At 61.0% G+C, this 57,671-nt stretch carries 52 protein-coding genes, 1 tRNA gene, 1 pseudogene and 1 riboswitch; of the genes and pseudogenes, 18 read left to right on the top strand and 36 right to left on the bottom strand.

The features are described 5' to 3' along the window. Positions 1-32: 32 nt before the first annotated feature. From ACWTV1_RS00270 to ACWTV1_RS00255, 4 genes and pseudogenes are all read right to left on the bottom strand, one after another. Positions 33-494, bottom strand: a complete 462-nt coding sequence (locus tag ACWTV1_RS00270; RefSeq protein WP_498503671.1) for a hypothetical protein — start codon at positions 492-494, stop codon at positions 33-35. A 78-nt stretch (positions 495-572) separates the two neighbouring features. Further along, positions 573-1,139 carry a DUF4395 domain-containing protein gene (locus ACWTV1_RS00265; RefSeq protein WP_498503670.1) on the bottom strand — a complete coding sequence of 189 codons (567 nt, stop codon included), beginning with the start codon at positions 1,137-1,139 and terminating at the stop codon, positions 573-575. Between the two features lie 75 nt (positions 1,140-1,214). Continuing rightward, entirely contained in the window at positions 1,215-1,679 is a 465-nt protein-coding gene (locus ACWTV1_RS00260) for a thioredoxin family protein (RefSeq protein ID WP_498503669.1), read from the bottom strand. A 146-nt stretch (positions 1,680-1,825) separates the two neighbouring features. Beyond that, positions 1,826-2,626, bottom strand: a pseudogene (locus ACWTV1_RS00255) (SDR family NAD(P)-dependent oxidoreductase). Positions 2,627-2,851: 225 nt separating this feature from the next. Between ACWTV1_RS00255 and ACWTV1_RS00250 the strand changes: the two are divergent. The 10 genes from ACWTV1_RS00250 (at position 2,852) to ACWTV1_RS00205 (ending at position 13,238) form a co-directional block, all read left to right on the top strand. Then, positions 2,852-4,582, top strand: coding sequence for a dihydroxyacetone kinase family protein (locus ACWTV1_RS00250; RefSeq protein WP_498503668.1), 1,731 nt, complete (start codon positions 2,852-2,854; stop codon positions 4,580-4,582). Between the two features lie 47 nt (positions 4,583-4,629). Continuing rightward, positions 4,630-5,091, top strand: coding sequence for a ribose-5-phosphate isomerase (locus ACWTV1_RS00245; protein ID WP_498503667.1), 462 nt, complete (start codon positions 4,630-4,632; stop codon positions 5,089-5,091). A 2-nt stretch (positions 5,092-5,093) separates the two neighbouring features. After that, a complete protein-coding gene (locus ACWTV1_RS00240) occupies positions 5,094-5,912 on the top strand; it encodes a triose-phosphate isomerase family protein (protein WP_498503666.1) in 819 nt (272 codons plus the stop codon). A gap of 11 nt (positions 5,913-5,923) precedes the next feature. Beyond that, positions 5,924-6,640, top strand: a complete 717-nt coding sequence (locus ACWTV1_RS00235) for a GntR family transcriptional regulator (RefSeq protein ID WP_498503665.1) — start codon at positions 5,924-5,926, stop codon at positions 6,638-6,640. Positions 6,641-6,922: 282 nt separating this feature from the next. Beyond that, positions 6,923-7,687 (top strand): SDR family NAD(P)-dependent oxidoreductase, encoded by a 765-nt coding sequence (locus ACWTV1_RS00230; RefSeq protein WP_100389166.1) that lies wholly within the window; start codon positions 6,923-6,925, stop codon positions 7,685-7,687. A gap of 99 nt (positions 7,688-7,786) precedes the next feature. Further along, a complete protein-coding gene (locus tag ACWTV1_RS00225; protein WP_498503664.1) occupies positions 7,787-8,725 on the top strand; it encodes a sugar phosphate isomerase/epimerase family protein in 939 nt (312 codons plus the stop codon). A 128-nt stretch (positions 8,726-8,853) separates the two neighbouring features. Next, positions 8,854-9,834, top strand: a complete 981-nt coding sequence (locus tag ACWTV1_RS00220) for an ABC transporter permease (RefSeq protein ID WP_147433361.1) — start codon at positions 8,854-8,856, stop codon at positions 9,832-9,834. Positions 9,835-9,880: 46 nt separating this feature from the next. Further along, the gene (locus tag ACWTV1_RS00215) at positions 9,881-10,882 is read left to right on the top strand and encodes a substrate-binding domain-containing protein (RefSeq protein ID WP_498503663.1); all 1,002 of its coding nucleotides are present in this window, start codon (positions 9,881-9,883) and stop codon (positions 10,880-10,882) included. A 15-nt stretch (positions 10,883-10,897) separates the two neighbouring features. Further along, positions 10,898-12,412: a sugar ABC transporter ATP-binding protein gene (locus tag ACWTV1_RS00210; protein WP_498503662.1), complete on the top strand. Its 1,515-nt coding sequence runs from the start codon at positions 10,898-10,900 to the stop codon at positions 12,410-12,412. A gap of 28 nt (positions 12,413-12,440) precedes the next feature. Continuing rightward, positions 12,441-13,238 carry a cyclase family protein gene (locus ACWTV1_RS00205; protein WP_498503661.1) on the top strand — a complete coding sequence of 266 codons (798 nt, stop codon included), beginning with the start codon at positions 12,441-12,443 and terminating at the stop codon, positions 13,236-13,238. A gap of 26 nt (positions 13,239-13,264) precedes the next feature. On the opposite strand, the gene ACWTV1_RS00200 is transcribed toward ACWTV1_RS00205, so the two are convergent. Beyond that, positions 13,265-14,713, bottom strand: coding sequence for a threonine/serine exporter family protein (locus ACWTV1_RS00200; RefSeq protein ID WP_498503660.1), 1,449 nt, complete (start codon positions 14,711-14,713; stop codon positions 13,265-13,267). A gap of 147 nt (positions 14,714-14,860) precedes the next feature. Between ACWTV1_RS00200 and ACWTV1_RS00195 the strand changes: the two genes are divergently transcribed. Further along, the gene (locus ACWTV1_RS00195; protein WP_498503659.1) at positions 14,861-15,811 is read left to right on the top strand and encodes a DUF368 domain-containing protein; all 951 of its coding nucleotides are present in this window, start codon (positions 14,861-14,863) and stop codon (positions 15,809-15,811) included. 28 nt (positions 15,812-15,839) lie between these two features. Here ACWTV1_RS00195 and ACWTV1_RS00190 read toward each other — a convergent pair whose 3' ends face one another. Together ACWTV1_RS00190 and ACWTV1_RS00185 are read right to left on the bottom strand one after the other, a co-directional pair. Further along, positions 15,840-17,216, bottom strand: coding sequence for a hypothetical protein (locus ACWTV1_RS00190; protein WP_498503658.1), 1,377 nt, complete (start codon positions 17,214-17,216; stop codon positions 15,840-15,842). A gap of 243 nt (positions 17,217-17,459) precedes the next feature. Beyond that, positions 17,460-18,482 (bottom strand): helix-turn-helix transcriptional regulator, encoded by a 1,023-nt coding sequence (locus ACWTV1_RS00185; protein ID WP_498503657.1) that lies wholly within the window; start codon positions 18,480-18,482, stop codon positions 17,460-17,462. 77 nt (positions 18,483-18,559) lie between these two features. On the opposite strand from ACWTV1_RS00185, the gene ACWTV1_RS00180 reads away from it, so the two are divergent. From ACWTV1_RS00180 to ACWTV1_RS00155, 6 genes are all read left to right on the top strand, one after another. Beyond that, positions 18,560-19,174, top strand: coding sequence for a hypothetical protein (locus tag ACWTV1_RS00180; protein ID WP_498503656.1), 615 nt, complete (start codon positions 18,560-18,562; stop codon positions 19,172-19,174). A 146-nt stretch (positions 19,175-19,320) separates the two neighbouring features. Then, positions 19,321-20,343, top strand: a complete 1,023-nt coding sequence (locus tag ACWTV1_RS00175) for a 3-oxoacyl-ACP synthase III (RefSeq protein ID WP_498503655.1) — start codon at positions 19,321-19,323, stop codon at positions 20,341-20,343. Then, the gene (locus ACWTV1_RS00170) at positions 20,337-23,135 is read left to right on the top strand and encodes an alpha/beta fold hydrolase (RefSeq protein ID WP_498503654.1); all 2,799 of its coding nucleotides are present in this window, start codon (positions 20,337-20,339) and stop codon (positions 23,133-23,135) included. Before ACWTV1_RS00175 ends, ACWTV1_RS00170 begins: the two co-directional genes overlap by 7 nt. Further along, positions 23,132-24,097, top strand: a complete 966-nt coding sequence (locus tag ACWTV1_RS00165; protein WP_498503653.1) for an NAD-dependent epimerase/dehydratase family protein — start codon at positions 23,132-23,134, stop codon at positions 24,095-24,097. The genes ACWTV1_RS00170 and ACWTV1_RS00165 overlap by 4 nt, the downstream gene beginning before the upstream one ends. Before the next feature lie 764 nt (positions 24,098-24,861). Further along, positions 24,862-25,884, top strand: coding sequence for a hypothetical protein (locus tag ACWTV1_RS00160; protein WP_498503652.1), 1,023 nt, complete (start codon positions 24,862-24,864; stop codon positions 25,882-25,884). Continuing rightward, positions 25,877-26,512: a GTP pyrophosphokinase gene (locus ACWTV1_RS00155; protein ID WP_498503651.1), complete on the top strand. Its 636-nt coding sequence runs from the start codon at positions 25,877-25,879 to the stop codon at positions 26,510-26,512. The genes ACWTV1_RS00160 and ACWTV1_RS00155 overlap by 8 nt, the downstream gene beginning before the upstream one ends. 75 nt (positions 26,513-26,587) lie before the next feature. On the opposite strand, the gene ACWTV1_RS00150 is transcribed toward ACWTV1_RS00155, so the two are convergent. The 13 genes from ACWTV1_RS00150 to thiM all read right to left on the bottom strand — a co-directional run bounded on the left by ACWTV1_RS00150 (position 26,588) and on the right by thiM (position 39,523). Then, complete coding sequence (locus ACWTV1_RS00150; protein WP_498503650.1) at positions 26,588-26,950, bottom strand: hypothetical protein; 363 nt, start codon at positions 26,948-26,950, stop codon at positions 26,588-26,590. Between the two features lie 25 nt (positions 26,951-26,975). Further along, a complete protein-coding gene (locus ACWTV1_RS00145) occupies positions 26,976-28,445 on the bottom strand; it encodes a restriction endonuclease subunit S (RefSeq protein WP_498503649.1) in 1,470 nt (489 codons plus the stop codon). Next, complete coding sequence (locus tag ACWTV1_RS00140; protein ID WP_498503648.1) at positions 28,442-29,914, bottom strand: class I SAM-dependent DNA methyltransferase; 1,473 nt, start codon at positions 29,912-29,914, stop codon at positions 28,442-28,444. The genes ACWTV1_RS00145 and ACWTV1_RS00140 overlap by 4 nt, the downstream gene beginning before the upstream one ends. 17 nt (positions 29,915-29,931) lie before the next feature. Next, positions 29,932-32,328: an EcoAI/FtnUII family type I restriction enzme subunit R gene (hsdR, locus tag ACWTV1_RS00135; protein ID WP_498503647.1), complete on the bottom strand. Its 2,397-nt coding sequence runs from the start codon at positions 32,326-32,328 to the stop codon at positions 29,932-29,934. Positions 32,329-32,428: 100 nt separating this feature from the next. Next, a complete protein-coding gene (locus ACWTV1_RS00130; RefSeq protein WP_086992915.1) occupies positions 32,429-32,617 on the bottom strand; it encodes a helix-turn-helix domain-containing protein in 189 nt (62 codons plus the stop codon). A gap of 488 nt (positions 32,618-33,105) precedes the next feature. After that, the gene (locus ACWTV1_RS00125; RefSeq protein WP_498503646.1) at positions 33,106-34,023 is read right to left on the bottom strand and encodes a nucleotidyl transferase AbiEii/AbiGii toxin family protein; all 918 of its coding nucleotides are present in this window, start codon (positions 34,021-34,023) and stop codon (positions 33,106-33,108) included. After that, positions 34,020-34,685 (bottom strand): type IV toxin-antitoxin system AbiEi family antitoxin domain-containing protein, encoded by a 666-nt coding sequence (locus ACWTV1_RS00120; protein WP_498503645.1) that lies wholly within the window; start codon positions 34,683-34,685, stop codon positions 34,020-34,022. The genes ACWTV1_RS00125 and ACWTV1_RS00120 overlap by 4 nt, the downstream gene beginning before the upstream one ends. Further along, on the bottom strand, positions 34,682-35,848 hold the full coding sequence (locus ACWTV1_RS00115; protein ID WP_498503644.1) for a tyrosine-type recombinase/integrase: 1,167 nt from the start codon (positions 35,846-35,848) through the stop codon (positions 34,682-34,684). The genes ACWTV1_RS00120 and ACWTV1_RS00115 overlap by 4 nt, the downstream gene beginning before the upstream one ends. A gap of 4 nt (positions 35,849-35,852) precedes the next feature. Further along, positions 35,853-36,098, bottom strand: a complete 246-nt coding sequence (locus tag ACWTV1_RS00110) for a helix-turn-helix domain-containing protein (protein WP_498503643.1) — start codon at positions 36,096-36,098, stop codon at positions 35,853-35,855. A gap of 178 nt (positions 36,099-36,276) precedes the next feature. After that, positions 36,277-36,353: transfer RNA gene (locus ACWTV1_RS00105), tRNA-Pro, on the bottom strand. 76 nt (positions 36,354-36,429) lie between these two features. Then, positions 36,430-37,983, bottom strand: coding sequence for a bifunctional hydroxymethylpyrimidine kinase/phosphomethylpyrimidine kinase (locus ACWTV1_RS00100; protein WP_498503642.1), 1,554 nt, complete (start codon positions 37,981-37,983; stop codon positions 36,430-36,432). Next, positions 37,980-38,675 (bottom strand): thiamine phosphate synthase, encoded by a 696-nt coding sequence (gene thiE, locus ACWTV1_RS00095; RefSeq protein ID WP_498503641.1) that lies wholly within the window; start codon positions 38,673-38,675, stop codon positions 37,980-37,982. Before thiE ends, ACWTV1_RS00100 begins: the two co-directional genes overlap by 4 nt. Before the next feature lie 38 nt (positions 38,676-38,713). Then, positions 38,714-39,523: a hydroxyethylthiazole kinase gene (gene thiM / locus ACWTV1_RS00090; protein WP_100389183.1), complete on the bottom strand. Its 810-nt coding sequence runs from the start codon at positions 39,521-39,523 to the stop codon at positions 38,714-38,716. Next, positions 39,515-39,606: riboswitch (TPP riboswitch) on the bottom strand. Its footprint overlaps the gene before it by 9 nt. 253 nt (positions 39,607-39,859) lie before the next feature. On the opposite strand from thiM, the gene ACWTV1_RS00085 reads away from it, so the two are divergent. Further along, on the top strand, positions 39,860-41,377 hold the full coding sequence (locus ACWTV1_RS00085) for a DHA2 family efflux MFS transporter permease subunit (protein ID WP_498503640.1): 1,518 nt from the start codon (positions 39,860-39,862) through the stop codon (positions 41,375-41,377). A 141-nt stretch (positions 41,378-41,518) separates the two neighbouring features. On the opposite strand, the gene der is transcribed toward ACWTV1_RS00085, so the two are convergent. The 16 genes from der to ACWTV1_RS00005 form a co-directional block, all read right to left on the bottom strand. Next, positions 41,519-43,039 (bottom strand): ribosome biogenesis GTPase Der, encoded by a 1,521-nt coding sequence (gene der, locus ACWTV1_RS00080; RefSeq protein ID WP_498503639.1) that lies wholly within the window; start codon positions 43,037-43,039, stop codon positions 41,519-41,521. A gap of 14 nt (positions 43,040-43,053) precedes the next feature. Then, positions 43,054-43,728: a (d)CMP kinase gene (gene cmk / locus ACWTV1_RS00075; protein WP_498503638.1), complete on the bottom strand. Its 675-nt coding sequence runs from the start codon at positions 43,726-43,728 to the stop codon at positions 43,054-43,056. Then, the gene (locus ACWTV1_RS00070) at positions 43,725-44,807 is read right to left on the bottom strand and encodes a prephenate dehydrogenase (protein WP_498503637.1); all 1,083 of its coding nucleotides are present in this window, start codon (positions 44,805-44,807) and stop codon (positions 43,725-43,727) included. The genes cmk and ACWTV1_RS00070 overlap by 4 nt, the downstream gene beginning before the upstream one ends. Then, positions 44,804-45,577 carry a pseudouridine synthase gene (locus ACWTV1_RS00065; RefSeq protein ID WP_100389188.1) on the bottom strand — a complete coding sequence of 258 codons (774 nt, stop codon included), beginning with the start codon at positions 45,575-45,577 and terminating at the stop codon, positions 44,804-44,806. The genes ACWTV1_RS00070 and ACWTV1_RS00065 overlap by 4 nt, the downstream gene beginning before the upstream one ends. Then, complete coding sequence (gene scpB / locus ACWTV1_RS00060; protein WP_498505009.1) at positions 45,564-46,214, bottom strand: SMC-Scp complex subunit ScpB; 651 nt, start codon at positions 46,212-46,214, stop codon at positions 45,564-45,566. The genes ACWTV1_RS00065 and scpB overlap by 14 nt, the downstream gene beginning before the upstream one ends. A 7-nt stretch (positions 46,215-46,221) precedes the next feature. Next, positions 46,222-47,088 carry a segregation and condensation protein A gene (locus ACWTV1_RS00055; RefSeq protein WP_498503636.1) on the bottom strand — a complete coding sequence of 289 codons (867 nt, stop codon included), beginning with the start codon at positions 47,086-47,088 and terminating at the stop codon, positions 46,222-46,224. Continuing rightward, a complete protein-coding gene (locus tag ACWTV1_RS00050) occupies positions 47,072-47,959 on the bottom strand; it encodes a ParA family protein (protein WP_498503635.1) in 888 nt (295 codons plus the stop codon). Before ACWTV1_RS00050 ends, ACWTV1_RS00055 begins: the two co-directional genes overlap by 17 nt. Positions 47,960-48,077: 118 nt before the next feature. After that, positions 48,078-49,013: a site-specific tyrosine recombinase XerD gene (locus tag ACWTV1_RS00045; RefSeq protein WP_498503634.1), complete on the bottom strand. Its 936-nt coding sequence runs from the start codon at positions 49,011-49,013 to the stop codon at positions 48,078-48,080. Positions 49,014-49,036: 23 nt separating this feature from the next. Further along, positions 49,037-49,669 carry an NUDIX domain-containing protein gene (locus tag ACWTV1_RS00040; protein ID WP_189621805.1) on the bottom strand — a complete coding sequence of 211 codons (633 nt, stop codon included), beginning with the start codon at positions 49,667-49,669 and terminating at the stop codon, positions 49,037-49,039. Next, positions 49,659-51,359: a CTP synthase gene (gene pyrG, locus ACWTV1_RS00035; RefSeq protein ID WP_189621804.1), complete on the bottom strand. Its 1,701-nt coding sequence runs from the start codon at positions 51,357-51,359 to the stop codon at positions 49,659-49,661. The genes ACWTV1_RS00040 and pyrG overlap by 11 nt, the downstream gene beginning before the upstream one ends. Before the next feature lie 83 nt (positions 51,360-51,442). Then, positions 51,443-53,149, bottom strand: a complete 1,707-nt coding sequence (recN, locus tag ACWTV1_RS00030; RefSeq protein ID WP_498503633.1) for a DNA repair protein RecN — start codon at positions 53,147-53,149, stop codon at positions 51,443-51,445. Next, positions 53,146-54,090 (bottom strand): NAD kinase, encoded by a 945-nt coding sequence (locus tag ACWTV1_RS00025; RefSeq protein ID WP_498503632.1) that lies wholly within the window; start codon positions 54,088-54,090, stop codon positions 53,146-53,148. The genes recN and ACWTV1_RS00025 overlap by 4 nt, the downstream gene beginning before the upstream one ends. Positions 54,091-54,144: 54 nt before the next feature. Next, positions 54,145-54,939 carry a TlyA family RNA methyltransferase gene (locus tag ACWTV1_RS00020; protein WP_498503630.1) on the bottom strand — a complete coding sequence of 265 codons (795 nt, stop codon included), beginning with the start codon at positions 54,937-54,939 and terminating at the stop codon, positions 54,145-54,147. Further along, positions 54,932-55,084 carry a hypothetical protein gene (locus tag ACWTV1_RS00015; RefSeq protein WP_169925785.1) on the bottom strand — a complete coding sequence of 51 codons (153 nt, stop codon included), beginning with the start codon at positions 55,082-55,084 and terminating at the stop codon, positions 54,932-54,934. Before ACWTV1_RS00015 ends, ACWTV1_RS00020 begins: the two co-directional genes overlap by 8 nt. Positions 55,085-55,086: 2 nt before the next feature. After that, the gene (locus tag ACWTV1_RS00010; RefSeq protein ID WP_498503629.1) at positions 55,087-56,085 is read right to left on the bottom strand and encodes an HAD-IIA family hydrolase; all 999 of its coding nucleotides are present in this window, start codon (positions 56,083-56,085) and stop codon (positions 55,087-55,089) included. Beyond that, positions 56,075-57,595 (bottom strand): tetratricopeptide repeat protein, encoded by a 1,521-nt coding sequence (locus tag ACWTV1_RS00005; protein ID WP_498503628.1) that lies wholly within the window; start codon positions 57,593-57,595, stop codon positions 56,075-56,077. Before ACWTV1_RS00005 ends, ACWTV1_RS00010 begins: the two co-directional genes overlap by 11 nt. Positions 57,596-57,671 lie beyond the last annotated feature (76 nt).

Below are 57,671 nucleotides of genomic sequence, written 5' to 3'. Positions count from 1 at the left end.
TTCTGAAAAGTCTCCCTGCTGCTTGTAACGAGTTAGGCGACCTTTCGCGGCGTCGCCGCCGGGATGAGCAGCCGAGCCGAAACCACGATGAAGATAATCAGCAACACGAAGATGCTGCCGTCGGCGGCGATGTAGAAGTAATGCCAGAGCGATCCGCCGGTATCTACGCCCGCGACTACGGCATCCGTGCGGGCATTGAGCGGTGGGCGGATCACCAGAATTTGGGTGAGCAACACTACCCAAAGGCCGATAATTAGCCCCCACTGCGTTCGCGTCGCGCGGGGTCGGATCATGGCCACGGTCAGAAGCGCAGCAAGTACCAGCGCGGTCGTGTTCATCGCGAAGAAGACCACCCGGCCGATGCCGAGTCCGAGCTCGAGGGTGATCCCCGGCGCTTGGAACTTCAGCGGAGTCTCGAGGAACGAGATGCCGATAATCAGCCCCAGCCAGATCGCGGGAACGACTAAGCGAAGGGCGAGACTGGTGCGGTGCATGCTCCCAATTTATCGGAAGCACGCGCCTGACACTCGCACCGGCCCCGACATCCGACTAGGACGCCGAGCACTACGGCGTTACGCTGCGGAGCGAGCGCGACCGATCAGACCGGCGCGCACGAGCAGCACGTAGAGCTGGCATCCGAGGCAGTAGTCGAAGACCGAGTTCAGGAACGCGGCGATGAACGCCATGCCAGCGAAGATTACGAGGGCGTAGGGCACGGCGGCGAGGTGCAGAACGATGCCGAGCACGGTGATGACAAAGCCGACGCCTTGCGAGAACGTGGGCGGGCGCGGATCTTCGAGGTGGCTGGGTGCGCTCAAGCGCGGACGAATCACTGCCTTGAAGAAGAGACCGTAGGGGTGGCGCTGGATGCCGGCGAAGGCGCCCCACGCGAAGAGTGCAGCGATCCCGGCGAAGAGGATGAACGAAGGCTGGCTGGCGCGCTCGGCGAGAGTGGCCGGGAGTGCAGCTGCGGCATCCAGGCCGAGACCGATCACGGTGAGCAGGAGCACGGCGGTGATGCCGGCGCCGAAGCGTGGACCGCGCGGGTCAATTCCGGCTTGGCCGGGCTTGGCGGCGAGAGCTGCTTTGGAGCCCGAGAGCTGAGCCGCTCCGGCTGCGTGGGGGTCATTCGTAGTCATGGGAGTCGCTATCTGTGATGCGCTGGGCGCGGGTGCGGGCGCTGTCTCGGGGTGGAGGGGTGCGAAAACTGGTGCTTAGACCAACGCGGGGGCGAGCATCCGGTCCAGTTCGGCACGGAGGTCGTTGATCTTGGGGGCTCCGCCGATGCGTGCCTGAAGCACGCCGTTGCCATCGAGGATGAACGTGGTCGGAGACTGCAGCAGGTTGAATTGGTTGGCGATTTCGGGGCAGGAGGTGACATCCACTTCGACGTGAACGACTGAGTTGGTTCCGTCATCGAATTCGTCGGCGAGGGCGCTCAACTGGGTGCGGACCGTGGTGCAGATTGCGCAGGCTTCGGTGGAGAACTGGAGCAGAGTGACGCGGCTGCCGAACGGGGCGGTACCCGGAATCGAGATGCGATTCTCTTCGGATGTGGCGGTCGAGACGTCAGTTCGAGTGTGCTTGATGCGGCCGGTTCGGGCACGCCAAACTAAGCCCAGCACGGTGGCGAGTGCCACGAGGCCGAGAAGCACGATCAGGGTTTCCACTGCAGTCACCTTTCGAGATTATTGCGAGTTCGGGTCCGTCGCCGTTGTATGACGCGAAGTTACTGGCCCCAGATGCCACCGTGACGACAAAAGCCCCACTCGACTTGCTACTCAGAGAACAAGTCGAATGGGGCCTCAGATATTCCGTTCGACAGCTAGATGCTGTTGTGGTCCTTCACTGCGGCTTCCATGTCTGCCAAGCCAGGGGCCATCGCGGCGTCAACAGCGAGCGGGTTGGAAGCGTTGAGCTCCTGCATTCCACGGCCATCGGGTGCCGATGCGTTGATTTCTTGCTCGTCGGCGGCAAGTCCGGTCATGACCTGAGCGACGACGTCGGAAACGGGGCGGCGCTCCCAGTCAGCGTTCTGGCTGCTCATCATCTCGGTGTCGGTGGCGCCGGGGTAAACGGTGGACACGTGCACGCCGGTGCCGTGCAGTTCGCGACGCATCGCTTCACCGAACGCGGCAAGACCTGACTTGGTGGCGGCGTAAACCGCGTAGAACGGCATCGCGACGAGGGCGATCTCGCTCGAGATGTTAAGGAGCAGGCTTCCGCCCGCTGCACCGCTGGCGCGAAGCTGCGGCAACAGTGCCTGCGTGAGCAGCACCGGGGCCGTGAGGTTGAGGTCGATCATTGCGGTGGCCTGTTCCGCGGTGGCGTCTTCGAGACGACCCGCGCGCACGTTGCCGGCGTTGTTCACGAGAAGGTCGATGGTGTCCCACGACTTCACGGCGTCAGCGACGTTCTGCGCGCCATCCGCTTCTCCGAGATCTTGAACCAGAATGTCGGATGTTCCACCCGCCTCTTTTACGAGGTCAGCAGTCTTCTACAGTGTGGCTTCCTTGCGCCCGACGAGCAGCAGGTGTGCTCCCTTGGCAGCAAATTCGAGGGCGAGGGCTTGGCCGATTCCTTGGCCAGCTCCGGTGATGATTCCGCGGCGGTTTGTGAGATCCATTGTGGGGATCCTTCCTGATGTGGGGACGGATCGCGGTGGCGATCCGGAAACAAACTCTCGTTCTGTACCGGACGGTAGCACGCCATTCTGGGATTTACTACCGAACGGTTCCATATCAACATCAGCGCACGAAACACAGACACAGCGCATCACTTCCTATTTCCTATAGTATCTTTGAATGCGCGATCGCGTAGAACTGCAGCTCAACGATGAGGAGCGAGAACAATGACCCGTTTGTGGAACGAACCAGCGGACTTTGCCAACGAAATGGTCGACGGATTCATCCGCGCCAACACCAAGTGGGTCCGCAAAACTTCGGGTGGTGTGGCTCGCTCCACCCGCTCCGAAAGCCCGGAAGTGGCAGTCGTCATCGGCGGCGGCTCAGGCCACTATCCCGCCTTCGCCGGACTCGTCGGACCAGGACTGGCGCACGGCGCGGCCATGGGCAATCTCTTCGCCTCCCCCTCCGCCCGCCAAGTGGAATCAGTAATCCAAGCGACGCACCAGGGGCGCGGTGTGCTTCTGAGCTACGGCAACTATGCCGGAGACGTCATGCACTTCTCTACCGCTCAGAATGCAGCACGTGCCGCCGGTATCGAGTGCCGCTCCGTTGTCGTGACCGATGACATCTTCAGCGCTCCGCCCAGCCACAAAGAAAAGCGGCGAGGTATCGCGGGCGACCTTACGGTCTTCAAAGTCGCTGGCGCCGCAGCGGCAGCCGGTCACGACCTCGACAACGTCGAGCGCGTTGCGCTCCTAGCCAACGAACGAACCCGCACCATGGGCGTCGCATTCTCCGGATGCACGCTCCCAGGTGCATCGGAGCCGCTGTTCTCGGTGCCAGAGGGCCGTATGGCTATCGGCTTAGGTATCCACGGCGAACCGGGCCTCGAAGAGACTGATGTACCCACCGCAAACGAACTGTCTGAACTCTTCGTCGAACGACTTCTGGCCGAAGTAGAGATCCCTGACGGCGTAACGCCTCAAGGCGCTCGTGTGGTTCCGGTGCTCAACGGGCTGGGCTCTGTAAAGAACGAAGAACTCTTCGTACTGTTCTCCCGCATTGCCGAGTTGCTCGAGACCGCCGGCATCACCATTGTTGACCCTCAGGTTGGCGAGTTTTGCACGAGCTTCGACATGGCAGGGGTGTCCCTCACCCTGTTCTGGCTCAACGACGAGCTCGAAGAACTCTGGAACGCGCCGGCGAACACACCAGCTTTCCGAACAGGTACAGCGCACTCGGGTTTGCTCGTTGCCGCCGAAGACGACAACGCGGCGGTCGCTGACGACGCGATTGCGGAGGCCAGCTCCGCATCACAGACGGCAGCGGCCACAATCACCACCATGCTTTCTGCCATGAGCAACTTGATCGCCGAGAATGCCGACGAACTTGGACGTCTGGATTCCGTCGCCGGCGACGGCGATCACGGTATCGGCATGCAACGTGGAGTGAACGCTGCTGCAGCCGCCGCCGCGAAAGCTGCAGAGCGTGGAGCAGGCGCACAGACCTTGCTCAACCACGCTGCCGATGAATGGTCAGATCGCGCCGGTGGCACCTCAGGCGCACTGTGGGGAGTGATCCTGAAGAGTATCGGCGAGCACCTCGGCGACACCGCCGAGATCACAGCCGACTCGGTCAGCGCCGGAGTCAGTGCCGCCAGCGACGCCGTCATGGCGTATGGCGGAGCAGCAGTGGGCGACAAGACGTTAGTAGACGCCCTGGTTCCTTTCGCCACCTCACTTCACGAGCGGGTGGCGGCCGGCGACAGCCTGGCCGCGGCGTGGGCCGAGGCAGCACGACAAGCGACCCACGCTACCGAACGCACAAGCGACATGATGCCCGGTCTCGGGCGGGCGCGCTCCCACGGCGAAAAGTCACTGGGAACGCCAGATCCCGGCGCGGTGTCGCTGTCGCTGATCGTGACAATGCTCGGCGCCCAACTCGCTGACGCCTAAATCTTCCACCGAGTTCATCATCCATTACAGAGAAAGTAGAGAACACTATGTCCACGACATGGCGCGTCGTCATCGGCTCAGACGAGGCCGGATTCGACTACAAAGAGATCATCAAGCGCGATCTGGAGAACAATCCACTTGTTACTTCAGTTATTGACGTTGGTGTGTCGGCCGATGCTGCGAAAAACTACCCCGGCGTAGCAATTTCTGCAGCCGAGACAGTGGCATCAGGCGACGCTGACCGCGCTGTCTTGATCTGTGGAACCGGTTTGGGAGTCGCAATCGCCGCCAACAAAGTTGCCGGCATTCGTGCGGTCACCGCACACGATTCCTTCTCGGTAGAACGAAGCATCCTTTCCAATGACGCTCAGATCTTGTGCATGGGCCAGCGCGTCGTTGGCATCGAGCTTGCGCGCCGCAATGTGCGCGAGTGGCTGACCTACGAGTTCGACGCCACGAGTGCGTCGAATGAGAAGGTACAAGAGATCTCCGCCTACGAGAACGCGTAGCCGTGAACAGCCCCGGCAGCATCACGCCCGTGCAGGTTGGCGTTAGCTTGAAGATGTATTTCAGCCACGAACGCGCTGTTGACTGGTGCACCGCCGTCGCAGAGATCGCCCGCACTCACGAGGTTGTGCTGTCGGGTGCTGTCGAGCTGTTCGTCATCCCTTCGTTCCCCTCTATACCGGCCGCAGAACAAATCCTGAAAGGCCTCGCCCGAGTCGGAGCCCAAAACCTGAGCACCGAAGATGTCGGCGCGTTCACCGGCGAGGTCAGCGGCAGCGTTCTTGCCGAAATCGGGTGCACCGTCGTCGAGGTCGGCCACGCGGAACGTCGGGAGCTCTTTGGCGAAACGGATGCAGTAGTTCGCGCCAAAACTGCTGCAGCCCTGCGCAACAAGCTGCGCCCCGTGCTGTGCATCGGAGAGTCTCACAAGTCATCGGCCGCTGAGGCTGCGGTGGAGTGCATCCGCCAACTCGATGATGCGCTCCGGGATGCTGACGCCCACGGTTATCAGGGCGCGATTACGGTCGCATACGAGCCGCATTGGGCGATTGGCGCCCCCGAGCCCGCCTCCACTCAGCACATTCAGGAGGTCTGCACCCGTCTCCGAGCGTACGCCCGCCTCCTTAAGCTGCACCCCGAATCCAGCGTGATCTACGGAGGAAGTGCTGGCCCGGGCCTTTTCACTGAACTCGCCGGCATAGTGGACGGCCTTTTTCTAGGTAGGTTTGCGCACGATCCGACAGCCATCCGCTCGATCCTCGATGAAATAGGTAGAATCACTTCCGATCGCACATCCGACCGTCCCGCCGTGGCCGGTCACTAGGGGAGGCTCCAATGACGACTGATTCGCTGTTCACATCGAACTCGTCGCCCTCCATTGAGCGCCGCGGACTGCGCGACCACGTCTACGACCGCGTGCTCGACGTGCTTCTCGGGCCGGGCGTTGAGCCAGGGTCTCGTCTCTCGATCGACACGATAGCTCGCGACCTCGGCGTCTCCCCCACCCCGGTGCGCGAAGCCCTTGTCCAGCTCGAACGCACCGGCCTCGTTTCCCGTGTAGCCAACAAGGGATACACGGTTGCCGAACCCCTCGCAGCGGACCAGCTCGAGTCGCTATTCGATGCTCGGCTTGTGCTGGAATCGGGATCTGCTGCAATCGCTGCGCGGAATCCGGAAAGCATCCTTCCAGCGCTCGAAGAAGCACTAGCCGAACATCTCAAACTCACGGCGGCAGTTCATGACGCCTCGGAGGCCGGGGATATTCCGCTCGAACTCCTTCGTGAGTACTTCGCTGCGGACTGGAATTTTCACCACCTGATCTTCGAACACACTCACAATCCCTTCTTGATCGACATGTCGGAAGCAATCTCGACTCGCGTCCATCGGATGCGACAAACCGTCGCCACAGGCGTGAGCGATGCAGAAGAAGCAACTGCGGAGCATCGTGCCATTCTTGACGCTTTCTCTCACGGGCCCGAAGCAGTCGAGGCTGCTATGCGTAGCCACATTCTCAAGGTGCGCGATCGCGCTCGCGATGATTCCGTCCGGTAAGTAACGCAACTCTCTCCAAAGGTTTCGGAGCGCTTTCGCGCGCATTCGGTGGCCTGCAACCAGCCCGCCCTAGCGCGACCCTTCCACCTTCGCCGAGCACTGTATAGGTGTCTCGCCTGGGTGCCGCTTTGCGGGGCCGCAGACGCCTAGATCCGGGCAATCGCTCCGGTTTCGGCGATGCTGCTGACGGTTCATCTTGCGTCCGATTCGAAAGATGCTATATGATCTACGATTAGATGCATCGGGTGAACAAGCCCGAGAATCAACAAAGGAGTTGGCAATATGGATTTCCCCACCGAACGCACCGTAATCGTCACCGGAGCAGTGTCTCCCCGCGGAATCGGTCGCTACACGGCGTCCTATCTGGCAGAGCGCGGTTGGAACATCGGAGTCATCGATGTCGACCACGACAGCTCCGTTGCAGTAGCCGAAGAGCTCGCAACCACCTACGGCGTCAAGGCCCTCGGCTACGGCGCAAACGTCACCGACCCTGAGTCAGTGGATGCGGCCATCACTTCCTTTGAAGCCGGCCTTCCCCAGATCGTTGCTTTGGCCAACATCGCGGGCGTCAGCTCCCCCGTGCCGTACCTCGAGGTCACTCCTTCTGAGTGGTCGCGCGTGATGTCGATTAACCTCGATGGCGTTCACAATGTCTCGCAGCGCGTCGCTCGTATTTTGGTTGCCAACCGCATCGGTCGCATCGTCAATATTTCTTCCGTTTCCGCCCAACGCGGTGGCGGCACGTTCAGCAAGACTCCGTACTCGGCGTCGAAGGCTGGCGTGATCGGCCTGACTCGTTCGGTTGCCCGCGAGCTCGGTGAGTTCAACATCACCGTCAACGCAATTTCTCCTGGTCCGATCGACACCGACATCATGGGCGGCACGCTTTCGGATGCTCGCAAAGATGAGCTGACACAAGATTTGCTCACGAGTCGAATTGGTACGCCGCGGGATATCGCCGCAGCCATCCACTTCCTCATCGGCGAAGAGACCGGCTACATCACAGGCCAGACTCTCAACGTCGACGGCGGACTTTACCTTCACTAACGGTCGGGCTCACTTCAGCAATCGCTGAGTTATCCGTTCCCTTTTCCCTTCTGCACTTTCGCCCGGCTACGGTCGCGCCATAAACGTAAGGACAATGACGTGTCCGCTTATACCGCTGATACTTGGCCCATCACCAGCTGCATGCTGGGTTTGGATACCACCACACGCGATGGAATACCGGCTCAGACTGCTGGCCCAGTGTTTTGGAGGAAGCAGCTCTCCAAGATTGCGAACCAGGGTTTCACCAATGTGGAGCTGTCGGATGCGTGGCTGAAGCCGGCTTTGTTGAGCAGTAGCGAGCGTGCTGAGCTGGTCTCAATCGCGGCTGAACTGGGAATGAAGATTCCGTCAGTTCACATCCAGCGAGTCAGCGTGATTGAGCCGGGAAAGGAAGCCGAGAACCTGGCGTACCAACACGCCTCAATCGACGCTGCAGCGGAGATGGGCATCAGCGTCTATTCCACAGGGTTGCACCAGCCGTTCAACAAGGCTCAGCGTGACGCACTCTGGTTCTGGAATGGACAGGGCCCGATTGATCCGGTCGGCGACACCGAGGTCTGGAATACGGCGGTCACTCGCATTCGGGAGCTCGCTCGTCACGCTCAAGACCTCGGAATGATCACGTCGCTTGAGATGTACGAAGACACCTACATCGGCTCCTCTGATAGCGCTGTTCGTTTCGTTGAGGATGTCGGAACCGACCTCGTCGGCATCAACCCTGATGTCGGCAACTTGGTTCGACTGCATCGCGAGGTTGAAGACTGGCGCGAGACCTATGCCAAGACTCTCCCCTATGCCAACTACTGGCACCTCAAGAACTACACCCGCGACGAGGCTGCCGACCACTCCTACTATGCAACCGCCCCGAGCACGCTGCGTGACGGCGTTATCAACTACCGCGAGGTAGTCGAACTCGCTGTTTCGCTGGGATACAGCGGGATTCTTACATGCGAGCACTATGGTGGCGATTCGATCAGCGTGTGCGGCGAGAACCAACGCCATCTCCGCGGGCTGCTTGCCGAAACCCTGGCTAGCTAGACCGTTGATCTGACAACCACCCCGCCCGACCCTCGACGTTAGAGAACCGGCGAATCCCGAAGTGATTTTGCCACGACCCAGGAGACAATGATGACTCTCAGTATCAACCGAACCGCTGGACTTTCAGCGTGACCGCGACAGTAGCCGAGCAGCGTACGCCGCGCTCGGGGTGGAGCAAGTTCGTTGCCACATATCGCATTGAGGCAGCCATGTTGGGTGCGCTTGTCGTGCTCGCTGTTGTGTTGACGATCATTGAGCCGCGCTTCTTGTCATCGTCAAATATGCAGAACATCCTGTCGCAGGTCATGGTGTTGGGCATCATCGCGATCGGGCAGACACTGGTCGTCCTCACGGGCGGCATTGACTTGTCGGTCGGTGGCATCGCTGCCGTTTCCATTGTGATGGGCGGCTTAGTCATGCCGAGTGCCGGCGTTCTCGTTGGCGTCAGCGTCATGTTGCTCGTCGGACTGCTGGCGGGGCTCGTCAACGGAATCCTCGTCGCCTACGTCAAACTCGCGCCGTTCATTGTGACGCTCGGGATGATGTCGATCACTGCGTCGCTGGCGTATGTGCTCTCTGACGGCCGCTCGATCTTCAACTTGCCCGACGCATTCGCCTTCTTCGGCAAGGGCAACATTGCCGGCGTCAAGTTTTACGTGATCGTTTTCGTCGTGCTCTACATCGCCGCCCACATTTTCCTCACCCGCAGCAAGCCGGGTCGATTCATTTATGCGATCGGCTCGAACCCTGAGGCAGCTCGCCTTTCGGGCATCCGGGTCTCCTTCTATCAGGTGATCCCCTACGCCGTCACGGGTCTGCTCTGCGCTTTGGCGATGACGATCGAGTCGTCTCGACTCGGCACCATCGACCCCAACACGGGTAGCGGTTTCGAGCTGACCACGATCGCTGCCGTCGTCATCGGTGGCGCTTCGCTCATGGGCGGCAAGGGCAGCGTGCTTGGCACACTCATCGGGATCTTCCTCATCGGCGTTCTTCAGAACGGGCTCAACATCATCGGTGTCAACGCCTTCTGGCAGGGCACCGCGCTGGGAACTGTGATCATCCTCGCGGTCGTTCTCGACCGGTTGGTCCGCGTTCGCAAGCGGTAATTTTTCACCCGCACAAACACAGCAACACACATATCAAAGGAGAATCATGCGTGTAACTAAACCCTTCATCGCCGCAGCGGCTATGGCAGCGTCAGCGCTGGTGCTGACCGGCTGCTCTATCGATGGAGCCGACTCAAGTGGTGCAAACCCTGAGATCACGGTTGCGGGGTGTGAGGGCGCCAACGTCGCGTACATCACCTCCGCGACGAGCGTGGCCTTCTGGCGTTCGCTGTCAGTCGGCATTCAGGATGCTGCGGCAGACGCTAACGCTGAGGTCACGGTCTACGACTCAGACAACAGCCAGAGCAAGCAGCTTCAGAATGCTCAGGATGCGATTACTGCTGGCGTTGACGCCATCATCTTGTCGCCGACTGACACTGCCTCGGCTCCGGCCGTGCTGGATGCAGCTTCTGCTGCCGGCGTTCCCGTCATCATCGCTGATATTGGCACCGATAGCGGCGACTATGTCTCGCTGATCAAGACTGACAACGTTGCAGCGGCAGAGGGTGCCGGGGAAGAGCTCGTCGCAGCCCTGCAGGCCGCAGGGTTCGACGAGGGCGAAGTTGGCATCATTGGCATCTCGCAGACTCGCCAAAACGGCAAGGACCGCACCGAAGGGTTCTCCGGACCGGTTGAAGCAGCGGGATACACCATCGTTCCCCTGTTGGAATCAGCTGATTACACCCGTTCAGAAAGCCTCGGGTTCACTCAGGACCTCTTGGCTGGACACCCTGACCTTCTCGGAGTCTTCACCGAGCACGACGAAGCGACTCAGGGCGCGCTGACCGCAATCGATGGCGCAGAAACCCCGATCGTTGTTGGCTTCGACGGCAGCCCCGATACGCTGGCATCCATCAAGGCTGGTGACGTAGCCGCTGCAGCGATGCAGCAGCCCGTGCTGATGGGTCAAGAAGCTTTCACGGCAGCGTGCAGCTTCCTTGATGGCGAAGACGTTGATGCAGAGATCAGCGTCGAGACGATCTTGGTCACGACCGAGAACGTGCTCGCCATCGAAGACCAGGTACAAGACACCGTTTTCAAAGAGTAGACATCGAGAACTGGCATGACTGTTAACATTCCACTCCTCGAAGCTTCGGGGATTCAGAAGAGCTACGGTGCCACGCGCGCTCTGGCCGGTGTCAACTTTGACATCGGCCGGGGCGAGGTCGTCGCACTGGTCGGAGAGAATGGCGCCGGCAAATCAACGCTCGGCAAGATTCTTGCTGGCGCGACTGAGATGGATGAGGGCACGGTTTCCGTGAACGGCATGCCAGTCTCCTTCCACTCAACCAAGGACGCTCTCGACCACGGTGTCGCGATCGTTCTTCAAGAGTTCAATCTCATTCCTGAGATGACTGTGGCGGAGAACCTTTTCCTCACCCGCCCCACGGGCTACCGCTGGGGATGGTGGAAAACTCGCAAGTCGCAGGTTGACCAGGCCTCGAAGGCTATTGCGGACGCGTACATGGACTTCGGCATTGATCCCGAAGCTCTCGTATCTGAACTCAGCGTTGCTCAGCAGCAGATCGTTGAGATCATCCGTTCGCTATCGGTCGACGCTCAGCTGTTTATCTTGGATGAGCCTTCCGCCGCCCTCGGGCGTCGCGAGACTGATTCGTTGCTGCAGCTCATTCGCCGGCTCCGCGAAGATGGCCGCTCGGTAATCATCGTGACCCACCGTCTCGATGAGGTTTACGCGGTTGCTGACCGCATCTTTGTTCTTCGCGACGGTATCGCCCGCGGAGAGTTTGATCCGGCGAGCACCAGCACCGACGAGCTCGTGGCAGCAATGGTAGGTCGTGCTCTCGACAAGGAGATGCACGAGGCCCGCACGATCCAGACGCCCGGTGATGCTGTGCTCACGGTCGACCAACTTGTTGTTCAGGGCTCGTCATCCGAGTGCTCGTTCCAGGTGCGCCGCGGCGAAATCGTGGGAGTAGCGGGGCTCGTGGGCTCCGGCCGTACCGAGCTGATCCGCGCTATTTTCGGGGCAGATCCGGCGGTCAGCGGCACGGTGGTGTTGGGCGGCACGACAGGCGTCATCCGCTCGCCGCTCGCTGCTGTTCGCGCTGGCGCTGCCATGGTCTCGGAAGACCGCAAGCAGCTCGGCCTTCACACGGCACTCACTATCCACGACAACGTTGTGCTCTCCTACTTGGCGAAGTACGGCAAGTTTTGGCTCAATCGCAAGAAGCTCGATGCCGATGTTGCGCAGCAGGTCGATGACCTGCGCATTAAAATCGGCGGAAGCTGGTTGGACGCCGGTGTGCTCAGCGGAGGAAACCAACAGAAGGTCGTGTTGGCCAAGTGGTTACTCTCCAAGCCCGAGCTGCTGATTCTGGATGAACCGACTCGCGGAATCGATGTTGGTGCTCGCGCTGAGTTTTACAGAGTGGTCGACGATCTCGTCGCTCAGGGCATGGCGGTGCTGATGGTATCGTCCGAGATGCCTGAAGTGCTGGCGCTCTCTGACCGAGTGCTTGTGATGAGCAAGGGTGCGATCGTCACTGAGCTGAGCCGAGAAGAAGCAACCGAGGAACGAATTCTTTCCTTCACCGAGGTCATGGCCGCCGCGTAAGCGTTGGCCCAAAGAGAACGGATACCCGATGGCTTTCCCCCACGGCACGATTGTTGATCTCACCCTTCTTTTGGCAGAGGAGCTCCCCTGCACCTGGCCGGGCCACATGCCCTACCAGCAGAAGACGTTCAACTTCTTTGAGGATGGCGGAACCACCGAGGCTCATCTCCAAGCCCACTGCGGCAGCTACCAGACGCGGTGGCTCCTCATTGACGAGCACACGGGAACCCACATGGATGCGCCGGCGCACTTCCTCCCGGGTTCCCACACCGACATTGACGGCGCTTCGGAGGTCGGCGACATAACGGCCGAACATGTTTCGCTTGAACAATTAATGGGCCCTGCCGTCGTGATCGATATCGAGTACTTATTGGATGCCCAGATGGCACCCGGCGTAAGCCCAGCAATCACTGCCGACCACATCCGTGATTTTGAGCAGGCGCACGGCGAGATCGCTGCTGGAGACATCATCCTGTTCCGCTCGCGGTGGGACGAAAAGCACTACCGCGCTGGCATCGACGGACGTGCCTACGCGCATGACGGCGTGATCTTGAAGACCGGGCCGGCCTGGCCTGCACCCATCGCTGAAACTCTCGACTACCTCATCTCTAAGGGTGTGAGCTGTGTCGGTACGGACGGCCCGAGCATGGGTTCGGCCCATGACGGCAGCGGCGTACACCTTGCTGGTCTCGGCAACGGTGCCATCTTCATCGAAGCGCTGGGCAACCTCGGCGCATTGCCCACTCGCGGTTCGGACTTCATTTTTGCGCCGCTCAAGGTAGCGCGCGGCAGCGGAGCTCCGGGACGCGCATTCGCGTTCGTTTAGATCTGCAACCGGCTGGCTCACGCGAACTACCGCGGCGTACGCGACCGCTTCAGCGCGAGCAACGCCGCGCGGTCGAAACCGAAGGTACGACGCGCAACGAAGCCGCCGATGGTCGTGCCGGCAGCCAAGCCGAGTCCAGTGGCGAGTGCCATCACCATCGACGGAAGCGCTTCGCTCACCCCAAACTCAGAGTCCATGAGCGCGTAGATGCCGCGATACAGCGCGAGACCGGGCAGCAGCGCGATGATGCCGACCATGTTGGTGGCGCCTTCTGGCACTTTCAGCCAGCGGTAGAGAAGGTAGCTCACGACGCCGGCGGCGGTTCCGGCAATGGCAGGCGCAAGGCCAGGCGATGCCGCAAACGGGAGGACGAACCAGTAGACGGCGAACACGAGCGCAGCCCCCATTGCCATGATCGGGAGCAACCGCATCCGCACATACGAAGCCAGGGCGAAGCCGACAGCGATGATGGCCGAGCCGATCATCCCGGTGACAACACTGCGGCTGTCGCCGAGCGAGTCGCCGACCGCAACGGGGATTCCGAGGCGCAACGAAATGCTCAGCACGATTGAGATGCCGACCGCGAGCCCGAGCGTCATCATGATGACCTCCATGCCGCGGGCGGTGGCGGTGACGTAGTAGCCGCCGATCGCGTCGCTGGCGGCCGACGTGAGGCCGACACCGGAAAGCAGCATGATGATGCCGGAGATCACAATTACGGTCGGGCTGTTCGATCCGGGGATTTCGATGCCGATTGAGCGCAACCAAAACATGAAGACCGCAATCACGCTGATAACGCCAGCAGCAGCCATCTGGGCGAAGAACGCGGGAACAGACAGTCGCTCCAGGCGCCGCGTCAGCACATCTGAGATGGCGGCGGATGCTGCAGCCACAAGCACCAGCACGAAGCTGGCCCCGAAGATCACGACGACACCTGCCGCGAGTATCGCCTTGCCGGCGGTCACAACCCAGCGACGGTACGGATGCGGCGTCGTCAGAATCGCGCTCAGCTGCTCGCGCGCTTCGTCCACATCGCCGGGGCCATCGGGGCCGGTGATCTGGTCGATGAGCCAGTACACGTTTTGCAGGCGCGTGTAGTCGATGGTGCGCACCTTCACGATGCGCATGATCGACATGGGGTCTTCGTTCATACCGCGGTGCACCGAAACGGTGAGCGACGTGAAGGTGATGTCGACGTGCATCCCGCTGACGCCATAGGCATTGCTGAGGCGCAACACGGTTGCGACGACGTCGGCCGCGGATGCCCCGGTCGCCAACATCGCTTCGCCCGCACGCAAACAGAGGTCGATTACCGAGCGCGCATGACGCTGCGACAGCTGCTGTTCGTTGCCTGGCAAAGAAAGGAGCTGAGTGGGCGCATTGTTGGTGCGCAGCGCTCCCCCGGCCATAGTGATGAGAGATCGGCTCACTCGCTGTTGAAATGCCTGCAGTCGGTTGCCGTTGCCCTTAGTCACTCGTCAAGGGTAGGGGCTATTGGGTGCCCGCCGATACCCGGCTGCACGTTCAGCGTGCGCCACCTAAACTAAATCGACCTCCCCGCGCTGGGGCAGCACGCTGCCTCGACTTGCGCGCGATGACTACGAGAAGAAAACGAGTTCGCGATGGCCCGTCTGCACCCCGTCATACGCACTGTTGGCGACGCCTTCCGAGGCTCCCTGATTGGCTTCGCTGAGATCGTTCCCGGAGTCAGCGGTGGCACCATCGCCCTCCTGGTCGGCGTGTACGACACGCTCATCGACGGCGCCGGGCACCTGGCTCGCGGCGTTGCGCTAACTGTTGCGGATGGCGTTCGCGGTCGCGGCTTCTCGCGTGCTGGTGCGCACTTCCGTTCGGTGCGCTGGAACGTCGTCTTACCCATCGGGATCGGGATGCTCCTCGCCATCGTCGCTGGCGCAGCAGTGCTCGCTCCCCTGCTCGAGGCGTACCCCACCGGCACCCGCGCCGTGTCGGCCGGCCTCATTGCGGCATCCCTCATCGTTCCGGCCCGCATGGTTGGCGGACGCTGGACCTTCCTCGAAGTCATCGTCGGCCTGCTCGCCGCCGGCGTCGCCGTTGCCCTCACAAGCTTGCCGCGTGGCGGGGATGTCGAACCTGCGCTAATCGTGGTGTCGTTCGCAGCAGCGTTGGCGGTCTGCGCACTCATCTTGCCCGGAGTATCGGGCTCCTACCTTCTGCTCATTCTCGGGATGTACGCCCCCACACTCGCGGCCGTCAACGACCGCAACGTTGCCTACCTCGGCGCGTTCATCGTGGGTGCGATCGTCGGCCTGGGCCTCTTCGTCTCGGGCCTGCAGTGGCTACTCAAGCACCGCCGCCGCATCACCCTCGTGATCATGACGGGCCTCATGCTCGGCTCACTGCGCGCCCTCTGGCCCTGGCAAACCGAGTCCGGCGAAGTCTTGGCGCCCGAAGGCGACCTCGGACTCGTACTGATCCTCATCGCCATCGGCGCCGCGGTCGTGCTCGGCATCTTGGCTGCAGAAGCTGCGCTCATGAAGCGGCGGATGCTCTCGCCGGAGATCGTCGCGGATCCTGAGCCGCACGACGCGTAGTCCCGCGACAAGCGCGACATCCGACAGATCAAGGTTCGACGGTCTCCGCGTCTGGTTTGGAAGATTCGATTGGTGCATTCGCGTCGGGTTTACGCTTCCAAATCGCCCCGATCGCCCCGCTGACGCTGGAGGCGGCTCCTTTGACTGCATCACCGGCGTTTTCTGCCGCGGTTAGCGCGCGCGGTTTGTCAGGAACTCCATCGCCATCTAAATCAATCGATCGGAACACGCCTGTAGCTCGATCGAAAGTTTCCGCCCCAAGGCGTCCGGCAACAGCCACACCCTCAGATGCGGTGGCCAGCGCCTTATCCCGAACTTCAAACGCCGCCTGCCGCCAGCGCTTAGGTACGTTCTCCTGATGCTCGGAGTCGATCCCTAACCGGCTTCTAAAAGTAAGCACGCCAACTGCAACTTTGTCGCTTGATTTCACCGCTGCTGGTGCATCGAACGGATTGAATAGAACGGACTTGTTCGCGCGGTGAACCGTGTCGTTCATTTGGGCGAGAATGCCTGCGGTGCAGCCCGCAACCACTTCAACACGTTTTTTACGAGCATGTTTAAGACCGACTCGATGGCTTTCTAAGTCTTCAGGTGCGGCGTCCAGCACCCGATCCAGTTCGAGGATCGACAGTCCGTCTTGGAGCTGAATTGTTCGCGCGAGAACCGCGAGCCATTCATGCACCTTAGGCTCCACTTCTTTCGTGAGCTTGGCAACGTCGCCGATGTCAGATTTCTTCGCGAGCTTGGATGCGATGCTGTCGAGTTGTCGTAGCGCGTAGCCCTGTGTGCGAGCAAGTGACAGTCCACAAGCCTGCACTTTGGACCAGGTGATCTCAGACACCCGTCCGACGCGCTCCCTGACAACCAACGCGTCTTCAATGATCAGATCGACACCGATCATGTCGGCTAAGACTGCGTCTTTATGGGCACGCAAAATGTCATCGACTTTCTCATTAATTTCCTCGAGATAGTCGACGATGATATCCATCTGTTCTTGAATTACTCGCTGTTGCATCAACGAGGCCAACGCGGTGACAGCGAACGGCCCGCTAAGCAACGCGGTCGGGGCTTGTGCAATTTTTAGCCACTGCTGTATGTCGCCCGGATCTCCGATCATGGCGTGGCTCACTCCGGGTGTCTTCGTCGCCATCAATCCGAATTCCTTAACGGCTGCCGCTGAATCATTTGTCAGCTTCACCCATTTACCCGAATTCGCAGCAAGGTCCGCGCCAATTTTGGCGGCCCCTGCGCCAGCAGTGGCGACAGAGCGCAAACGCTGTAGGTCAATCTCGCGCGATGGGAGCTGCGCTAGCCCCGTTGATAGGAAGAACCGCTCGACATCAGCCGAGGCGCCAATAGCCACGAGGCTGTCGCCGTCGCTGACCAGTTCGATTTCGCTGCTCATTGCCATCCCTGTCGTTTGTTTACCTGCTCTCACACTAGAGCCAGCAGCAGTTCCGTTCCGGGACAAATGACCGGAACTCAGGCGAGTCTCTTTGAAGCGGCGACATCCGTCTCAAATATTCAGCGAAATCAGAGCCGAGATGACAGGCTTTCACCGTTCCCAAACGACTTGGTTCCAGATAGAGGCCTCAAGCGCAATGTCAGCGCTGTCGTCTGCGCTCTGTAGCGCTGCCGATGAAGGAACTCAGCCGGTTAGCTCGCGCAACCGCAGAACCGCCGCAGCACGACTAGTCACCTCAAGCACGCGAAACACCCCTTCGAGGTGCTTCTTCACGGTCGACTCCGACATGCCTAGTTCGCGCGCGAGCTCGTTGTTCGAACCTCCGGTGCGCGCGAGGGTGAGCAGCACTTCGGCCTGACGAGGGGTGAGGCCCGCCACCAAGAGTGCGTTCGTGTCGGCAGCGACATCCTGTTGCCGGCGCAAGAGCAGCACCGTCGGGCCTAGCCGCACCGGATGCACGATGCACTGCCACCGATGCGTGCCGATGAGCACATCGTGACGAGAATCGTTGCCGGGCGCTCGCGCGGTGTCGGCAATGATCGACGCGAGGCTGTCGGGAACCCGGGCTCCGGCATCCAACACTGTCGACGACGACGCCTCCACCACGCCATCCGAGCGCACTGAAACGACCGCCCAGGCGTAGCGATCCATCTCCGCATCCACGAGGCGGGAACGCTCCGCGTCAAGCGACGAACGGTGGTGCATCGCGAGATGACCGCTCAGAGCGTTCATGACGGCAACGTCGCGAACGCTGAACTCCCCCCGCTGCTCGCTACGGTTCAGGGCATAGGCGACCACGACATCCGGTGGCGACGGCAACTGCGTCACCAGCTGAAAGCGCACACCGAACGGTCCGTAGAAGTGGCGGTAGAGGTCGGTTTCGGTGACAGCCGCGCCGCCAGCAACATCACAGAAGCGGATAGCGCCGAGCCCGCGCTCGGAGTTCGCGGCGGCGTTCAACGGATGCTGGTGAAAGTACTTGTCGTACTCGGGCTTGAGTCGGGTCGCTTTAGCAATCTCGTTGGCGGGCGACATGACGTAGCGAAAGTCGCGAGTGGCGAGCACCATGTCATTGAACGATGCGCTGTCGCAGTCGATGACCTCGCGCACAGCATCCAGAACATCCGAAAATTCGAGGGGTGGATGCCGCGTAAGCCGGCTGGCAACTCGCAAGACCGCTTGCGCATCAGAATCGCTGAGTCCCATACTCAATCACCCTACTCGCGCGGTTACGCCGAAAGACGTATTGCACAACCACTCTGCCGGCGAGGAACCTTGATCTCATGACAATTGCGCACTCATCCCTCATGCCCTCTTCCGTTCTCCGGGCGCGCGCAGCACGGCTCGCAGCAATCGTTCTCGCTGTCAGTGCCACGCTCGCGGCCTGCTCCCCCGCCGCCGACGAGCCCGCAGACTCTGCAACGACAGAAGAATCCACGACGGATGAGACCACGGGCGACGAGGGAACGCCAGACGAGCCTGCCACCGGTGGCCTCAGCACCGACGATGTCGGCAACGCCACGCTCCGTATCAACGGTGTCGAGTTCCCCGACTTCACCGGGGACTGCGATATCAGCCGACAGGCGGGCAGCGAAGACGTCGGAGACCTGACCATGCCCGGTCTTTTCATGATCCTCGCCCTCGACAACGTGAAAGCGCACGAAGAGATGTCGATGAACTTGGTGTCGGTGGCTGACGGCGGGTTCAGATTCGGTGACCTCACCGGAGCTGCCGGCGTTGGCAGCCCCGCCAAGGGACAACTCACGCCGCAGTCCGAGCTCGGCGCACGAACAGCCGACGGCAGCCGTGACATCGTCGAAGTGCGCTGGGCAGGCGAGTTCGAAGACGGCACTCCGATCGAGGCAGATGTCGTCTGCGAACTGCAGAACAAGCTCTAGTTCACGTACTCATTCGGCGGCTGTCTCGCGACACGCGCGAGTGCCGTTCACGCCCCACCGCCGGGCCAGAAGGCAAGGCTCAGCCAACTGGCATAAACTAGGCCTCTTGATTACTGAGCCCGCGGGGCTCGCTCGACGGAGGTTCCGTGGCCGGAAATGCCAACACGCGCTTCAACAATGTTTCACTGTTGTCGGTCGCGAGCACACTACCCAGCCGGGTAACCACATCAGAAGACCTCGAGGCGCGCCTCGCCCCGGCGTTCTCGCGCCTCGCGTTGCCCAGCAGACTCCTGCAACGGGTGGCCGGTGTTCTCGAACGTCGCAATTGGGCTACCGGTGAAACATCCGACGACGCCACCGTCTCAGCAGGCCAACGCGCGCTAGCTGAAGCTGGGGTGGATGCCTCTGAAGTCGGCCTCCTCATCAACACGTCTGTCAGTCGAAAGCACCTTGAGCCGTCGGTGGCGGTGCGCCTGCACCACGGCCTCGGCCTGCCCAGTTCGGCCATCAACTTTGACGTAGCCAACGCGTGCCTCGGCTTTGTGAGCGGCATGAACCTTGCTGCAAACATGATCGAGTCGGGCCAAATCCGCTACGCGATCATCGTCAATGGCGAAGACGCCGACGACATCCAAACCAACACCATCGATCGCCTGCTGAAGCAGGATTCCGATCGTGACGGCTTCATGAGCGAATTCGCCTCGCTCACCCTCGGCTCCGGAGCCGCTGCTGCTGTACTCGGACGCACCGACGAACACCCGGCCGGTCATCCGATTCTCGGAGGCGTCACCCGCGCGGCGACCCAGTTCCACGAACTCTGTGTCGGCAGCGTCGACGGCATGTTCACCGACGCGAAAGCCCTTCTCAAAGGTGGCCTCGACCTCGTCGTTTCGGCGTGGAAAGAAGCATCCACCGAATGGGACTGGTCGAAGATGGACCTCTACGTCACCCACCAGGTGTCGTCGGTACACACCAACGCCATCGTCAAGGCGGCAAAACTTGACCGAGACCGTGTGCCCACCACCTTCCCGCAATACGGCAATGTCGGCCCCGCGTCGATTCCCATCACCCTCGACGAAGCGCAAGGAACCCTGAAGAAGGGCGACCGCGTTCTGCTCATGGGCGTCGGCTCCGGCCTCAACACAGCAATGATGGAACTCGCATGGTGACTGAAGCCGCTTCCCGCCCGCCGCACGACCTGCCCGGGCTCGACCCGCGCTTCAGCCGAGTTGCCGCCGTACCTGGTAATGGTGTGGATGCGGGACTCACCCGCGAATGGCACTACCTCGATACCGGCGACGAGTTGTCTCGCCTCGGCGTCCCCATCGCCGGTACCATCTTGGCCGTCCACGGCAACCCGACCTGGTCGTACTACTGGCGCGAACTGCTGACGCAGACTCTGCAGGCAGCCGAGGATGCGGCTGGGGCTGGCGCTGAGTCTGGAGCTGCGGCGCCGGCGTGGCGCGTTATCGCCGTCGACCAACTCGACATGGGCTTCTCGGAGCGCACCGGCATCCATCGTCCGCTCGCGCAGCGCGTCGCCGATCTCACCGCGTTCACCGAAGCGCTCTCGATTGATGGCCCCGTTATCTCGCTCGGTCACGACTGGGGCGGCGTCGTCTCCCTCGGCTGGGCCGTCGACCACGCGGAGCAACTCACCGGCGTCATGCTGTTGAACACCGCTGTGCATCACGAGACCGGCAAGCCGATTCCGGCACCGCTGCGGCTCGCTCGAGCACGCGGGATGCTGGCGGCATCCACCGTGCGCACTCCCGGGTTCTTAGAGACCACGCTCGCGCTCACGTCTGAACCGCTCGATCCGACGGTCAAGGATGCCTACCGTGCGCCGTACCGCACGGCAGCCCGTCGTGGCGGAATCGGCGGCTTCGTTGCCGACATCCCCGTCGACGCCAATCACGAAAGCTATAACGAACTCGACCGCATCGCCACCGCTGTCGCGGAGCTTGATCTGCCAGCGCTCATGCTGTGGGGGCCGCGCGATCCGATCTTCAGCGACTACTACCTCGATGACCTCATCGAGCGACTCCCGCACGCGAATGTGCACCGCTTTGAAGGCGCCGGCCACCTTGTTGCCGAAGACGTGCCGTACGCCGACTTCGTGCTGACCTGGCTCGGCGACAACGCCGCGAGCCTCGCGAACCTTGGCTCGGACGCGGCCTCGCCGTCGCCGTCGCCGCGGGAAGCGATCGCCCGCGCATCCGCTGCCTCAGACGACTCAAGCTTCTTGCCGCTCTGGCACAATCTCGACGAACGCGCCGACGACTCTGCCACCGCTGTGATCGACATGTCGACGCGAGGAAACCGCGGTCCCCAGCAGGTCAGTTGGCGCCAACTCAGCGACCGTGTGAACCGCATCGCCGCCGGCCTCACCGCGATCGGCGTGCGCAAGGGCCAAAGGGTTTCCCTGCTCGTCCCGCCCGGGCCGACGCTCACTGCCGTGGTCTACGCCTGCCTGCGCATCGGCGCCGTCATCGTCGTCGCGGATGCCGGCCTCGGCGTCAAGGGGCTCACCCGTGCCGTGCGCGGATCGTGGCCCGACTTCGTCATCGGCGAAGCCCCCGGCCTCATCGCCGCCCGCACGCTCGGCTGGCCGGGAGTGCGCATCTCCACCTCGCAGCTACCCAAGGTTTCCGCCGCGACTCTCGGAGTTTCGTACAGCCTGCGCGACCTCATCACGCTCGGCGCTAACACGCCTCTCCCCGCCGAACCACGGTCTGCGGATGACGCAGCGATCCTCTTCACTTCGGGCTCAACCGGCCCCGCCAAGGGTGTCGTGTACCGCCACGGCCAGCTTTCTGCTCTGCGGGACGTGCTTGCGCGCCACTTCGAAGTCACCGCCGACACCGGACTCGTGACCGGGTTCGCGCCGTTCGCTCTGCTGGGTCCTGCACTCGGCACGCGCTCCGTGACCCCCGAGATGGATGTGTCGGCTCCCCGCACACTCACTGCTCGGGCCGTCGCGGCTGCCGTTGAAGCATCCGGCGCGAGCATGGTCTTCCTCTCCCCCGCTGCCATCCTCAATGTAGTGGCGACTGCGGGAGATCTCACGGCGCACGACCGCAGCGAACTCGAACGTGTTCGCTCGTTCCTCTCCACCGGCGCGCCCATCGGAGCCGAGCTGCTCGCCTCCGTCGGCACGATCATGCCGAACGCGACCGCGCACTCGCCCTACGGGATGACCGAATGCCTGCTTGTGACGGACATCACGCTCGACGGCATCCGTGCCGCCGCCGGTGGTAGTCATACTGGCGTGTGTGTAGGCAAGCCGATCGGCGAGAACCAACTGCGCATCAGCGCGCTCGATGACCACGGTGCAGCGACTGGGTCACCCAGCACAGAGCCCGGCGTTCTCGGCGAAATCGTCGTCTCAGCGCCGCACCTCAAGGACCACTACGACCGCCTGTGGCTCACCGACCGTGAAGCTGCTCGCGAGACCACTGTCGAGACGGATGCCGCCGCTTCTGCTGCCGCATCGGATGCGACGGATGCGACGGATGCACCGGCTGCGCCCACTGCGCCCCCCGCGCGCTGGCACCGCACCGGCGACGTCGGTCACCTCGACGAACTCGGCCGCCTCTGGGTCGAAGGTCGACTCCCCCACGTGATCGTGACCTCGACAGGGCCGATCGCTCCCGTCGGCGCCGAGCAGGACGTTGAGAGTGTCGCGGCCGTGCGCCGTGCTGCCGTCGTCGGCGTCGGGCCGCACCAACTGCGGCAGGCTGTCGCGGTAGTCGAGACTGTGTCGCCGACTCGTCGGCCTGGACTCGCCAGCCCCGAGCTGACTGCGGCCGTGCGCGAGAGCACCACGCTGCCGCTGGTAGCCGTACTCGCGGTTCCCGAGCTACCGACCGATATCCGCCACAACTCCAAGATCGACCGCTCGCGGTTATCGGTGTGGGCGGAGCGACTGCTGGCTGGCGGAAAGCCGACTGCACCATGATCGTGCTGATCACCGGGGCATCCGGATTTCTCGGACGCGCGGTTGCCGCAGAGGCGGTCGCCGCGGGGCATGACGTGCGCACGCTGCAACGACGACCATCCGGTGTCGACGGCGTCACGGACTTCCTCGGCTCGATCACCGACCCGGATCACGTCGCGCGTGCGATGGCAGGCGCTGAGAGCGTCATCCACCTCGCCGCGAAAGTATCGCTCGCCGGCGACCCGCACGCGTTCCACACCGTCAACGTCGAGGGAACCCAGCTCGTGCTCGCCGCAGCCGAAGCAGCCGGCATTTCTCGCTTCGTGCAGGTGTCATCGCCCTCGGTCGCGCACGCGGGCTCCGCGCTGGCAGGCGTTGGCGCCGAACCCGCGTCGCCCGAGCATGCCCGCAGCGAATACGCGCGCACCAAGGCCACCGCGGAACTGCTTGCTCTCGCCAGCGACAGCGACCGGATGCACGTGGTCGCCATTCGCCCGCACCTCGTCTGGGGTCCCGGTGACACTCAACTCGTCGGCCGCATCGTTGATCGGGCTCGCCGTGGACGCCTGCCCCTACTCAATGGCGGCACCGCCCTCATCGACACGACCTACGTCGACAACGCGGCATCCGGAATCGTGGCCGCCCTGCACCGCGCCGACACAGCGCACGGCAAGGCCTACGTTCTCACCAACGGCGAACCGCGTCCCGTCGCCGACATCTTGGCGGGCATCTGCCTCGCTTCGGGAGTTCAGCCGCCGCGCTGGAGCATCCCAGCTGCCGTTGGCCGCACCGCAGGATCCTTGGTCGAGCGCGTATGGGCAGTGCGCCCCGGAGTCGACGAACCGCCCATGACCCGCTTTCTTGCCGAACAGCTTTCGACAGCGCACTGGTTCGATCAGCGCGACATCCGCGAGGCTCTGGACTGGTCGCCAGCCGTGAGTATTGACGAGGGGCTACGCCGACTCTCCCGCCACGAGCAATAGCGGGTACGCTCGGGGCACGAGCCACTCGGCTCACAGGAGGACAACGTCATGGCCGATAAATCACCCAAGAAATCATCCGGCAAGACTGTAGCGAGCAAGTCTCTCAAGGAGAAGCGCGCTGACAAGAAAGACAAGGCCGCCAGCAAGCGCAAGGACTAGACCTCAGTCAGGCACGGCTCAGCGTCGACAATGTCGAGCGTGTCGTGCCCGGCGAGAGCCTTTTCGATAGGCCCTCAGAGCACGAAAAAAGGACCGTCCAGATGGACGGTCCTTTTCTCGTATTGTCGGGCTGACAGGATTTGAACCTGCAACCCCTTGGAGGTTTTTGACCTCACCGAAAGCTTGCGGAAATCTCGAGTTTTTCCTGGTCGTGCGGGGAATCGAGTGATTCTCCTGAGCTAGTCTACCCGGTCATTTACGGTCCGTCACGAGTGATTCCGATGGGTATTAGATGGGCTGCTTTTACCAGCCAAGTAATGCCGCGTCAGACACAAGGAGTAGCTCTCCCCGCCGACCTTGCAGCGACCCTCGCCACACCGGCGTGGCAAGCCATGGCCATCGCAACGAACCACCAAACTGGGGGTGAAGCAACTGGTGCTTCGAATTTCAAATCAATACTGCTTTCTTGAACCACCACCAATATCTCGTAAGTATCGGGGTCAAGTGCATCATGTCACACGGTGTCGATTGTGAGTGGTTTGAGAGACCACTCCTCATGTCAGACCTCAATGCGATGATAGGCGCAAGAGCAGGAGAGGAATCGGATGTCGGCTGGAAGTCTAATCCAGGCATACGCCTATGAGGTTGCTCCGCAGCAAGCCTCCTCATTCCGTGGTGGCAAGATCTCCATCTCCAACCCCCTACAAAACGCCCTGAATCTAACCTTCTCGCGTTCACGCATCGACAGCGCCCCGGCTGTGACTTTCCAGGTAGACCAGCAATCACCTTCCAGGGCACATCCGATTCGCGATGCTGCCCTTACTGTAGCCTTTTCTTCGGGGGCGGAGGTGCCAGCGGTCGAGGGACTCGCCCGCCGACTCGCCGACGCTATGGACCACCGCTCCAAATCATCGCTACTAATAGTCAGTGTCCACCAGAGCGCACAGACACAATCGAGGCGACTCCTGATTTGGACCTTTCCGCAAGAGGAAGTCTTCAACTTCCAGCTCCAAGGAGGTCAACCCAGCCTTGAACTTCTGGATGCATTCAACCGTGAATCGAAGCTCCGGAAGGCCGCTCTGTTGGAAGGCCCGAACGAGAAAACTGGCATGCTCACCGCAAGGGTGCTCGACTTTCAAGCAACTGGAAGCGACAGCGGCATAGCCGATCTATGGATTCACAAATTTCTCAACGCCCGTATGCAGATGAATGATGTTGAGGGCACCCAGCTACTCGCCCGCGCGCTTCGTAACGCACATAATAAGACGAAGGGCGACGTCGATGCACAAGAACAAATCAACTCTGCAATTAGCGGCATCCGCGCCAACAGTGGACAGCGTTGGTCAATGGAATCCGTCGCCCAGAAATACCTTTCTGACACCGTCGAAACGGCGTTTCTTTCAGGCATCGACCATGAATCACGCGCTGCGATTTTCGGTCTTGATCTCGCCCGTTTCGACACGCTAATCCATTACAAGCGTTTCACGCTCGCCAACGGAATCATCGTCTCCGCCCCGTTTATCGCACTTGAAAACAACGGGGCACTGAGTATAAGTGCGACTGGGAGCACACGCGTCCTTCGCGCGGAGGGAATTATTGAGGAAGAAGAGGTCAGAGTCCGTGGCTGAGATTACGGGGTTGGAAGACAAGTACGAGGTTCGACGCGAACTCCTCCATATCCTCGCCGCCAAGCTGGAGGAGCGCACCAAGAATGCGCTCGAAGGCCTCCCACACATTGATCGCATTACATTTCGTGTGAAAGATACCGCTTCCTTCCTGAAGAAAGCCGCTAACCCGAAGTACGAGTACCCGTTGGTGCAACTTGAAGACCAGATTGCAGGCCGAGTCATCACGTTCTTCCGGGATGATCTCAATGTGGTTAAGAAACAATTGACTCTCTGGTTCGGGGCAGTTGAGCATGAGACTAAGGAGCCTGCCGAGGCGTCAGAGTTTGGGTACGAATCCGACCACTTTGTGTTCGTCATCGCCGAGCATCTCAAACCAGAAGGTTGGAACGACCTCGCCGACATGCCACAAACTTTTGAGTTTCAGCTCCGCACCTTGTTTATGCATGCTTGGGCCGAGCCTCAGCATGACATCGGTTACAAAGGCGATCTGGACGGGGAAGCCCAGAAAGAGCTTGCCTGGATCGCAGCCTCGGCCTGGGGTGCGGATCGCACTATGAACGAACTTGCTAGACGCCTCAGTGCGCCTGAATCAATTTTCGCGAATGGGCAACAGTCAAATCTTCCCTAGGAAATGGGACCTGCTGCGCCACGGCCAGGGAAGCCGCATGAACCTACGTACTGGGACATATTCTGGGTCCACCTCTTACAGCAAGGGTTCGAACGGGTTGACGACGACGATCTTGGCGTTTGGAAAATCTCCTTTATTATTGAACCTCAACCATTCCGCCTTCGATTCAATTTCACCGGCAAGGGTCCTTAACGCCAGTTGCATGGCGTGCCAAGGGAACGTGTCGTCATAGTCGAGTACAGGCTTCTTGCTTGGCCCGGTAGCTTCGAGCATTGCTTTGATCTCACGCTCGAAACGCCCCGCAGCATTACCCTCGTTGTCTTTGAGCTTTAACGCGACTTCCGTACCAGTATCAGACAGCGCTCTTACGACCACTTTGTAACCGCGGTTGGCAGTATAATCGACACACATGTAGCCCTCAGGGTAAATGAATGCCATTCGGAACGCCCGTAGTAGCCCGCGTTCATGACACGAGTTCCTTGATTCCTCGAGATAATGGCAACATCTCATCGAGCTTCGTAACGATGCGCCCCTGCTCAGCCAATGGTGGAAGTGGAAGATGGGTAAGTAGAAGCATGTCGCGGCTGATACCAGGGATCATACTTTTTGCCTGCCCTTTTAAAGCAGAAACCGAGTATTCGAGGAATGCGGCGACGTAGTCTCGACAGACCTGTGTGCATGTTATCGCCATGACTTGCCTTGCTACATGTGCCTTTGATTCCTGTAGGACTGCAAGATCCCCGATAGTTCCCTTGCAGGTGATCAGAAGATCACCCTTCTGAGCAACCGTCAGTGGTTTCTCCGTCCACCGCGTAATTGTAAGAGAGCCATTTGCGAAGTTACTGGCACCAGTGATGTAAGGGATACCAATGGGCTTATCAGAATACTGCTCAGGCGTGAGGTCTCTTCCGGATAAGAGGCTTATGGTTTCCCCCAGATTGACCCAAATCCAACTGTCGGGCAACCTGAACGCTTGCTCATCTGCCACGACTTGCGGTAGCAGCTTCTGACTTTTAGGGTTCTTACCTTTGCCCAGTTGAGCACGTTCGGCTTTGATTGTTTTGAGGAGTTCGGCTGCGGTGCCATCGCCTGGGAGTTGTTTGGTGAGTTTGCCGCTGATCGCTGCTTGCAGGATGGCGCGTTCGAGTGCTTTGGCGAACTCGGAATCTAGATGCTCTCTCTCTCTCTCTAGCTCGGCAAGTTGGTCAATTAGGGGCAAAACCTCGTCGAGTCTCCCGACGATGCGTTCCTGCTCCGCAAGCGGCGGCACCGGAATGGGTAGTCCAAGGATGGTGCCCAGATTGAGTTCCTGTTGCTTGGTTGTGCCACTCGTGAGGTCATCCAGGTTGAGCTGAATATGGGGCGACGAAATGAAAATGTCGACAAAACGCGGAAGCAGTTGTTGGAAAGTGCGTATTACCGTCACATGTGAATCTGCAGCCATAGCGTCGTACGCAGCCGGTTCCGAGTTTGCCAACATTGTTGAACGACCGACTGTGCCGGTCCCTGTCGAGTTCCAGAGAATGTCGCCAAAGCCTAAGAGGCGTTCCTTGGGGAGCGCCTTGAACGCTTGGGGTTCGTAGGGGCGGGCAAGCGAAGGATCGAAGCCCGACCAGCGAACACACTTCTGGGAGACAGCCAAATAGGGCGAGACGTCTGCATACTTAGGTGACTTGCCCCGTTGGGCATACCTAGCTATCAATCCCAGTCGAACCCATTCCCAGCTCTTGGGCAGGTCAAATGGTTGTTCCTCGGCTGTAACTGGCAGCAGCGGCTTTTGCTTCCTCAGTTTGCCCGCCTTGATGAGTTCGGCGCGTTCGGTGGCGATCTGTTCGAGCAGATCAGCGGCGGTGCCGTCTCCGGGGCGTTGATTAGTGAGTTTGCCGCTGATGGCTGCTTGGAGGACGGATTGGCGTAGGCGGTCGGCGATCATTTGGCGACCTCTAAAAGCGCCTGGATTTGGGCGATCTTTGCGTTGATTTGTCCATCGAGTTCAGCACGTTTGGTCCTATATTCGGCGATGGTTTCTTCGGGGCTAAGCACCACAGTGACTGCCTGCGGGTACCCACAGCGGTCGAGATTATATCCACCAGTAATTAGCTGTTCGGGGGTAAAACTTTGGGCCTTAGGGCTGCCTGCAGCATCGTGGATCTCCTGACGGTCAGCCCACCATGAGGCTGCGCTGGCGAGGTGTTCGCCGAGCATTGGACGGGTTTTCGAGAACGCCTTGTATTCTTCGGGTAGGTCCACCCTGTAGTACCAAGTTTCTTTCGTTGCACCCGTGTTGTCGAAGAACAGCAGATTGGTGGCAATCGAGGTGTAGGGAGAGAACACCGTGCCGGGCAAACGAATGATGGTGTGGAGGTTGAACTCTTTGATGAGTCGCTCCTTCAAGGCGAGCTTCGCTCCGTCATTGCCGAATAGGAACCCGTCAGGTAGAACTACTCCGGCACGACCGTTCCGCTTCAACCGATATGTAATCAGAGCTATGAAAAGGTCAGCAGTTTCGGAGGAGCGAAAGGCTTGAGGGAAGTTGGCTTTCACCGAATCTTGCTCGGTTCCACCGTAGGGTGGGTTCATGGTTACCACGTCAAATTTCTCGTGGTCCTTGAAATCTCGTACGTTGCGTTCTAGTGAGTTTCCGTGGAAGAACTGGGGCTGATCCACGTCATGTAGCAACAGGTTGGTGACACCTAATAGGTAGGGCATTGGTTTCTTCTCGATGCCGTAGACGCTGGACCGGTATGAGGCGCGGTCTTCAACGCTTTCAACTTGATCATCGAGATGTTTGAGGGTTGAGGTGAGGAACCCTGCAGTTCCGGCAGCAAAGTCAGCAACGGTCTCGCCAAGCTTGGGGTTGATCATTTCGATCATGAAGTCCGTGACGGCGCGGGGCGTGTAATACTCACCGGCGCTACCCGCGCTTTGGAGTTCTTTCAGCAGCGTTTCGTAGATGTCACCGAAAGCATGACGGTCTGCGTACTCCTCAAAATTGATCGCATCGATAAGATTCACTAATTGACGGATGAGGATCCCGTCTTTCATGTACTGGTTGGAATCCTCAAACACTGCGCGCACTACTGATTGACTCAGCGGTGTTTCAGGGGTGATCTGCAGTGCTTTCAGCGCTGGGAATAGCTCCGTGTTTAGGAACGTCAGTAACTCGTCGCCAGTTTTGGAGCGGCCGTCTTTGTGATCGGGCGCCCAGGAGCGCCATCGTAGTACCTCGGGAATGATGGAGTTGTAGTTGGGATTGTGGAACTCCCAGTCAGCTTCTTTTGCGTCATACACCTTAAGGAACAATAGCCAGGTGAGTTGGGCGATGCGTTGGGCGTCGCCGTCGACTCCGGCGTCTCCGCGCATGATTTTGCGGGAGGTGGAAATAAAGGTGTTGAGGCTCATATGCTTAGGGGCGCTCCTTAGGCGGCTTGGTAGAGGGCTTCTGTTAATTCGTGAACCACCTGAAGGTAGGCATCGCGTCCACCAAAAAGGTTGGCAATGTTCTTAGGCGAGCCGAATTGGGTAAAGGGGTCGTTGTTGAGAATCCGGGTGGTCTCGATTTCAGATATACCGATATCTGCGTACTTGTCGAGCAGAGCTTCTAGAACCTGTTCACCCGCACTCGAGTACTTTTGCAAGTAACCGCGTTTTTTCACGTGGTTGATTCGTTCCCGCCTGGTTAACGGTGGTTTATCGTATGCGACATGCAAGATTATGTCGAAGTCATCGATGTAATCGAGCGTGCCGTTAGCTTCTGCCCTGATAGCCTCGAGAAACACTCCACGGCTACTGAGTTGGGTGACGAGTTCGTCTTTGCGTTCGGCAGCAGACCAGGCGTGCAGGAAGGAATCTAAACTGGAGTAGGTGTTCAGCAGGGATTTCTTGGAGAAGTCCCTGATGGACTCAGTCACGAGTTTGCCGGTCGTTGGGTCAACGTATTGGATGCGCTCGTTCAGCAGCTTGACCTCGACTCCGCGCACGCGCACTTTGCCCTCCGGGTCCTCACCTGGGTCGGTCATCCATGGTGGGTCACAGATAATGACCGTGCCATCGTCTGACTCCAAGTCAGGGTCTTCTGTACCGTCAGCTAATTCGTCCTCGTCTGGCCAGACTGGTTCAAGGATTTCACCGTCGTCACCGGGTTCTGGGACAGGCAGATCGATGATAGACACTGGTGCCCCATCAAAGTCGGGGTCAGCGAAGTGGCGGGTAGAACCACGGAAGTCCATGATCGTGAAGAATTCTTTGCCGTGCTCCGCGTCAAGACGAGTGCCTCGCCCGATGATCTGCTTGAACTCAGTCATTGACCCAATATTGGACTCAAGAACCAGTAGCTTGATGGTCTTGACGTTCACACCGGTTGTCAGCAGCTTTGAAGTGGTTACGACTGTTGGATACTGCTCGTTAACGTCAGCGAAGTTGTCTAGCTGGCTCTTACCTTCTTTGTCATCACCCGTGATCTTCATGACGTACCGGTAGTCCTCGACCATGCGTTCAAGGTTCTCGTTGGCGAGTGCTTGGCGCATTCGTTCGGCGTGTTCGATATCGACACAGAAGACGATGGTCTTTGAATCAGTGCCATATTTTTCAAGCCATGAGGTTACGTACTTAGCGATCATCTGAGTGCGCTCATCGATGATCAGGCTCCGGTCGTAGTCTTTGACGTTGTATTCGCGATCTTCAACCTCAAGGCCGTCAACATCTACCTGGCCATCGCTAGGTCTCCACCCCTCAAGATCGACATTGAGGCCAGCACGAATAACCTTGTAAGGCGCAAGGAAACCATCCTCGATGCCCTGCTTCAAGCTGTAGGTGTAGATAGGCTCGCCAAAATAATCGATGTTCGAGACATCTTTGGTCTCTTTCGGCGTCGCGGTCATACCAATGTGAATGGCGCCCGAGAAGTAATCGAGCACTCGCCGCCACAGCGATTCGTCACGGGCTGAGCCACGGTGACACTCGTCAATGATGATGAGGTCAAAGAATTCTGGTTTGAACTGGCGGAATGGCTCCTCGCCACCTTCGCCTGCGAGCTGTTGGTACAAGCTCATGTAGACCTCGTATGAGGAGTCGAGCTGTTTACCCTTAACCTTGGTGATCCGTCCAGAGAGTGGCTCAAAGTCACCGGTGATTGTCTGGTCAATCAACACGTTGCGGTCAGCTAAGTACAGCACCCGCTTTACGCTGCCTGCCTTCAGCAGCCGCCAGATGATCTGAAACGCGGTGAAGGTCTTGCCAGTGCCAGTTGCCATCACGAGCAGCTGGCGGTTTTGCCCGTGTGCAACTGCTTCCAGGGTGCGGTCGATTGCAACCTGCTGATAGTAGCGAGGCTCTTGCCGATTGAACGGGTCAACGTAGTACGGTTCTGCCACCAGCGCCGCACCCTTTTTATCTAAGCCTTTACCTACGAGGTAGCGCTGCCATAACGCTGCCTCGGTTGGGAACTCGTCCATCCCGATCTCTCGCTCGATACCTGTGAAAAAGTCGTGCTCAATGAAACCTTTACCGTTTGACGAGTACGCAAACGGGGCATCGAGCTTAGAGGCGTAGCCAAGAGCTTGCTGCATGCCAGCGGTTATCGTGTGCTGCATGTCTTTGGCCTCGACGACGGCGAGAGGCTTGCGTGATTTCGAGCCGAGTAGCACGTAGTCGGCCTTGCCGATCTCGCCCCGCTTGGTCTTCGTGCCCTGAACGATAACCTGCCCCGGCGTGATGACCTTCTCCATGAATAGCTGTTCTTTGCGCCACCCCGCGGTCTCAACCAACGCAGGAGTGATGAATCGCTGCTTTACGTCTTCTTCAGTGAGCTTTGACATCAGTCTCCCCACCCTGCTTGTTGACGACTTCAGCGCCATCGTGCCACCGACAAAAACGGCGAATAATGTCTTTACGCGGACCACAGAATCGTGACATTGTTTACCGGTCCTCCCGAGTCGAGGCGCCACCCTGGCGCACCCACTCGTCAACTTCGCTCGCCTGAAACTTCCAGAGTCGCCCAACCTTGTGAGCGGGCATATTCCGTGTATTGATCCAGACGTACACGGTGTCTTTGGAAACACTGAGATGGGCGGCGATCTCATCAGCAGACACCCACGGCTCGGTCAAGTTTCCTCCTAGATGGGTCGATGGAATCGACCCGCTAGAACGGATCTTATCGGAGGTAGACCGATCGCACTGGAATCAGCTGGGTCTTTTCCAGCGGTCGCGCTCATTTGTTACCGAGTGACACCTCCGAGCAGTGTTGCCACGTTTCGCAGTGCGGTCAATCCTTGGGTTGGCCGGGACCTTATGCCTCGATCTGCAAGACGCGTGGCAGCATCAGAGCGGGGGTCTCAAGTGTCACCAGTCGGATGTAAGGTTTAGAAACTTCATCAAAGGCAGAGGGCTACTCAGTCGTCTGCGGCAGGTCGTTGGGGTGTGGGAGACGACTACAGTGCCTCTGCATCCTCTGCCAGACACAAAACAACGGTGACGCAAATTTTGCGCCACCGTTCTTCCCGCTGCGATCGAAGCGCAACTAAGATTTTGCACCATGAGCGGCAAACGATCCCATGTCACCAAGGTACGCTCGCGTTCCCATTTCGTCCACAGATCTACTCATTGCGATCGCCCCAGCCTTGCTGCGCAACGTTCCAGATCCCGTGGGCTGTCTCTCGCAACACTGGGTCGCTGAATCGTGCAATTTCGTTGAGCACTTCGGCGAAGGCTTCGGGGAGCTCCTTCTGGCGATTTACGCGTGTACGCCAGGCACGCCACTTGGGTTGCGCACGCTCGGGCATCTCCGCGAGTGCCGGTAACACTGGAGCGAGCGTGACGCCTCGGTAAGCTGCCACGGTCTCCAGCGAGTTTCGGAGGGTGTCCGCCTCAACTGAGTGAAGGTGCGTAAGCGTGTAGACGTCAGCGAAGTCCCTCCAGCGCGTGTTCCCCTCTCCTCGATCGATCGCGGTGACGATCTTCTCAGCGAGCACCATTACTAGCGGATAGCCGAGCAGCGTAACCGGCGGTTGATCGAGTGGCACGATGCGCGGCAGCTCGATGAGTTGAGGAGCTGGCCATATCGGGTCACCGAAGTTGACGTCGATCCCGATAGTCAGCCGAGCACGACCGAGGTGACCGACGAGTCGCACGCGCACGCCAGCGTACTCATCAGCATCGCCGTCCCGAATAGCAGATGCGGTGATGCTGTCTGCGTCGAAGGCCACCCCGTCAGACAGTTCGATGGCTGCAATCTCACGCAACCGCCCGGCCACGTCATCGGCATCATTAGATAACCCAGTGGCTTGGAGATCGATGTCTTTGGTAGGACGACGAGCAGCGAATGCCGCCAACAGCACACCTCCCTTGAGCACGAAATCGTCTCGATGCGGTGACGCGGCAATGCGAGCAAGCAGCGCTTCGAGTACATACAGGATCTGCAACTCTTGCACGTCGCCGCCGGTGTCACGTGCGAGTTTCTGAATTGCCAGTGTTGCATCACCATCGGGCGTGCCGTGTTGTGGTTTCGGTGTCATAGCAGGATCTCTAGAGCGTTCTGTAGTGCGGGTCTCCCTTTCGGGAAGCTCTTGGCAATGGTGAGCAGTTGGGACGGGCTGTTCCCTTTGACACGGAGCCATCGTTTGAGCGCTCCGATTGCGAGGTCGCTACCCCATTCGTAGCTGAGGCGGAACAGATCGATGATCGTGCGTTCCGCGGAATAGAGCCCAATTGTTCTCCCGCTCGGCAGCGCGTACTCAGTGCGGCCGATATCGAAGGTTGCAGGATCGAAGTGGTGCCAACTGATCGGTGCGCTCCATGCGGTCAATGGCTTTGCGCCGCGCGGTATCGCGATGTTGCTACGTGTCGGGATCTCGTCTGTGAGGTCATGGATCGATAGGGCCGTCAGCAGGCAGAGTGTTGCTTGCGGCCGCTTGGAAGCGATTGCCATCCACGCAGCCGTAGTGTCGTCCGTTGCGCCGGTGCGCAGAAACTGACCGGGTGCGATCCGTTCGTATTCCTCGTTCTCGATGAGCCGGTCAAACTGCCGACGCGTCAGCCCCGCGTTGGTGAGATCCTTATATCCCAGCATGTCGGGTAGCAGTGCAGCATCCATATTCACCTCCGCTCGAACTAAATTAGTTACAGATACAGCATACCTGTTACTGTTTCTGATCACCAGAGTTCTGAGCTTCGTCATCCGAACGCCTTCTCCAGCAGACCTGCAGTCGTGGGGTCGACGGTCTCGTTGCGGCGGATGTAGTGCTTGATCGTGATCGCCGGGTCAGTGTGACCAAGCAGTTGCGAGGCCAGCTCGACACCAGCTTGCTCGTTGATTGTCGTGGCGACCGTGCGGCGGAACTTGTGCGGAGTCACGCCCTCGATCCCTGCCAGGTTCATCACATGCCGCAGCTGGCGGCGCACGTTATTCGTCGTCAACGGAGTGCCCTCGCGGGAACAGAACAGCAGCGCGTGGGGGTCGATCGTGTCGAGCTGCTTCAGCCGAAGTTGCACAGCTTGCGCAGCGAATCCCGGAAGCTGAATCGTGCGCCGCGAACGCGCGGTCTTCGGGTGATCCTGCCGTGTCGTTAGTTGACCCTTCGGGCTGATGATCGTTCCGGCGATCCGCACAGATGGCACGCTCAGATCGATGTCGCGGCGGCGGATTGCGAGCACCTCGCCGATGCGCGCGGACGTGCCCAGCATGACCTCGATGATTGCACCGAGTTGCCCGTCGGGCTTCGGCCCCGAGACGTCGCGTCCGGCTTCCCAATACGCAATCGCCGCACGGATCGCGGTGATTTCCTCGGGCGTGAACGCGTCCGGCATGCTTGCTTCGCGATGCAACCGCGCAACATGATCGACGGGGTTGCGCATCAGCACCTCGTGTCGCACTGCCAACGCGAGTGCGAGTCTCAGCACGACACGCGCATGCTTCGCTTTGGAGTACGAATTCTTCGCAAGCCGCTTCAGAAACTGGTCGCAGCGGGCCACCCCGATTTCGCGCAACGTCAGATCTTTGAATGCGGGCAGCACAAGGGTGCGCATGTCTCGCTCATACAGTTGCCGGGTTGCCGTCGAGAGCCGATCCTCCAGCTCGATGTCTTCGAGCCAGTACGCGACCAGATCAGGGAACGGGCTGTCAGCCGTGAGCGATCCCGCACTCGGTGCAATCAGATTGCGGTCGACGCACTTGGCCTTGAGCGCGTGCGTTGCAGCGGCTGCAGTGTCGCCGCTCGCCTGCACGAGCCGTGTGGCGCCATCCCAGTCCCGGTAGCGGGCGCGAGCTTCGATGCGCCCGCTCGGGCGACGACGGGTCGTGATCTCACCGTAGGTGCCGATCGTCAGGCGCGGGCGGCTCACAGCGTCACCGTTGAGGCGGCACAGACCGCGGAGACGGCGCGGGGTCGCGCTGCGCTTCGATCCACGCGGTCACGTCGGTGACCGCGAACTTGAGGTGCTTGCCGAAGCGGTACGCGCGCGGACCGACGTCGCGCGAGCGCCAGTCGTAAATGGTCGAGATGGGCACGCCGAGGTAGGCCGACAGTTCTCGGATGTCGAGCAGCGTCGGCAGGTCGGGCAGGGATGGCGGAAGTGGCGTTGGGCTGGTCATGCCGACCAGGTGCGCCGCGCGCTCCGAGACAACCGAAACCACCCGTAAGTGACACTCGTGAACCGAGCAAAGCGCTGGTCAGAAGCTGTTTCAGGAGGCGTTCTAGATGGGCATTAGATGGCCGGATCAAATCTCACCAACGAAAAATCGCGGAAACCCTTGAGTTTCCGCGATTTTTTGGTCGGGCTGACAGGATTTGAACCTGCGACCCCTTGACCCCCAGTCAAGTGCGCTACCAAGCTGCGCCACAGCCCGTGACAACTCGAATAGCTTATCGTGAAATTTAGGTGCCGATGTTCACATTGGGGTCAAAAGTGGCACAGAATCCGAATCATTTCGAGCTGACCCCGTGCGCGGCGGCGAAGAACTCGCGTTCGTGCTCCGTGGATGCCACGAAAGCGGTGAGCATCGCATCCCGAACCTGCGGGGTTGCGTCTGCTGCGAGCGCCGTCACTATCGTGATTGCTTTCTCTGTGGCATCCGTGAACGCGTCGTCGGCATAGGTGGTCAACCAGTCGGCGTAGGGGTGCTCGGGGTGCGCTAGCGGGTGCAGGCGGGATCCGACGTCGTGGTACACCCAGAAGCACGGCAGAAGGGCCGCAACGAGCACGGCGTAGTCACCGCGGGCGGCGGTTGCCAGCAGGTGGTTGAGGTACCCGGTAGTGGTTGCACTGGGCGAGGCGGCAAACACTTCTCCCTCGGGAGACCACGACTCGTGCAACTGCAGCTCCGTCACGATGCAGCCCTCAGCACTCGATGCCCAGAACGCTTGTTCCGCTGCGGTGGGTGCCAGTCGGGCAGCTTCGGCGAGCGCCCGCGCATAATCGCGCAGGTAGAGCGCATCCTGAGCCAGGTACCAGACGAAGTCGCCCCGGTCGAGAGAACCATCACCCAGTGCCCGCACGAAGTCACCTCCGTCGATCTCAGCCCGCACCGAGGCGATCTGCGCCCACCACTGCTCGCGCACCTCAGCAGCAGTCAGCGACGTCTCTACGCCTCCACGCTCCCATAGCCCGGCAAAGTGGTTAATCGGACCACGCCCGCCGCCCACCTGCAACGCCGCACCGGCACGGATGCTCTCGCTCAACCACCGCTTCGACTCCCCCACAGCGGCGGCCCACTCACCGCCGGCCGCAATCCGGGTCGCGAGCGCACTCGATAGCGAACATCCTGTTCCGTGGGTGTTGCTGGTCTCTATACGGATGCCGTCAAACTCAGTCACGACAGCAGCGTTCCCGGAACGAGCATCCACCAGCGCATCCGGAGCTTCGGCCCCGCTCAAGTGTCCGCCCTTGGCCAGTACGCGCACCCCGTAGGAGGCAGAGACTCGCGCCGCCTGCTCCAGCACCTCGGGCCACGACTCAGCGGCGGGTTCTGCGGCGATGATCGCGAGCTCGGGAATGTTGGGAGTGACCAGGTCACACACCCGCACGAGGTCGCGCAGCGCCTGCTCGGCTTCTGCATCCAGCAGTCGGTCTCCACTCGTGGCGACCATGACCGGGTCAAGCACCACGAGCGCGGGCTGAGCGGCGTCGAGCCACTCCCGCACAACGCCCACGACCTCGACGGTGCCGAGCATGCCGATCTTCACAGCATCGATGGCGATGTCGTCGCTCAAGGCATCGAGCTGCTCGCGCAAGAACGAGGCGGGCGGCACATGCACTCCGCGCACCCCCTGCGTATTCTGAGCGGTCAACGCGGTAATCGCTGCCATCCCGTAGCCACCATTGGCTGCGATCGACTTCAGGTCGGCCTGGATACCCGCACCGCCCGAAGGATCGCTGCCGGCGATACTCAGCACCCGAGGAACGCGCACCGCGCTACTGCTGCCGTTACCGTTTTCGTTCCGTGCCCCGCTAGCGTTTTCGCTCCGTACCCCGCTCACGCGTCTTCTCCCTCGTCATCAGTACCCACTACGCCGGCCCACGCTGCGGCGAGCGCCCGTGCCGCTTCTCGCGGATCAGCGGCACCACAGATGGCAGACACGACCGCAGCACCGTCTGCACCGCCCGCCCGCAGCAACGCGAGGTCATCCACGCCCACACCACCGATAGCGACGGCAGGTAGTGTGCTGAGCGCCATGAGCTCCGCCATGCGTTCATGCCTCAGAGACTCCGGAGCGTCTTTCTTCGTTGTCGTGGGGTGCAGGGCGCCAATACCGACATAGTCGACACCGGCAGAGCCCACACTCGCTTCATACAATTGGTCTTCGGTCGCAGCGCTGAGCCCCACGATCGCGTGCGGGCCCACAAGCGCCCGAACGGATCCCGAGGGCAGGTCCCCCTGCCCCACGTGCACTCCAGCGACCTTCGCCCCCATCTCGCGCGCAGCGAGGTACACATCGACGCGGTCATTGACGAGCACGGGCACCTTGCGAGCAACCGCCGTGGAGACGCGCAGCACCAGGTCGAGAAACTCTCGCGCCGGCATGTCCTTCTCGCGCAACTGCACGATGGTGACTCCCCCGGCGACCGCTTCGTAGACGAGATCCACAAGGTCGTGGCCCGCAGCTTTCGCCTGCCCCGAGTCCGTCACCAAATACGTCGAGAGGTCGAAGCTCTCACGAAAACCAGTCACTGCTGCTGCATCCTTACTGTTGCCTACGCCAAACCCGCTCACGCGATGACCGCCCGTTCTGCAATATCGTCCACCGAGACTTCGCTCAGCGCGTCGAGAAGCGCTACCGCGAAGCTGCCCGGCAGCGCCGAACGTTCCGCCGCGAGGTCGGCCGCTACCGTGTACACGCTCGTCGCCGCCACAGCAGCCGTCAGCGCATCCGGAGTCACCGCAGCAAACGCCGCCATGATCGCGCCGAGAGCACAACCACCACCCGTCACCTTGGTCAGCACCGGATGCCCGTTCGTGAGTCTTACGACACTCACGCCATCGGTCACCACGTCAGTCGCTCCCGATACCGCAACGACGCCGCCGGTTACCCGCGCGAGCATCTGAGAAGCGGTGAGCGCAGCATCCACACTGCTCGTACTGTCGACACCACGCCCACCCGTGCCCAGTTCGGCGAGCGCCAGAATTTCGGAGGCGTTACCCCGCACGATGGAGGGGCCGAGGTCACGCAGGCGATACGCCAGCGGAGTACGCACGGGCAGGGCGCCAATGGCCACTGGGTCGAGTACCCAGGGCGTTCCGGCAGCGTTGGCTGCTGGCGCCGCTTCGAGGGCTGCAGCGCGCTGTTCTTCACGACAGGTGCCGAGATTGATGAGCACCCCGGATGCCACGCCAGCGAACATGCCAGCTTCTTCCGGAATATCCACCATGGCCGGAGCCGCTCCGACAGCGAGCAGAGCATTGGCGGTGAAGCCCACCACCACGCTATTGGTGATGCACTGCACGAGCGGCGACGTCGATCTCACCGCCTCGAGCGCGTCTTGAGTGGCGGTCAGTAGGTTTGGTGGCGTACGCGACATGCACGACATCCCTTCGCTAGTTTTAACTAGATCAGGTTCGACGGGTGTGTTCTCAGCCCCGCAGGGCACCCCGTGTCACAAGTTGTGCCTCCACGATAGCGGGTCACACGGATGCTCGGGCAGTGGTAATGCGCCCGCCGCAAGGCCCACTTCGACCCACTTTCGACCAACTCCTGCCCCGCCCGAAGCCCGTTCGTCGCAAACTGCAGGCAATTGGGACTATTTTGCTGTCGGATGTCGTTGCACTGAACGAGAATAAAGACGACGACTGATTTGTGCGCCCTTTCGACCCCGGCTGCTGCTTCGTCCTACCGCTTGAGACACGACAGGATTTTCATGACTAGCACCGCGCCGATTACCGGCAGTATCCGCCTCGCCCCGCCCGGAGCGGGCTCGTCAGCGGGCGCCGTCGACAACAGCGGTCGCAACCGTCTTGTCATCGCGCTCATGCTCGCGGCAACCTTCGTGGTATTCCTCAATGAGACATCGCTTGTCGTTGCTATCCCCCGCATTATGGAAGACCTCAACATCGAGCCCAGCACGGCTCAGTGGTTGTCGACGTCGTTCATGCTTACGATGGCGGTAGTGATTCCGATTACCGGATTCCTCATCCAACGCTTCACGACGCGCAGCATCTTCATCGCGGCGATGTCCCTTTTCACCGCCGGTACTCTGCTGGGAGCTATTGCGCCGACGTTCTTCATCCTCATTGTCGGACGAGTGATCCAGGCCTCCGGTACCGCGATCATGCTGCCGCTGCTCATGACCACCGTCATGACTCTCGTTCCCCCGGCTACCCGCGGTAAAACGATGGGTAACGTGTCCATCGTCATGTCGATGGCTCCCGCCGTTGGCCCCACGGTCGCGGGCCTTGTACTCGCGGTCTTTGACTGGCGCTGGGTCTTCATTGTCATGATCCCCATCTCGGTCACCGCGCTCATGCTCGGCATCACCAAGGTGCGTAACGTCACCGAGCCCCGCAAGGTCTCGATCGACGTTCTCTCGGTCATCCTCTCGGCCGTCGCCTTTGCCGGACTTATCTACGGTCTCTCGAGCCTCGGTGAATCAGCCAGTGGCGAAGTACTCATTGCCCCTGCGATCCCGATCATTGCGGGTGCCGTCAGCCTTGCGCTGTTCATCCTTCGCCAGCTGAAGCTGCAGAAGACTGACAGTGCGCTCCTCGACCTCCGCACCTTCGCTGCCTCCGGCTTCGCGATTTCGATTGGTCTCATGATGGTCATGATGGCGGCCCTCTTCGGCACCATCATCCTGCTGCCGATGTTTACGCAAGACGTTCTCGGCCTCGAACCCATCCAGAGCGGACTCCTCGTGCTGCCCGGCAGCCTCATGATGGGAATTCTCGGACCGATTGTGGGTCGACTGTACGACAAGGTCGGACCGCGCCCGCTCATGATCCCTGGCGCCATCGTCGTCAGTGCGTCACTCTGGAGCTTCACGATGCTCTCCGAGACAAGCTCTCCATTCATGGTCGTCGCGATTCACGTCCCCATGAGCATCGGACTCGCCTTCATGTTCACACCGCTGTTCACCTCAGCGCTCGGCAGCCTCAAACCGTACTTGTACTCGCACGGCAGCGCCACCATCGGCACCGTGCAGCAGCTCGCCGGCGCCGCCGGAACCGCGCTGTTCATTGCGCTACTTACGGTGCAGTCCGTCGCGCTTGCCGCGGAAGGAGCCCCCGATACCGAAGCTCTCGCCGGCGGCGTTCGTCTCGCGTTCATGGCGGGTGGCATCATCTCGCTGTTCGCGATCGTCGCCACGTTCTTCGTCAAGCGCAACGACGCCGAGGTCGACTCCGATGCCGACGCTAACGCCGCACCGGTCGCTCACTAACGCTGGAGTGTGAGCGGGCGCCCACCGGCATCCGTTCCCACCGCGCCAATCGGCAAACGCACCACGCCAAACGGCGAGTCATTCTCCTAGGAGAATGACTCGCCGTTTAGTCGTTAAGCCGAAGCCTGTGGTCTCGAGAACCTACTTGCGCTTGCGCTTCTCACGCACACGCATGTTGACCTGGATGGGGCTGCCATCGAAGCCGAAGATTTCGCGCAGTCGACGCGTAATGAATCGACGGTACTGCGGGTCCAAGAATCCGGTCGTGAAGAGCACGAACGTTGGCGGGCGGCTCGAGGCCTGCGTTCCAAAGAGGATGCGCGGCTGCTTCCCACCACGAAGTGGGTGAGGGTGCTCCTGCGTGAGTTCAGCCAGAAGCGCGTTGAACTTTCCGGTCGGAATGCGGGTATCCCACGACTCCAGTGCAAGTTCCAGAGCGGGAACCAGCTTCTCCATGTGACGGCCAGTCTTGGCCGAGATGTTGACGCGGGGAGCCCAGGCAACGTGCGACAGATCTTGATCGATCTCGCGCTCAAGCAGCATGCGACGCTCGTCGTCGAGAAGGTCCCACTTGTTGAAGGCCAGCACGAGCGCACGGCCCGATTCAAGCACGAGGTCAACAATCTTGAGATCCTGAACGCTGAGCGGCTGGCTCACATCGAAGATAACAACGGCAACTTCGGCCTTTTCTAGCGCAGCGCTCGTGCGCAGCGTGGCGTAGAAGTCTGCGCCCTGAGCCAAAGCAACACGACGGCGGATGCCGGCGGTGTCGACAAAGCGCCAGAACTTTCCGCCGAGCTCAATCTGCTCATCAACGGGGTCACGAGTCGTGCCGGCGAGATCGTTGACAACAACACGCTCTTCGCCAGCCGTCTTGTTCAGCAGGCTCGACTTGCCCACGTTCGGGCGACCGAGAATAGCAACGCGGCGCGGGCCACCCACTTCTTCCTTAGCCACAGTCGAGATCTCCGGCAGCACCGTGAGCACGTGGTCGAGCAGGTCAGCAACACCCCGGCCATGAACGGCGGATGACGGCCACGGCTGACCGAGGCCGAGGCTCCAGAGCGCAGCGGCATCCGATTCCTGGTGGACGTCGTCAACCTTGTTGGCGACCAAAATAACGGGCTTCTTGGTGGCGCGAAGCATACGCACGACGTGCTCGTCGGTGGAGGTGGGGCCCACTGTGGCATCCACAACGAAGAGAACGGCGTCGGCGAGGTCGATCGCGATCTCAGCCTGGGCAGCAACCGAAGCGTCGATACCCTTAGCGTCGGGCTCCCACCCGCCGGTGTCGACGATTGTGAAGTGACGGTTGTTCCACTCGGCCTTGTAGTTCACGCGGTCGCGAGTAACCCCGGGGGTGTCCTCGACCACGGCTTCACGACGGCCGATGATGCGGTTGACGAGAGCCGACTTGCCAACGTTCGGGCGACCAACGATCGCGAGAACGGGCAGAGCGGGAAGGTAGTAAACGGTGTCCGGGTCATCGGATGCTGATTCCAGAACCTGAATGTCGTCGTCGTCGAGGTCGTAGTCGCTCAATCCCGCACGAAGAGCAGCGGTGCGCTGGGCGGCCTCTTCTTCGTTCATGCCGGAGAGTCGCTCGACGAGATCCGGATTCAGTTCGGGAAAGTCGTCGTCGGCGGGCGAATGATCGGCCATGGGTAGTCCTTTGTTTACATGCTGGAGCGAACGAAACTCGCGACGGCCGTCACGGTTTGATCGAAGTCAAGATTGGTGGAGTCAATGGTGATGACTCCATCGGCGGCGTTCATGAAGTCCACGACTTTGGAGTCCTGCGCATCTCGATGACTGAGTTGTTGCGCCGTTGTCGCGATCGATTCTCCGGAGAGTTCGGCCGCACGCCTTTCCATCCTAGCTTCTTCACTGGCTGTGAGCAGAATTCGCGCCTGAGCATCCGGTGCGACCACCGTGGTGATGTCGCGGCCTTCCACCACAATTCCGGGTTTGTCGCTGCCAGCGATGATGCTGCGGAACAGGTTCACCATGTACTCCCGCACTTCGGGAACCCGGGCGATGTTCGACACAACGCCCGTGATGCGAGGTTCGCGGATGTCGTTGGTCACGATCTCCGAGTCGACCTTCACAAAGTAGTTGTCGGGATCGATACCGATGGAGTACTCGAACCGCGGGAGCGTCTCGATCACGTCGCCGGGCCCGAGGGTGTCCACACCGCGCTCGAGGCAGTGCAGCGCGAAACCACGGTAGGCAGCTCCCGTGTCGAGGTAATCGAAGCCGAGTTCGCGAGCGGTCGCCTTCGAGACACTCGATTTTCCGCTGCCGGCCGGGCCATCGACGGCCACAACAACAAACGACGGGTTCTTATTCACGCGAAAGTCTCTGCAATCTTCCAACCGCGAGCTTCGAGCTCGCTCAACAATGTGGCTTCTTTTTCGGGCAACACCGAGATCTCGGCGAGGCCGAACTGGGCACCCGGTGAATGCTCTAGGCGCAAGTCTTCCATGTTCACATTCGCTTCGCCGATTTCGGTGAGCAGTCGTGCGAGCTGCCCCGGCTTGTCATCGATGATCACGACGAGGCGACTGAACTGCTTGCTGGTTCCGTGCTTGCCCGGGATGCGGGCCACCCCGTCGTTGCCACCGGCGAGAACTTCGGCCAGGGCGCGGCGCGAGCCCGGAGCATCCGGATTCTCCAGCGCTTCGATCGCGACAGCAAGCTCGGCTTGAAACTCGCGAAGAACAGAAGCTACGGGGCCAGCGTTGGCACCCAAGATTTGAACCCACAGTTCCGGCGCGCTCGACGCAATGCGGGTGGTGTCGCGCAGCCCTTGGCCGGCAAGGCCAACAGCGGCATCGGATGCTCCCGCCAACCGGTGCGCGAGCAAACTAGCCACCACTTGGGGAACATGCGAAATCAGGGCAACCGCGTCGTCGTGCTCGGAGGCCGACATCGTCACGGGGATAGCGCCCAGTTCAATAACAACGTCTTCGATTGCGCGGCGGCGGAAGGGCTCTCCGCGACCAATCACCCACGGGCGACCGATGAAGAGGTCGGCGCGAGCCGAGATGGCTCCCCCGCGTTCGCGTCCGGCGAGCGGATGCGAGCCCACGTAGCGATCGAGGTCGGCACCCAGCGCGATGAGTTCGTCGATCACGCCGACCTTCACACTCGCGACATCCGTCACGGTTGCCTGCGGCCACGCCAGAAGTTCGCGCGCGACAACCTCCGCCGTAACATCCGGCGGAACCGCCACGATCACGAGCGACGGCTTGTCGTCAGCCTGCGGCGCGCGACCGGCGCCGTAGTCAATCGCGAGCGTCGCTGTGGTGCGCGACGCGTCGTGCAAGATCACGTCAACGCCCTTGGCCCGCAGGCCGTGACCGATGCTGGCACCGAGCAATCCCGCACCAACGATGCGCACTTGCCCAGTGATGCGGCCTAGATTCACGAGCGCTCCTCGGCGTCACGGGCGATCGTCAAGACCGCACCCAGCTCCACCTTGGTGAGATTGCGAGTCTTGCCCACGCCAAGGCTGCCGAGGTTGAGCGGCCCAAACTGGCGACGAACGAGCTCGAGCACAGGGTGGCCAGCGGCCTCCATCATGCGGCGAACGATGCGGTTACGACCCGAGTGAAGCGTGAGCTCCACCATGGATTCGTCGTTGACGGCGCGACCGATCACGCGAGCCTTGTCGGCAGCGATCGGGCCGTCTTCAAGCTCAATGCCCTTGGTCAGCTGTGAGACGGTCTGCGCACTCACGATTCCTTCAACCTTGGCGATGTACGTCTTGGTGACACCGAACGAGGGGTGCGCCAGAACGTGCGCGAGTTCGCCGTCGTTCGTGAGCACGATCAGTCCGGAGGTCTGTACGTCGAGACGGCCGACGTTGAACAGTCGCTCGTCGTAGTTACCGGTGAACTGCTGCAGGTCGGGGCGACCGCTCTCATCCGCCATCGAGCTCACAACGCCCACTGGCTTGTTGAGCATGACGTAGCGCTTGGTCGTATCGAGCTGAATGGCCGAGCCATCCACCGTCACCCGGTCGGTCGGCTTGACGCGGCGACCGGCTTCTTCAACGACCTTGCCGTTGACCGCAACGCGGCCCTGGTAGATCAAATCTTCTGACACACGGCGGGAGGCGACTCCGGCTGCGGCCATTACTTTTTGAAGGCGTTCGCCCTCGGGGTGACTGGCGCCTGCGCCATTAGCGTTGTTCATCAAAACCGTCCGAACCATCAGATAAAAGTGGCGAGATGGGAGGCAATTCGGCAATGGAATTGATCCCCAATTGCACGAGCATGAGCTCCGTTGTTTCGTAATGGATGGCGCCCGTCTCGTTGTCGGTAAACGCCTCCGTAATAAGTCCTCGGCTCAGCAGTGTACGCACTACTGAGTCAACATTCACGGCGCGCACGGCGGCGATCGCCCCGCGGCTGATCGGTTGCTTGTACGCAATCACGGCAAGAGTCTCCAATGCGGCCTGACTCAAGCGTGAAGGATTCTGCGTATAAACGAAATCGCGCACCGCGGCGTCGTAGTCGGCGCGCACGTAAATACGCCAGCCACCGCCCACTTCACGCAGCTCAAAACCACGACGCGGGCCCTCGCCTTCGCCATCGAAATCAGCCCGCAGCGCGGTGATCGTCTTACGGATCTCGGCGACAGGAGCGTTCAGTGCAGTCGCAAGACTCACGATGCTCTGTGGCTGATCGGCCACCATGAAGATCGCTTCGAGCCCGCGAGCGAGGTCGACAACGGGGCCGGCAGCAAGTTCTTCCGCAGTCGGTGCAGTATCGGGCTGCTCGGTGGGCAGGTTTTCGGTCGTCGCGGTGTCAGCCGTTGCGGTGTCAGTCATCGCGGTGTCAGTTTCCATAATCAGCTCCCAGATTAGCGAGGCTATCGTCTGACCAGTGATCCGCCGTCCAGCGGACCGTCAATTCGCCCAGGGGTTCGATCTGCTCGAACGCCACGTTCGAGCCGCGATACAGCTCCAGCACCGCCAAGAAGCGAGCAACAATGACGCCCTTGAGCTCGGCGCCCGCGATCAGCTGACGGAACGTCATCGGCTCCCCCGCACGCAACAAGGCAACGACGTGAGCCGCCTGTTCGCGGATGCTGATGAGCGGCGCGTGCAAATGGTCGAGCCCCACGCTCGGAATCTCTCGCGGCGTGAACGCCAGAGTCGCGAGCGCAGCGAAGTCATCGAGGCTGAGCGTCCACACGAGCTCGGGAGTCTGGGTGCGGTATTTCTCTTCCAAACGCACCGAGCGAACCGTACGCGTAGATTCCGCCTCGAAGTGCGCGCCGAACCAGTCGCTGGCCTGCTTGAAGGCGCGGTATTGCAAGAGGCGCGCGAAGAGCAGATCGCGCGCTTCGAGAAGCGCCACGTCTTCGGCATCCACGAGTTCGCCCTGAGGCAGCAGTCCCGCTACCTTCAAGTCGAGCAGCGTGGCCGCAACGACCAAGAATTCGCTGGCCTGATCAAGTTCGTCGATGTCATCCGAGCCCTCGGGTGATTCGAAGTCGCGCAGGTAGGCGATGAACTCGTCGGTGATCTTCGAGAGCGAGACCTCGGTGATGTCGAGTTCGTGCTTGGTGATGAGTGACAGCAGCAGGTCGAAGGGCCCGTTGAAGTTGCTGAGAGAAACAGAGAATCCTGCCGCCGTGTTCTCGATTTCGTCGGCGCCGCTCACCGACGGTGCCTCGATGTCGCTAGGCGACGGCGCCACGGGCGATCAGCTCTCGCGCCACTTGGCGGTAGGAGTGCGCCGCGGAGTGATCGGGGGCAAAGGTGGTGATGGGAGAACCGGCAACGCTGGCATCCGGGAACTTCACCGTGCGACCGATGACGGTCTCCAGAACATCGTCACCGAAGTTCTCGACAACGCGCTCAAGAACTTCACGCGAGTGCAGCGTGCGAGCGTCAAACATGGTGGCGAGGATGCCGTCGAGCTTGATTGCGGGGTTCAGTCGATCCTGAACCTTTTCAATCGTCTCTACGAGTAGGGCTACACCGCGGAGGGCAAAGAACTCGCACTCCAATGGAATGAGCACGCCGTGGGCAGCGGTGAGGGCATTGACGGTGAGCAAGCCCAGCGAAGGCTGGCAGTCAATCAGGATGACGTCGTAGTCATCGCTGACCTTGCGCAGCACGCGGGCCAGGATCGTTTCGCGAGCGACCTCGTTGACAAGGTGCACTTCTGCGGCCGAGAGGTCAATATTGGCCGGGATGACGTCGAGGCCGGGAACGTTCGTGTGAACGATCGCTTCTGCGGGGTTTTTGATTGTGCCGAGCAGCAGGTCGTAGATTGTCGGCACATCGTGCGTCGGAACGCCGAGGCCGGCCGAGAGCGCACCCTGCGGGTCAAAGTCGATGGCGAGAACGCGGCGACCGTACTCAGCGAACGACGCGCCAAGGTTGATGGTGGTCGTGGTCTTGCCGACGCCACCCTTTTGGTTGCACAGCGAAATGATGCGTGCGGGGCCGTGGCCGTCGAGCGGCGGGGGCTCCGGGAAGTTGGTGATCGGCCGGCCGGTTGGACCCATTGCCGGAACATCCAACCCTGCCAGCGTCGATTCGTTCTCACGCTGTTTCGTCATGCCAAAAGTTTACGTCGCGCTTTCGTTGCAGCTCGTGCTCCCACGCGCGGACACGGCAGGGTCGCCTCTACCAAAGGTTGAAGGTTTAAGAGCGCGACACGCCCAACGAGAGGGCCCGCTACCGGGCTCGCGGATGCGCTGTCGTGTACATATCCCGCAGAGTGTCGGCGGTCACCATCGTGTAAATCTGCGTCGTCGCAACCGAGGAATGCCCCAGAAGCTCTTGCACCACTCGCACGTCGGCTCCGCCCGAGAGCAAATGCGTCGCGAAGGAATGCCGGAAGGTGTGCGGTGAGATATCGATGCCCAGCTCGGCACGTTCTGCAGCTGATTGGATGATCAACCACACGTTTTGGCGAGAGAGCCGAGCCCCGCGCGCCCCCAAAAACAGAGCCGGTGTCGAGGCCCCTTTGGCCGAAAGCACGGGACGAGCGCGCACGAGGTACTTCTCAATCGCGGCCTGCGCAAAGCTGCCGACCGGCACGATGCGCTGCTTGTTTCCCTTTCCCAGCAGGCGCACGATGTCGCCGTCAATCATGTCGTCGACGTTGAGCGCGGTGACCTCCGAAACGCGTGCGCCGGTGGCGTACAGCAGCTCCAGCAGAGCGGTGTTGCGCAACGAAATGATTTCGTCGCCGGGGAACGAGCCGAGCACCGCCGTCATTTGCTCGATGGTGATGGCCTTCGGCAGCCGCATCGGTTGTTTCGGAATCGCCACGGTGTGCGCAACGTCTTCACCGGCGAGCGATTCGTCGACGAAAAAGGTGTGGAGCCCGCGCACGGTCGAGAGCATGCGCGCGACCGAGGAGGCCGCGAGCGGGCGCTCGGTATCGGCTCGCAAGCTGTGCGCGAAGGCCATCACGTCATCCGCTGCCACAGCAGCCGGAGCGACCAAGCCTCGAGCGCTCAAGAATTCGAGGTAGTTGTCGAGATCACGCCGATAAGCAGCGAGAGTATTCGCCGAGAGACCTCGCTCGATCGCAAGATGCCGCAGATAGCGCTCTGCGGCCACCGCGATCGCGTTCTTCGCTGCGGGACGCGCCGACTCGGTCATGTCGCTCAACCTACCGCGAGAGGCTATTCAGCGTAGTTTCGCGGATGCCGCGGCCACGGGGCGTTGGCGTCACCGAGCGTGCTCCACCCTCGGTCGCGGCCCAACTGCGCCGCCAGTAGCCCTAGGCACAGAATCGAGTTCTGCACGCGACGTTCCAGTACGGCTTCCACAGCATCTTCGAGGGGAACCCAGCGAAGCTCGATCCCGGCCTCTTCGGCGTAACGGTCAAAAACTTCACCGGTAGCGCTGACGCCCCGCGCGAGATAAATACGCACCGCCTCATTGCTTCCCCCCGGCGAGGTCAACATTTCGCTGAGTACGTGCCAGGACTCGGCTTGCAGATCGGTCTCTTCTGCCAGCTCGCGCTGAGCCGCAATAAGCGGTGACTCGTTGAGCACATCGAGCAAGCCTGCGGGCAGTTCCCAGTCACGCAGGCGCACCGGATGCCGGTACTGCTTGATCAGCAGAACCCGGTCACGCTCATCCATCGCCAGCACCGCTACGGCGCCGGTGTGGTTCACAAACTCGCGCGTGATCGCAGTACCGTCGAGCTGAAAACGCTCGCGATCCACGTTCCACACGTGCCCAGCAAACACCGTTTCGGTGCTGAGGAGCTCGGGAGTGACGCGGTCGTCGCTCAGTTCGTTATGCATCATCCTGCTCGGTCACCTCGAAGAGGCGGTTGGACTTTTGGCGCTCAATCGCTGCGGCAATAAGGCCGCGGAAGAGCGGGTGCGCGTGGTTGGGGCGCGAGAGAAGTTCAGGGTGAGCCTGAGTTCCGACGTAGTACGGGTGAACTTCGCGCGGCAGCTCGACGAACTCAACGAGAGTGCGGTCGGGCGAGATTCCGGAGAACGTGAGTCCGGCATCCGCAATCTGCTGGCGGTATTCGTTGTTCACCTCGTAGCGGTGACGGTGGCGCTCAGCTGCGGTGGGTGCGCCGTAGATCTCTTCGACGATCGAACCAGGCTCGAGGTTGGCGTTGTAGAGACCGAGGCGCATCGTGCCGCCCATGTCTCCCCCAGCGATGATGTCGACCTGCTCGGCCATCGTGGCGATAACCGGGTACTTCGTGTCGGTATCGAACTCGGTGGATGACGCGCCTTCGAGGCCGGCCATGTCGCGAGCGTATTCGATCACCATGCACTGCAATCCGAGGCAAATGCCGAGAGCCGGGATGCCGTTCTCGCGAACGAACTTGAGAGCGCCGAGCTTGCCTTCGATGCCGCGCACGCCGAAACCACCGGGAACGATGATGCCGTCGAGGTCGGAGAGGTGCTTGGCAGCACCTTCGGGAGTTTCGCACTCGTCGGAGGGAACCCAGCGGATGTTGACCTTGGCGCTGTTCGCGAAACCGCCGGCACGCAGCGCTTCGGTGACCGAAAGGTAGGCGTCGGGCAGGTCGATGTACTTACCGACCAGACCGATCGTGGTCTCGTGCTTGGGGTGGTGAACGGCTTCGAGAAGCTCGCTCCAGCCATCCCAGTTGACCGAGTCGGCTTCGAGGCCGATCTGGTTGATGATGTAGGCGTCGAGTCCCTGGCTGTGCAGCATTTCGGGGATATCGTAGATGCTGGCGGCGTCCGTGGCGTTGACGACGGCGTCTTCTTCTACGTCGCACATGAGCGCGATCTTGCGCTTGTTTGACTCAGAGACGGGGCGGTCGCTGCGCAGCACGAGAGCGTCGGGCTGAATACCGATCGAACGCAGTGCGGCAACGGAGTGCTGCGTGGGCTTGGTCTTCTGTTCGCCCGAAGCAGCCATGAAGGGCACGAGCGAGACGTGGACGAAGAAGACGTTTTTGCGGCCGAGTTCGTGACGAACCTGGCGTGCCGACTCAATGAACGGAAGGCTCTCGATGTCGCCGACGGTTCCACCGATTTCGGTGATGATCACGTCGGGCTGCGGGTTCTCGTCATCAAACGGACCAGCGGCCTGCAGGCGCATACGGCGCTTGATTTCGTCGGTGATGTGCGGGATGACCTGCACCGTATCGCCGAGGTACTCGCCGCGACGCTCTTTGGCGATCACCTCGGAGTAAATCTGTCCGGTAGTGACGTTGGCTGCCTGGTTGAGCTTGATGTCGAGGAAGCGCTCGTAGTGACCGATGTCGAGGTCAGTTTCGGCGCCATCGTCGGTGACAAAGACTTCACCGTGCTGGAAGGGGTTCATGGTGCCGGGATCCACGTTCAGATAGGGATCCAGCTTCTGCATGACGACGCGGAGCCCGCGTGCTGTCAGCAGGTTACCGAGACTCGCCGCCGTGAGGCCTTTACCGAGAGAAGAGACGACTCCTCCGGTGACGAAAATGTGCTTTGTTACGACCGCGTTTTGATTGTCCACCACGGGGTTCTATCGTATGCCACGACGGGGCATATCGTCACCGCTTCGGGGCGTTTCGTTATCGACTTAACAGCTTGCGCGAGCTTTTAGCGGGTTGCGCTCTCAAGTTCGTGCGCAGTCTGAATCAGTTCGCGCGCGTGAGCAAGCCCCGATTCGGAGTCGGGAAGGCCCGAAAGCAACCGCGCCATCTCGGCGATGCGGGCTTCCCCTTCGAGCTTGTGAACGCTGGATGCCGTGACCGAGCCGTCGTCGCCCTTGATGACGCTGAGGTGGTTGTCCGCAAACGCGGCCACTTGCGCCAGGTGCGTGACAACGATCACTTGGGCAGTGCGGCTGAGCTGAGCCAGTCGCTTACCGATTTCGATGGCGGCAGCACCGCCAACCCCGGCATCCACCTCATCGAAGATGAACGTGGGCACGGGGTCATTGCCGGCGATGACAACTTCGATCGCGAGCATGACGCGCGAGAGCTCTCCCCCAGAAGCACCCTTGCCGAGCGGACGCGGCGGCGCACCCGGGTGCGGACGCAACAGAATCGCCACTTCGTCTTTTCCACTCAGCGAGTAATCGCTGCGGTCTTCGACCGTCACGACGATTTCGGCGTTCGCCATCGCCAGGTGCGTAAGCTCGTTGCTCACCTCGGATGCCAGGCGCTCAGCACTCGACGTGCGCACCTCGCTGACGCGGGCGGCAAGTTCTATGAGCTCGGCTTGGTCGGCTTCGACCTGAGCGCGCAACTCATCAATGCGCGTGGAGTCATTGTCGAGCTCGAGAAGGCGCTGGCTGCCGGTATCGAGAACGTCAACGACATCGTCGAGGCTCACGCCGTGCTTGCGAATGAGAGCGGAAAGCTGGCTGCGACGTTCCTCGACCTGCTCCAGCTCACGGCTGCCATCGGCATCCAGACCGGCAAGATAGCCCGAGAGATCAGTCGAGATCTCGCCGAGAGTGATGGATGCTGCCGCCAGAGCTTCGGCGATCGACGCGAGTTGTGCGTCGTGCTCGGCAACCCGCTCAAGCCCTCGTTGGGCACTGGCAAGCATCGCCACGACATCGGAGCCTTCGTCTACGGCATCCGCCGACAGCACCGCGTGGGCACCCTCAGCGGCCAGACGCAGCCCTTCGAGGTTCGAGAGTCGATCGGCGCGCTCAGCAAGCTCGACATCTTCTCCACGGCGCACGTCGGCCGCTTCGATCTCTTGAATCGCAACGCGAAGCTCATCGGCCTCGCGGCTGCGCAGGTCGCTCTCGGCAATCAACACATCGAGTTCGCCCTGAGCCGCTTGCCAGCGACGGAAGACAGTTTGATACTGCTCGAGCACGGTAGCCAGCTCAGCGCCGGCAAAACGATCGAGCGCATTGCGTTGCGCAGTGGACGACTTGAGACGAATCTGCTCCGACTGCCCGTGCACAACAACAAGCTGGTCACCGAGTTCGGTGAGCACTCCCACGGGGGCGCTGCGGCCGCCCACCACGGCGCGACTGCGGCCTTCGCGCGCAACAGTGCGCACGAGAAGAAGTTCGCCCTCGTCGAGGTCGCCGCCGGCATCGCGTACGCGTTCGGCAACAGCCGATTCCGGATCGATGACCCAACGGCCTTCGACAGAGGCTTGGTTGCTCTCAGCCCGGATCGAGGTGGGGTCGGCCCGCTCCCCCAGGAGCAGCCCGAGCGCGGTGACGACCATCGTCTTACCAGCGCCGGTCTCGCCAGTGAGTGCTGTGAATCCAGGGCTCAACGGGAGGCGTGCCGAAGCAATAACGCCAAGGTCGCGAATGGAGATCTCTTCGATCACGAGTGGGGTACCTCCTCCGATGCTGGCCCACGCCATCCATTGACCGGCAGATTGAATTTCTTGACAAGACGATCGGTGAACGGGCCCTGCGACAGACGCGCAAGGCGCACCGGCACGGGCGATCGGCGCACCACTACGCGGGCGCCGCGCGGCAAGTCGTAGGCGCGACGGCCATCACACCACAGAACACCGGTTCCCATGTTGCGCGCCAGAACTTCAACGGCAAGCGCAGAATCGGGCCCGACGACGAGCGGGCGCGCAAAGAGCGCGTGGGCACTCAGCGGCACAAGGAGCAGGGCGTCGAGGCTTGGCCAGACAACTGGTCCGCCCGCGGAGAATGCGTAGGCGGTAGAGCCGGTGGGCGTCGACATCACGACGCCGTCGCAGCCGAAGGAAGAAAGGGGGCGGCCATCGACTTCGATGACCACTTCGAGCATCCGCTCGCGACTGGCTTTCTCGACGGTCGCTTCGTTGAGGGCCCACGTTTCGTAGACAACCTCGGAATCAACCTTCACGCGCACCGCAAGGGTCATTCGTTCTTCAACGAGGTAGTCGCGGGCCAAGGCACGCTCGACGGTCGATGTCAGTTCTTCGCGTTCACTCTCGGCGAGGAAGCCCACGTGGCCGAGGTTCACACCAAGCAGTGGTGCACTGCAGCCACGGGTCAATTCAGCGGCACGAAGGATAGTTCCATCGCCACCGAGCACGATCACAAGTTCAAGCTCACCGGTCTCGACCTCGTTGCCGAGTCGGCGCACTGGCGACAGATCAGGCTCTGCTTGCAAGATCGTTTCGTAGCTATCGGGGGCCAAGACCACCACGATGCCCGCGCGAATCAGCTGACGGCACACCGAGATCGCGGCGGTCAGGGACTCTGCGCGCCCTGTGTGCGCAATGACCAAAATGTGACGCTCAGAAGCATGAGAGTTCTCGGACTGCACCGTGCACCTCTCATTCGTAGTGATAGTTCGTTTCGCCACCACTCAATGATGGCCTTAGGCGATTGCAGAAACCTGCGTTAACCATTCTGTCGGATTGCTGCCTGATCGTGCGCTCAACCAGACAAGATACTCACGGTTTCCTGCGTTACCGGCGATTGGTGAGGAGATGACACCGGCGGTACCAAGCCCCACGTCCCAGGCTGCCCACAAAACGCCCATGATTGCTTCGTCCCGCAAAGCGGAGCCGTGAACGATTCCTTCACGAATGTTTGTGCGGCCCACTTCAAACTGAGGCTTCACGAGCAATACGTAGTCAACGCTCTCCCCCACCGCAGCGTAAAACGCGGGCAGAACAGTGCGCAGCGAAATAAACGAGAGGTCTGAGACCACGAGCGTCGGAGTTTCGGATGTCCCACTCAGTTCAGCCAGCGATTCAGCGGTGAGATAGCGGGCATTCACTCGCTCGACAACCCGCACTCGGGCATCCGAGCGGATCAGGTCGACGAGTTGCCCGTGCCCGACGTCGAGCGCAATAACCTCGCGAGCACCCCGCTCGAGGAGCACCTGGGTGAAGCCACCTGTCGATGCGCCGACATCGAGCGCAAGCCGATCCGTGGGGTCAATGCCGAAGGCATCGAGTCCCGCTACAAGCTTGTGCGCGGCGCGACTGACATAGTGATCGGTCTCAGCGACGTCAATTTCGTGCTCGTCGGTGACGGGAGTTGAGGCCTTGGGCACAGCAACGCCGGAAACAGTGACGAGGTTGTCCGCGATGAGCTTCGCGGCGTGCGTGCGCGAGCGAGCGAGTCCTCGGGCGGCAAGCGCCGCATCGAGCCGCATGCTAGCCATTGCGCGAGAACGCGTCCTTGCCCTCAAGCTGCTGCTGCAGTTGATCGTGAATCTGAGTGAACGCGGCGGCGCGGGTTTCGAGCGGTTGATCCTCGATCAGGCTCAGTCGAGACATCAATCCGTCAACGGGCGATTCGTCATCCATGCTCACGAATATAGCTCCGCGGGAACCTCCAGGGCGTAGATGGCGCTCCCCGAGTTCCAAATCGCTGCCGCTCCTGCACGCAAGCGGTCGATGGATGTTCCGGCCGTGGTCACGCTCAGTCGCTGACCCTCGAGGCGCACCGTCGCCGTCCCCACTGTCGTCACTACGGCGGCGCCGTCGTGCGTGACCACAGTTTCGGGATACGGCTCCAGCAGCCCGCGCAAGTCGTCAACGATCATCGTCGGACGTTCATCTGGGATGCACGCGAGTACTTGCTTGGCCTGGTCGATTCCGGTGAGTACGAGCAACGACGGGATGCCGGCACGATTCGCCCCAAGGATGTCGGTGTCGAGACGGTCGCCGATCATGAGCGCCGAGCGCGATTCGTAACGGCGGAAGGCTTCTTCGAAAATGGCCACTTCGGGCTTGCCCGCGACGATCGGCAACCGGCCGACTGCCGAGTGCACGGCCGACACGAGAGTTCCGTTGCCGGGAGCGGTGCCCCGCGCCTGCGGAATCGTCCAGTCAGTGTTCGTCGCGATCCAGGGGATGCCGTCGTCACCACCCTTGAGAGCGAACGACGCTTCGGCGAGATCTTTCCAGCCCACGTGCGGAGCGAAGCCCTGCACGACTGCTGCGGGCGAGTCGTCCGCTGAGCGAGTGACGACAAAACCCGACTTCTCGAGTTCGCTCGTGAGACCTTCGCCGCCCACGACCATAATGGTCGAGCCGGCGGGCACGAGGTCGCGGAGCAGCCCCATAGCGGCTTGAGGCGAAGTCACGACATCCTGCGGTGCGACGGTCAGCCCGAGCTCACTCAAATGCTCAGCAACGGATGCATCGGTGCGTGAAGCATTGTTCGTGATGTAAGCCACCTGAGCGCCCTCAATCGCATTCATGCTCTCGACGGCATACGGAATCGCGTCCGGACCGCGGTAGATCACTCCATCGAGGTCAGCGAGTACGAGATCGATGCCCGTGAGCGGCGTGTTACTCACCACGTGGGGTGCTTTCGCTTTCGTTCCCGTCCGCTTCTTCAGCGCTGTCCACAGCCCCATCGGTGCCCTCAGTTTCACAGTTGGAGTCCAAGTCAGAGTTGGAATCTGCGTCAGAGGTCACTGACGACTCGTCGTCGAACTCAATGTCTTCTTCGATAACTTCGATCATGTCGTCGTCATCGTCGCCCAGAGCTTCGGCTGCAACATCCGCTCGCGCAAACCACGTTGCCGCTTCGTCTTCACGACCAAGCTCTTCAAGAACCGTTCCGTACGCGCCGAACAGTGCCGGGCTGTAGGTGAACGCCGTAGTGGGGTCCAGCTGAGGAATTTGCAGCTCAACGAGCGCTTCTTCAGCTTGGCCCAGGTCAAGACGAGCACCGGACATCGCGATAGCCAGCTCAACCTGCACGGGAACCGACAGCGTGCTGCGCTTCACCGAACGGCCGAGTTCGAGAGCACGCTCGGGGCGCTCAAGGCCACGTTCGCTGTCCACCATCATGGGCAGTTGATCGTCGCGACCGGTAATACGGCGATACGTCCGTAGCTCACGAAGAGCCAGCGCGTAGTCGCCTGTCGCATACGCAGTGATCGCAAGAGTTTCGCGTACGACGCCGATACGGCCGGCACGACGCGCAGCCGAGATAGCGTGCTGGTGAGCAAGCTCGGGGTCCTCTTCAATGAGCTGCGAGACCATTACGAGGTGCAGGGCAACGCCTTCGGCGTTCTCCTTGCTAAGGGTCTTGAGCTCGTTGGAGGCAACGCGGTCGAGCATCTTGGGCGTTACGCCCTCGGGAATTTCCGGGGCCTGATGGAAGGCACGAACCGAGCGGATGCCGAAGGGATCGCGATCCTCTTCAGGTTCACGCTCACTGGCGTTACGGTCTCCGCGCGCGGGCGCACCGCCCTTGGTCCAGAGACGTTTTTCGTCGGGACCACCGCGGCGATCGGATCCGCGGTCGGGACGGCCGCCGCGCTCGGTCCGCCCTGAGCCATCGGAACGGAACGGGCGTGCCGGCCGGTCTCCCCTGTCGGGGCGATCGCCGGAGCGCTGCGGACGACCATCGCGGTCGCCGGAGCGAGGCGGTCGTGAGTCACGGTCGCCGGAACGGGGTGGACGCGAGTCGCGATCTCCCGAACGCTGTGGCCGAGAATCACGCTCGTTGCTGCGGGGCGGTCGACGGTCGTCGCCTGCCGAGTAGTCGCGGCGCGGTGCACGATCGCTGCTGTCCCCATCACGACGGGGGCGGCCGTCGTCGCCAGCGCCAGCGCCGGCGTCGCGACGTGGTCGACGGTCATCGCCCTCGGGCTTTTCGCGCCAGGGACGATCTGAATTGGATGCGGGCTTGCCGCGAGCCGGTCCGCCCGCCGCGTTGTCACGGCGTGGCCTTCCATCGCTCGGGCCTCCTTCGCCGGGGCGTCCGCCGGTGGGTCGTCCACCGGATCGAGGCGCGCCTGAACGGCTTCCGTGGGGTCGGCTGTCTCGCCGGCCGTCGTTACCTGACGAATCGCTCACAAATTGCTCCTGAATATGGGTGGAACTTAACGCAAAATGGCCACCTCTGTGTCTATTAAACACAGTGGTGGCCATT

The sequence above is a fragment of the Salinibacterium sp. VpJ6 genome (genome assembly GCF_059767345.1).
Note: the sequence above shows the minus strand (reverse complement) of the source record. Positions and strands in the feature narration are given on the sequence as shown.

Coding starts and splice junctions, on each gene's coding strand:
- ACWTV1_RS00185 (WP_498503657.1), bottom strand. CDS start 18,482: ATGGGACTCAGCGATTCTGATGCGCAAGCGGTCTTGCGAGTTGCCAGC.
- ACWTV1_RS00205 (WP_498503661.1), top strand. CDS start 12,441: ATGGCTTTCCCCCACGGCACGATTGTTGATCTCACCCTTCTTTTGGCA.
- ACWTV1_RS00190 (WP_498503658.1), bottom strand. CDS start 17,216: ATGAGCAGCGAAATCGAACTGGTCAGCGACGGCGACAGCCTCGTGGCT.
- thiM (WP_100389183.1), bottom strand. CDS start 39,523: ATGTCGCGTACGCCACCAAACCTACTGACCGCCACTCAAGACGCGCTC.
- ACWTV1_RS00125 (WP_498503646.1), bottom strand. CDS start 34,023: ATGACACCGAAACCACAACACGGCACGCCCGATGGTGATGCAACACTG.
- ACWTV1_RS00170 (WP_498503654.1), top strand. CDS start 20,337: ATGGTGACTGAAGCCGCTTCCCGCCCGCCGCACGACCTGCCCGGGCTC.
- ACWTV1_RS00245 (WP_498503667.1), top strand. CDS start 4,630: ATGTCCACGACATGGCGCGTCGTCATCGGCTCAGACGAGGCCGGATTC.
- ACWTV1_RS00120 (WP_498503645.1), bottom strand. CDS start 34,685: ATGACGAAGCTCAGAACTCTGGTGATCAGAAACAGTAACAGGTATGCT.
- ACWTV1_RS00050 (WP_498503635.1), bottom strand. CDS start 47,959: ATGACGAAACAGCGTGAGAACGAATCGACGCTGGCAGGGTTGGATGTT.
- ACWTV1_RS00210 (WP_498503662.1), top strand. CDS start 10,898: ATGACTGTTAACATTCCACTCCTCGAAGCTTCGGGGATTCAGAAGAGC.
- ACWTV1_RS00195 (WP_498503659.1), top strand. CDS start 14,861: ATGGCCCGTCTGCACCCCGTCATACGCACTGTTGGCGACGCCTTCCGA.
- ACWTV1_RS00065 (WP_100389188.1), bottom strand. CDS start 45,577: ATGAACAACGCTAATGGCGCAGGCGCCAGTCACCCCGAGGGCGAACGC.
- ACWTV1_RS00180 (WP_498503656.1), top strand. CDS start 18,560: ATGACAATTGCGCACTCATCCCTCATGCCCTCTTCCGTTCTCCGGGCG.
- ACWTV1_RS00040 (WP_189621805.1), bottom strand. CDS start 49,669: ATGATGCATAACGAACTGAGCGACGACCGCGTCACTCCCGAGCTCCTC.
- ACWTV1_RS00085 (WP_498503640.1), top strand. CDS start 39,860: ATGACTAGCACCGCGCCGATTACCGGCAGTATCCGCCTCGCCCCGCCC.
- ACWTV1_RS00165 (WP_498503653.1), top strand. CDS start 23,132: ATGATCGTGCTGATCACCGGGGCATCCGGATTTCTCGGACGCGCGGTT.
- ACWTV1_RS00150 (WP_498503650.1), bottom strand. CDS start 26,950: ATGGCATTCATTTACCCTGAGGGCTACATGTGTGTCGATTATACTGCC.
- hsdR (WP_498503647.1), bottom strand. CDS start 32,328: ATGTCAAAGCTCACTGAAGAAGACGTAAAGCAGCGATTCATCACTCCT.
- ACWTV1_RS00215 (WP_498503663.1), top strand. CDS start 9,881: ATGCGTGTAACTAAACCCTTCATCGCCGCAGCGGCTATGGCAGCGTCA.
- ACWTV1_RS00160 (WP_498503652.1), top strand. CDS start 24,862: ATGTCGGCTGGAAGTCTAATCCAGGCATACGCCTATGAGGTTGCTCCG.
- ACWTV1_RS00235 (WP_498503665.1), top strand. CDS start 5,924: ATGACGACTGATTCGCTGTTCACATCGAACTCGTCGCCCTCCATTGAG.
- ACWTV1_RS00230 (WP_100389166.1), top strand. CDS start 6,923: ATGGATTTCCCCACCGAACGCACCGTAATCGTCACCGGAGCAGTGTCT.
- scpB (WP_498505009.1), bottom strand. CDS start 46,214: ATGACTGACACCGCAACGGCTGACACCGCGACGACCGAAAACCTGCCC.
- ACWTV1_RS00110 (WP_498503643.1), bottom strand. CDS start 36,098: ATGACCAGCCCAACGCCACTTCCGCCATCCCTGCCCGACCTGCCGACG.
- ACWTV1_RS00020 (WP_498503630.1), bottom strand. CDS start 54,939: ATGGCTAGCATGCGGCTCGATGCGGCGCTTGCCGCCCGAGGACTCGCT.
- ACWTV1_RS00250 (WP_498503668.1), top strand. CDS start 2,852: ATGACCCGTTTGTGGAACGAACCAGCGGACTTTGCCAACGAAATGGTC.
- ACWTV1_RS00265 (WP_498503670.1), bottom strand. CDS start 1,139: ATGACTACGAATGACCCCCACGCAGCCGGAGCGGCTCAGCTCTCGGGC.
- ACWTV1_RS00140 (WP_498503648.1), bottom strand. CDS start 29,914: ATGAGCCTCAACACCTTTATTTCCACCTCCCGCAAAATCATGCGCGGA.
- ACWTV1_RS00045 (WP_498503634.1), bottom strand. CDS start 49,013: ATGACCGAGTCGGCGCGTCCCGCAGCGAAGAACGCGATCGCGGTGGCC.
- der (WP_498503639.1), bottom strand. CDS start 43,039: ATGGCCGATCATTCGCCCGCCGACGACGACTTTCCCGAACTGAATCCG.
- ACWTV1_RS00015 (WP_169925785.1), bottom strand. CDS start 55,084: ATGGATGACGAATCGCCCGTTGACGGATTGATGTCTCGACTGAGCCTG.
- ACWTV1_RS00270 (WP_498503671.1), bottom strand. CDS start 494: ATGCACCGCACCAGTCTCGCCCTTCGCTTAGTCGTTCCCGCGATCTGG.
- ACWTV1_RS00145 (WP_498503649.1), bottom strand. CDS start 28,445: ATGATCGCCGACCGCCTACGCCAATCCGTCCTCCAAGCAGCCATCAGC.